General features: G+C 72.7%; 53 protein-coding genes, 1 tRNA gene and 1 pseudogene (2 of these 55 running past the window's edge). 26 read left to right on the top strand and 29 right to left on the bottom strand.

Annotated elements, in window-relative coordinates:
- A protein-coding gene (locus IE99_RS0102160; RefSeq protein WP_157609972.1) for a S8 family peptidase crosses the window boundary here: on the bottom strand, nt 1-1,345 show its 5' portion. Its footprint begins 290 nt before the window's first position; only the first 1,345 of its 1,635 coding nucleotides appear in the window; its start codon is at nt 1,343-1,345; its stop codon lies off the left edge, out of view.
- 128 nt (nt 1,346-1,473) lie between these two features.
- Here IE99_RS0102160 and IE99_RS31630 point away from each other — a divergent pair, with 128 nt between their 5' ends.
- Nucleotides 1,474-1,710, top strand: a complete 237-nt coding sequence (locus tag IE99_RS31630; RefSeq protein WP_157609970.1) for a hypothetical protein — start codon at nt 1,474-1,476, stop codon at nt 1,708-1,710.
- Nucleotides 1,711-1,773: 63 nt separating this feature from the next.
- On the opposite strand, the gene IE99_RS0102150 is transcribed toward IE99_RS31630, so the two are convergent.
- A complete protein-coding gene (locus IE99_RS0102150; protein WP_030145168.1) occupies nt 1,774-2,181 on the bottom strand; it encodes a MerR family transcriptional regulator in 408 nt (135 codons plus the stop codon).
- Between the two features lie 28 nt (nt 2,182-2,209).
- On the opposite strand from IE99_RS0102150, the gene IE99_RS0102145 reads away from it, so the two are divergent.
- On the top strand, nt 2,210-2,959 hold the full coding sequence (locus IE99_RS0102145) for a methyltransferase domain-containing protein (protein WP_030145167.1): 750 nt from the start codon (nt 2,210-2,212) through the stop codon (nt 2,957-2,959).
- A gap of 943 nt (nt 2,960-3,902) precedes the next feature.
- On the opposite strand, the gene IE99_RS31625 is transcribed toward IE99_RS0102145, so the two are convergent.
- Entirely contained in the window at nt 3,903-4,727 is an 825-nt protein-coding gene (locus IE99_RS31625) for a hypothetical protein (protein ID WP_157609968.1), read from the bottom strand.
- A gap of 324 nt (nt 4,728-5,051) precedes the next feature.
- Nucleotides 5,052-5,477 (bottom strand): ATP-binding protein, encoded by a 426-nt coding sequence (locus IE99_RS29985; protein ID WP_051711795.1) that lies wholly within the window; start codon nt 5,475-5,477, stop codon nt 5,052-5,054.
- Between the two features lie 101 nt (nt 5,478-5,578).
- Here IE99_RS29985 and IE99_RS0102120 point away from each other — a divergent pair, with 101 nt between their 5' ends.
- From IE99_RS0102120 to IE99_RS29980, 4 genes are all read left to right on the top strand, one after another.
- Nucleotides 5,579-6,391: a helix-turn-helix domain-containing protein gene (locus IE99_RS0102120; RefSeq protein ID WP_051711794.1), complete on the top strand. Its 813-nt coding sequence runs from the start codon at nt 5,579-5,581 to the stop codon at nt 6,389-6,391.
- Complete coding sequence (locus IE99_RS0102115) at nt 6,388-6,582, top strand: DUF397 domain-containing protein (RefSeq protein WP_030145163.1); 195 nt, start codon at nt 6,388-6,390, stop codon at nt 6,580-6,582. Before IE99_RS0102120 ends, IE99_RS0102115 begins: the two co-directional genes overlap by 4 nt.
- Before the next feature lie 198 nt (nt 6,583-6,780).
- Nucleotides 6,781-9,186, top strand: coding sequence for an aminoglycoside phosphotransferase family protein (locus IE99_RS0102110; protein WP_157609966.1), 2,406 nt, complete (start codon nt 6,781-6,783; stop codon nt 9,184-9,186).
- Nucleotides 9,183-10,166, top strand: coding sequence for an aminoglycoside phosphotransferase family protein (locus tag IE99_RS29980; RefSeq protein WP_084219212.1), 984 nt, complete (start codon nt 9,183-9,185; stop codon nt 10,164-10,166). The genes IE99_RS0102110 and IE99_RS29980 overlap by 4 nt, the downstream gene beginning before the upstream one ends.
- Before the next feature lie 39 nt (nt 10,167-10,205).
- Here the strand turns inward: IE99_RS29980 and IE99_RS0102100 are convergent, their stop codons facing one another.
- The gene (locus IE99_RS0102100; RefSeq protein ID WP_037558542.1) at nt 10,206-11,390 is read right to left on the bottom strand and encodes an alkane 1-monooxygenase; all 1,185 of its coding nucleotides are present in this window, start codon (nt 11,388-11,390) and stop codon (nt 10,206-10,208) included.
- 158 nt (nt 11,391-11,548) lie between these two features.
- On the opposite strand from IE99_RS0102100, the gene IE99_RS0102095 reads away from it, so the two are divergent.
- Nucleotides 11,549-12,145 carry a TetR/AcrR family transcriptional regulator gene (locus IE99_RS0102095; RefSeq protein WP_030145159.1) on the top strand — a complete coding sequence of 199 codons (597 nt, stop codon included), beginning with the start codon at nt 11,549-11,551 and terminating at the stop codon, nt 12,143-12,145.
- A gap of 33 nt (nt 12,146-12,178) precedes the next feature.
- Here the strand turns inward: IE99_RS0102095 and IE99_RS0102090 are convergent, their stop codons facing one another.
- The gene (locus IE99_RS0102090) at nt 12,179-13,489 is read right to left on the bottom strand and encodes a YibE/F family protein (RefSeq protein WP_030145158.1); all 1,311 of its coding nucleotides are present in this window, start codon (nt 13,487-13,489) and stop codon (nt 12,179-12,181) included.
- A gap of 257 nt (nt 13,490-13,746) precedes the next feature.
- Between IE99_RS0102090 and IE99_RS0102085 the strand changes: the two genes are divergently transcribed.
- Nucleotides 13,747-14,742 (top strand): pirin family protein, encoded by a 996-nt coding sequence (locus IE99_RS0102085; protein WP_030145157.1) that lies wholly within the window; start codon nt 13,747-13,749, stop codon nt 14,740-14,742.
- Nucleotides 14,739-15,074: a GNAT family N-acetyltransferase gene (locus tag IE99_RS0102080; protein WP_030145156.1), complete on the top strand. Its 336-nt coding sequence runs from the start codon at nt 14,739-14,741 to the stop codon at nt 15,072-15,074. The genes IE99_RS0102085 and IE99_RS0102080 overlap by 4 nt, the downstream gene beginning before the upstream one ends.
- Before the next feature lie 43 nt (nt 15,075-15,117).
- On the opposite strand, the gene IE99_RS0102075 is transcribed toward IE99_RS0102080, so the two are convergent.
- Both IE99_RS0102075 and IE99_RS0102070 read right to left on the bottom strand, forming a co-directional pair.
- Nucleotides 15,118-15,939 (bottom strand): siderophore-interacting protein, encoded by an 822-nt coding sequence (locus IE99_RS0102075; protein WP_030145155.1) that lies wholly within the window; start codon nt 15,937-15,939, stop codon nt 15,118-15,120.
- Nucleotides 15,940-15,953: 14 nt separating this feature from the next.
- Nucleotides 15,954-16,973: an ABC transporter substrate-binding protein gene (locus tag IE99_RS0102070; RefSeq protein ID WP_030145154.1), complete on the bottom strand. Its 1,020-nt coding sequence runs from the start codon at nt 16,971-16,973 to the stop codon at nt 15,954-15,956.
- A gap of 137 nt (nt 16,974-17,110) precedes the next feature.
- Between IE99_RS0102070 and IE99_RS0102065 the strand changes: the two genes are divergently transcribed.
- Genes IE99_RS0102065 through IE99_RS0102055 form a run of 3 tightly spaced genes read left to right on the top strand, consistent with a single transcriptional unit; the run spans nt 17,111 to nt 20,018 of the window.
- Nucleotides 17,111-18,172, top strand: a complete 1,062-nt coding sequence (locus tag IE99_RS0102065) for a FecCD family ABC transporter permease (RefSeq protein WP_051711867.1) — start codon at nt 17,111-17,113, stop codon at nt 18,170-18,172.
- Nucleotides 18,169-19,206: a FecCD family ABC transporter permease gene (locus IE99_RS0102060; RefSeq protein WP_030145152.1), complete on the top strand. Its 1,038-nt coding sequence runs from the start codon at nt 18,169-18,171 to the stop codon at nt 19,204-19,206. Before IE99_RS0102065 ends, IE99_RS0102060 begins: the two co-directional genes overlap by 4 nt.
- 2 nt (nt 19,207-19,208) lie before the next feature.
- Nucleotides 19,209-20,018, top strand: a complete 810-nt coding sequence (locus tag IE99_RS0102055) for an ABC transporter ATP-binding protein (RefSeq protein ID WP_030145151.1) — start codon at nt 19,209-19,211, stop codon at nt 20,016-20,018.
- Between the two features lie 69 nt (nt 20,019-20,087).
- Here IE99_RS0102055 and IE99_RS0102050 read toward each other — a convergent pair whose 3' ends face one another.
- Genes IE99_RS0102050 through IE99_RS0102030 form a run of 5 tightly spaced genes read right to left on the bottom strand, consistent with a single transcriptional unit; the run spans nt 20,088 to nt 24,957 of the window.
- Nucleotides 20,088-21,353 carry an ABC transporter substrate-binding protein gene (locus tag IE99_RS0102050; RefSeq protein ID WP_030145150.1) on the bottom strand — a complete coding sequence of 422 codons (1,266 nt, stop codon included), beginning with the start codon at nt 21,351-21,353 and terminating at the stop codon, nt 20,088-20,090.
- Nucleotides 21,350-22,459 carry a branched-chain amino acid ABC transporter permease gene (locus tag IE99_RS0102045; RefSeq protein ID WP_051711791.1) on the bottom strand — a complete coding sequence of 370 codons (1,110 nt, stop codon included), beginning with the start codon at nt 22,457-22,459 and terminating at the stop codon, nt 21,350-21,352. Before IE99_RS0102045 ends, IE99_RS0102050 begins: the two co-directional genes overlap by 4 nt.
- Nucleotides 22,452-23,342: a branched-chain amino acid ABC transporter permease gene (locus IE99_RS0102040; protein WP_030145148.1), complete on the bottom strand. Its 891-nt coding sequence runs from the start codon at nt 23,340-23,342 to the stop codon at nt 22,452-22,454. The genes IE99_RS0102045 and IE99_RS0102040 overlap by 8 nt, the downstream gene beginning before the upstream one ends.
- Nucleotides 23,339-24,160 carry an ABC transporter ATP-binding protein gene (locus IE99_RS0102035; protein WP_051711865.1) on the bottom strand — a complete coding sequence of 274 codons (822 nt, stop codon included), beginning with the start codon at nt 24,158-24,160 and terminating at the stop codon, nt 23,339-23,341. The genes IE99_RS0102040 and IE99_RS0102035 overlap by 4 nt, the downstream gene beginning before the upstream one ends.
- On the bottom strand, nt 24,157-24,957 hold the full coding sequence (locus IE99_RS0102030) for an ABC transporter ATP-binding protein (protein ID WP_037558453.1): 801 nt from the start codon (nt 24,955-24,957) through the stop codon (nt 24,157-24,159). The genes IE99_RS0102035 and IE99_RS0102030 overlap by 4 nt, the downstream gene beginning before the upstream one ends.
- 234 nt (nt 24,958-25,191) lie before the next feature.
- Here IE99_RS0102030 and IE99_RS0102025 point away from each other — a divergent pair, with 234 nt between their 5' ends.
- Nucleotides 25,192-26,406 (top strand): PucR family transcriptional regulator, encoded by a 1,215-nt coding sequence (locus IE99_RS0102025; protein ID WP_037558451.1) that lies wholly within the window; start codon nt 25,192-25,194, stop codon nt 26,404-26,406.
- Between the two features lie 159 nt (nt 26,407-26,565).
- Here the strand turns inward: IE99_RS0102025 and IE99_RS29975 are convergent, their stop codons facing one another.
- The 7 genes from IE99_RS29975 to IE99_RS0101990 all read right to left on the bottom strand — a co-directional run bounded on the left by IE99_RS29975 (nt 26,566) and on the right by IE99_RS0101990 (nt 33,970).
- Nucleotides 26,566-27,180, bottom strand: a complete 615-nt coding sequence (locus tag IE99_RS29975; protein WP_030145144.1) for an Rv1733c family protein — start codon at nt 27,178-27,180, stop codon at nt 26,566-26,568.
- 144 nt (nt 27,181-27,324) lie between these two features.
- Complete coding sequence (locus IE99_RS0102015) at nt 27,325-28,713, bottom strand: WS/DGAT/MGAT family O-acyltransferase (protein WP_051711789.1); 1,389 nt, start codon at nt 28,711-28,713, stop codon at nt 27,325-27,327.
- Between the two features lie 29 nt (nt 28,714-28,742).
- Nucleotides 28,743-30,140: a WS/DGAT/MGAT family O-acyltransferase gene (locus IE99_RS0102010; protein WP_245623018.1), complete on the bottom strand. Its 1,398-nt coding sequence runs from the start codon at nt 30,138-30,140 to the stop codon at nt 28,743-28,745.
- A gap of 125 nt (nt 30,141-30,265) precedes the next feature.
- On the bottom strand, nt 30,266-31,234 hold the full coding sequence (locus IE99_RS0102005; RefSeq protein WP_030145141.1) for an alpha/beta hydrolase: 969 nt from the start codon (nt 31,232-31,234) through the stop codon (nt 30,266-30,268).
- 71 nt (nt 31,235-31,305) lie between these two features.
- Nucleotides 31,306-32,823, bottom strand: a complete 1,518-nt coding sequence (locus IE99_RS0102000) for an MFS transporter (protein ID WP_030145140.1) — start codon at nt 32,821-32,823, stop codon at nt 31,306-31,308.
- A complete protein-coding gene (locus IE99_RS0101995; RefSeq protein WP_030145139.1) occupies nt 32,820-33,503 on the bottom strand; it encodes an LppX_LprAFG lipoprotein in 684 nt (227 codons plus the stop codon). The genes IE99_RS0102000 and IE99_RS0101995 overlap by 4 nt, the downstream gene beginning before the upstream one ends.
- An 83-nt stretch (nt 33,504-33,586) precedes the next feature.
- Nucleotides 33,587-33,970: a DUF7715 family protein gene (locus tag IE99_RS0101990; RefSeq protein WP_030145138.1), complete on the bottom strand. Its 384-nt coding sequence runs from the start codon at nt 33,968-33,970 to the stop codon at nt 33,587-33,589.
- Between the two features lie 168 nt (nt 33,971-34,138).
- Between IE99_RS0101990 and IE99_RS0101985 the strand changes: the two genes are divergently transcribed.
- On the top strand, nt 34,139-35,134 hold the full coding sequence (locus tag IE99_RS0101985; protein ID WP_051711787.1) for a DUF2637 domain-containing protein: 996 nt from the start codon (nt 34,139-34,141) through the stop codon (nt 35,132-35,134).
- Between the two features lie 86 nt (nt 35,135-35,220).
- Here the strand turns inward: IE99_RS0101985 and IE99_RS0101980 are convergent.
- Nucleotides 35,221-35,294 (bottom strand) — tRNA-Ile (locus IE99_RS0101980).
- Between the two features lie 99 nt (nt 35,295-35,393).
- On the bottom strand, nt 35,394-37,154 hold the full coding sequence (locus tag IE99_RS0101975) for an APC family permease (RefSeq protein ID WP_084219210.1): 1,761 nt from the start codon (nt 37,152-37,154) through the stop codon (nt 35,394-35,396).
- Nucleotides 37,155-37,467: 313 nt separating this feature from the next.
- Here IE99_RS0101975 and ggt point away from each other — a divergent pair, with 313 nt between their 5' ends.
- The 3 genes from ggt (at nt 37,468) to IE99_RS0101960 (ending at nt 40,709) form a co-directional block, all read left to right on the top strand.
- Nucleotides 37,468-39,348 carry a gamma-glutamyltransferase gene (gene ggt, locus IE99_RS0101970; RefSeq protein ID WP_245623017.1) on the top strand — a complete coding sequence of 627 codons (1,881 nt, stop codon included), beginning with the start codon at nt 37,468-37,470 and terminating at the stop codon, nt 39,346-39,348.
- A gap of 50 nt (nt 39,349-39,398) precedes the next feature.
- On the top strand, nt 39,399-39,761 hold the full coding sequence (gene cutA / locus IE99_RS0101965; RefSeq protein ID WP_037558449.1) for a divalent-cation tolerance protein CutA: 363 nt from the start codon (nt 39,399-39,401) through the stop codon (nt 39,759-39,761).
- A 99-nt stretch (nt 39,762-39,860) separates the two neighbouring features.
- The gene (locus tag IE99_RS0101960; protein ID WP_037558447.1) at nt 39,861-40,709 is read left to right on the top strand and encodes an oxygenase MpaB family protein; all 849 of its coding nucleotides are present in this window, start codon (nt 39,861-39,863) and stop codon (nt 40,707-40,709) included.
- A gap of 25 nt (nt 40,710-40,734) precedes the next feature.
- Here the strand turns inward: IE99_RS0101960 and IE99_RS0101955 are convergent, their stop codons facing one another.
- The 5 genes from IE99_RS0101955 to IE99_RS0101935 all read right to left on the bottom strand — a co-directional run bounded on the left by IE99_RS0101955 (nt 40,735) and on the right by IE99_RS0101935 (nt 45,738).
- Complete coding sequence (locus IE99_RS0101955; RefSeq protein WP_030145132.1) at nt 40,735-41,034, bottom strand: metal-sensitive transcriptional regulator; 300 nt, start codon at nt 41,032-41,034, stop codon at nt 40,735-40,737.
- A 96-nt stretch (nt 41,035-41,130) separates the two neighbouring features.
- On the bottom strand, nt 41,131-41,721 hold the full coding sequence (locus IE99_RS0101950) for a histidine phosphatase family protein (RefSeq protein ID WP_030145131.1): 591 nt from the start codon (nt 41,719-41,721) through the stop codon (nt 41,131-41,133).
- Between the two features lie 41 nt (nt 41,722-41,762).
- Entirely contained in the window at nt 41,763-42,878 is a 1,116-nt protein-coding gene (gene ald, locus IE99_RS0101945; protein WP_030145130.1) for an alanine dehydrogenase, read from the bottom strand.
- A gap of 118 nt (nt 42,879-42,996) precedes the next feature.
- Nucleotides 42,997-44,169, bottom strand: coding sequence for a glycerate kinase (locus IE99_RS0101940; protein ID WP_030145129.1), 1,173 nt, complete (start codon nt 44,167-44,169; stop codon nt 42,997-42,999).
- 123 nt (nt 44,170-44,292) lie between these two features.
- The gene (locus IE99_RS0101935; protein WP_030145128.1) at nt 44,293-45,738 is read right to left on the bottom strand and encodes an NCS2 family permease; all 1,446 of its coding nucleotides are present in this window, start codon (nt 45,736-45,738) and stop codon (nt 44,293-44,295) included.
- A gap of 176 nt (nt 45,739-45,914) precedes the next feature.
- Here IE99_RS0101935 and IE99_RS0101930 point away from each other — a divergent pair.
- The 7 genes and pseudogenes from IE99_RS0101930 to IE99_RS0101900 form a co-directional block, all read left to right on the top strand.
- Nucleotides 45,915-46,283 (top strand): annotated as a pseudogene (locus IE99_RS0101930) (PucR family transcriptional regulator); the annotation flags it as partial.
- Between the two features lie 47 nt (nt 46,284-46,330).
- Complete coding sequence (locus tag IE99_RS0101925; RefSeq protein WP_030145126.1) at nt 46,331-47,629, top strand: helix-turn-helix domain-containing protein; 1,299 nt, start codon at nt 46,331-46,333, stop codon at nt 47,627-47,629.
- A 97-nt stretch (nt 47,630-47,726) separates the two neighbouring features.
- On the top strand, nt 47,727-48,155 hold the full coding sequence (locus tag IE99_RS0101920) for a hypothetical protein (protein ID WP_030145125.1): 429 nt from the start codon (nt 47,727-47,729) through the stop codon (nt 48,153-48,155).
- The gene (locus IE99_RS0101915) at nt 48,148-50,196 is read left to right on the top strand and encodes a bifunctional copper resistance protein CopD/cytochrome c oxidase assembly protein (RefSeq protein WP_037558446.1); all 2,049 of its coding nucleotides are present in this window, start codon (nt 48,148-48,150) and stop codon (nt 50,194-50,196) included. The genes IE99_RS0101920 and IE99_RS0101915 overlap by 8 nt, the downstream gene beginning before the upstream one ends.
- Nucleotides 50,197-50,248: 52 nt before the next feature.
- Nucleotides 50,249-51,487, top strand: a complete 1,239-nt coding sequence (locus tag IE99_RS0101910; RefSeq protein WP_037558445.1) for a sensor histidine kinase — start codon at nt 50,249-50,251, stop codon at nt 51,485-51,487.
- Entirely contained in the window at nt 51,484-52,134 is a 651-nt protein-coding gene (locus tag IE99_RS0101905; protein WP_030145122.1) for a response regulator transcription factor, read from the top strand. Before IE99_RS0101910 ends, IE99_RS0101905 begins: the two co-directional genes overlap by 4 nt.
- An 82-nt stretch (nt 52,135-52,216) precedes the next feature.
- Nucleotides 52,217-53,314, top strand: a complete 1,098-nt coding sequence (locus IE99_RS0101900; RefSeq protein WP_030145121.1) for a baeRF3 domain-containing protein — start codon at nt 52,217-52,219, stop codon at nt 53,312-53,314.
- Here the strand turns inward: IE99_RS0101900 and IE99_RS0101895 are convergent.
- Complete coding sequence (locus IE99_RS0101895; protein ID WP_030145120.1) at nt 53,301-53,888, bottom strand: hypothetical protein; 588 nt, start codon at nt 53,886-53,888, stop codon at nt 53,301-53,303. The two genes, IE99_RS0101900 and IE99_RS0101895, sit on opposite strands and share 14 nt — an antisense overlap.
- A gap of 20 nt (nt 53,889-53,908) precedes the next feature.
- Between IE99_RS0101895 and IE99_RS0101890 the strand changes: the two genes are divergently transcribed.
- Nucleotides 53,909-54,088 carry a hypothetical protein gene (locus IE99_RS0101890; protein WP_030145119.1) on the top strand — a complete coding sequence of 60 codons (180 nt, stop codon included), beginning with the start codon at nt 53,909-53,911 and terminating at the stop codon, nt 54,086-54,088.
- Nucleotides 54,089-54,120: 32 nt separating this feature from the next.
- On the opposite strand, the gene IE99_RS0101885 is transcribed toward IE99_RS0101890, so the two are convergent.
- The gene (locus tag IE99_RS0101885) at nt 54,121-54,837 is read right to left on the bottom strand and encodes a metal-dependent hydrolase (RefSeq protein WP_030145118.1); all 717 of its coding nucleotides are present in this window, start codon (nt 54,835-54,837) and stop codon (nt 54,121-54,123) included.
- Between the two features lie 172 nt (nt 54,838-55,009).
- Here IE99_RS0101885 and IE99_RS0101880 point away from each other — a divergent pair, with 172 nt between their 5' ends.
- Nucleotides 55,010-56,121, top strand: the 5' portion of a protein-coding gene (locus tag IE99_RS0101880) for an RNA-guided endonuclease InsQ/TnpB family protein (RefSeq protein WP_425423787.1). It continues 160 nt past the right edge of the window; 1,112 of the gene's 1,272 nt are visible here — the first part of the coding sequence; it begins with the start codon at nt 55,010-55,012; the stop codon falls past the right edge of the window.

The raw sequence follows: 56,121 nt of genomic DNA, 5'->3' as shown, positions 1-56,121 counted from the left end.
CGCTGTAGGTCGTGCCCCACTGCTTCAGGGCGACGTTCTCGGTGCTGGTGAAGGTCCCGGTGCTCGGCGCCGGCTCGGTCTCGACCGGCTGCTCCTCTTCGGGCGCCGGAGCCGGGGCGGGCGCCGGGGCCGGGGCCGCCTGCCCGCTCGGGTCCGCGTAGGCCAGGCGGTTCGGCGAGCCGCTGCCCGGGCTGCCGACGATGCCGGCGGTGGCGCTCTCGACCATGGCCGCGGCGATCTGGGACGGCGTCGCGGACGGCGTCGCGGACAGGCGCAGCGCCACGGCGCCGGCCACGTGCGGAGCCGCCATAGAGGTGCCGCTCATCGTGGCGGTGCCGGTGTTGCTCGCGTTCGAGGCGGACACGATGTTCACGCCCGGCGCGAAGAGGTCCAGGCTGCTGCCGAAGTTGGAGAAGTCGGCGCGGGCGTCGGTGTTGGAGGTCGCGCCGATGGTCAGGGCCTCGGGGACCCGGGCCGGGGACGTCGTGGACGCGTCGACGTTGCTGTTGCCCGCGGCGACGACGTAGCTCACACCGGCGGAGATCGAACGCCGGACGGCGTCGTCCAGGGCGGTGCTGGCGCTGCCGCCCAGGCTCAGGTTGGCGACGGACGGGCGTCCGGTGGCCTTGCGGTTGCTGGTCACCCAGTCGACTCCGGCGATGATGCCCGAGGTGGCGCCGCTGCCGGTGCAGCTCAGGACGCGCACCGGGAAGATGCGGGCGGCCTTGGCCATGCCGTACTTCGCGCCCGCGATGGTGCCGGCGACGTGCGTGCCGTGGCCCTGGCAGTCGTCGGTGCCGCGGCCGTCGCGGATGGCGTCGTACCCGGTGGCGACCCGGCCGCCGAACTCGGAGTGGGCGGCGCGAACACCGGTGTCCACAACGTAGACGTCCACGTTGGAGGCGGTGGTGGAGTAGCTGTAGGAGCCGTTCAGGGTGCGGGTGCGCTGGTCCATGCGGTCCAGGCCCCACGTGGCGTTGCTCTGCGTTTCGCTGGCGTACATGACGGCGTCCTGCTCGACGTACGCGACGTCGGGAGCGCCGGCGAGGCGGCGGGCCTCGGTCTCGGACGCCTTGACGGTGAAGCCCTTGATGCCGCCCGCGAACGTGCGGCCGACGTCACCGCCGCGGTCGGAGGTCAGCTCGGCGGCCTCCTTGCGGACCTCGCCGGCGGTGTCGGTGCTCTTGTCGTTCTTGAGGACGACGATGTACTGGTCCGAGATGAGCTTGCCCTTGGCGGGCCTGTGTACCGGGCCCTGGACGGCTCCCGTCTCTGCGACCGCCGGGGAGGCCCCCAGCACCAGACCTGCGACGACACCCGTGACCATGATTCCGCTACGACGCAACCTTCTACCCCTTCTCAGTTCGGCCGGTCTGGCTGACCCGCCGTTGCACCACCCATCGGCACGGCTGAGGAGCGACTGAGAGAAAAAGGAAAATAAGGTCACAGATCGATAACAGGTGGCGGATCGACGTGCTCCCCACCGGCCTGTGCAGCACGTCGCCAGGCCCGGCGGTGCCCTGCGCGACGATCAGAGGGTGCGCGTCCCTGCCGACTCACCGCGAACTGGGCCCCTTCGGGCCTAAGAGCCTCCTGGAGCGCCTCCCCGCGTCGGTGACGTCGGCGAAGCACCGCACCGAGGTCCTGAAGACGATCAAGCGCATGCGCGCGGCCCTGCCGCCCGGCGACGCATCGCCCCCGCGTCGATGACCCCCGTCTGCTCGTCCCGGACGATCGGTCAAGGCCTGAGCCGAGCCCGAACAGCGCTGTCTTTCAAGAGCGGTGCATGTCCACTCGGGCGGCGACCAGGGACCGGAAGGTGGGGCACGCGGTCAGGTCCTCGTGGTCGCAGGTCAGGCCGCCTTCGATGAGGGTCAGGGCGGCCTGGATCTCGTCCATTCGCCGGAACAGGTCATCGCGGTGGCGGCGCTGGATCGTGCGGCGCTGCTCGACGTCGGCGGTCGTCAGGATGTCGCGGATGTCGGTCAGTCCCAGTCCCGCCTCCTTGGCCAGCAGGATGCTCGCGACCCGGTAGAGGTCCGAGTTGCCGTATCGGCGGCGCCCTCCGGCCGCCCGCGCGGGCGAGAGCAGGCCCATGGTCTCCCAGTGGCGCAGGACGTGCGTGGCCAGGCCGAAGCGGGCGGCCACCTCGCCGATGCCCATGGTCGCGCTTGACTTCATGTCGACATTAAGTCGCAGCATGGGAGACATGTCCAACGAAACGATCGAGGCCCTGATCGCGCAGCTCGACGTCGTCGACGGCAGTCCCGGCGCCGACGCGCTGCGCGCCCGCTCCTATGAGCTGCTGCGTCCCCTCCCGGATGGATTGGTGGTCGACGTCGGCTGCGGTACCGGACGGGCCGTCGCCGAACTGGCCGACCGGGGTGCGCGGGCGACCGGGATCGACGTCAGCGACCAGATGATCGCGCTGGCGCGACAGCGGTGGCCGCACGGTGAGTTCCACGGCGGGGACGCCTGCGCCCTGCCGCTGCGGGACGGGCAGGCCACCGGATACCGGGCCGACAAGGTCATCCACGCCCTTCCCGACCCGGGGCGGGCGCTCGCCGAAGCGCGCCGCGTCCTGGCTCCGGACGGACGCATCGTCCTGTGCGGGCAGGACTGGGACACGTTCGTGATCGACTCGACCGACCCGGAGCTCACCCGAACCATCGTGCACAGACGCGCCGACCTGGTGCCGTCACCGCGCGCCGCGCGCCGGTACCGCAACCTCCTCCTGGACGCCGGCTTCCGCGATGTCACGGTGGAGGTCCACACGGCGGTGTTCACCGACGACTCGTTCCTGCCCGTCCTCACCAATCTCGCCGAGACCTGCCGCGAGCACGGCGCGATCACTGCGGCGGAAGCGGAAGCATGGATCGCCGACCAGCAAGAACGCGCCCGGACCGACCGCCTCTTCGCCGCCGTCCCGCTCTTCATGGCCGCAGCCACCAACCCCTGACGGCCCCGCTCCACCGAGCCAGGGCCGGCCTGCACGTAACACGCTGGATGCCCGGAAGCGGTTCGCGGATTCACAGCGAAACGGGCAGGCCTTCCGGATCGACATGAGTGGCGGGAAGCGTTTTGGGACCCGCGCAAGCGGGTGCACGACCTGGTTGGAGAGGTGCTGGTGCAGTGCCCGTCGTGTGATGGATGCGCCGTCGTCCTACCCGGTGGTGAGCAGGAGCGCGCCGTGAGCGCCTATAGTCCCCATCGCCGTCTCCGATGTGGTGCATGCGGCCATGCCAAGGACGCGGAGTTCCGCCGTGTCGTCATCGGAGCTCCCATCGACCCGTATTTCACCCACTCTGGCTCCAGGCGAACTGTCGAAAGAACATCCTGGGCCACAGCGTTCGCCATCTGGACCTGATGGAGGCCTACGTTGCGGCCAGCCTGCGCGAACGCGGTGATGTCGAACCCTACGGAGCGACGAGCGTCCTGGAACGCCTACCCGCCTGGATCAAATCGGCCAAGAACCGCGCCGAGGTCGTGAAGACGATCCAGTGGATGCGAAAGTCCGCAGTCGCAGATGCCCTGCCTTAGCTATTGCTGGACGATGTTCTGGGGCAGAATTCCCGAATCCCACAGGGTGTCCAGGTATCCGAACAAGCTATCCTCATCCTGATTTAGTTTCGACAGTTCCTCCTCGGAAAGCGCGGATAGTGGATCGGTCAACTTCAAGTTATGCGGGAACGGCCCCGACCATCCGGAGTAGCTATGGCAGATATGGCACCATATCTGCGTTCCCAGGCTATCGGTGTACTGGGACTTGTGCATATATATACGCAGGCCATTCTCGTGGCAATGTGGACATTCTCGCTCCCTTGGAGCATCATTGAAAATGTTCCAGTCCGCCAGTGATTCGATCTCGTCAGAGCTGTATCCCCGCCATGGCGTTCTTCGTGTCATTCAACTCTTCCCCTCTGCTTGCGAACGAACTCGCGGTACACTTGTTCCTCGTACTTATCGGCTTCTCTTTCGATCCCAGGGACGCCTCGTTCTGCGAGATTGCGCTGATGCCGGCTCTCGTGAAACGGTGTTCTTACCGCGTGCTCAATGCTGGATAGTCCTTCATCTGAAATTTGAATTAACGGTTTCCCGTTTGGGTCGAGCTTGGGTTTGCCGTCCGGGTTGTACGGGCTGTTGCCGTAAATTAGTCGCCCTGGCGGTCCTTGTTTGCCGCCAGGAGTTCTTTGAGATGAGCCCCGGTACGCGTCGATCTGGCCATTCCCGGGAGAGGATCCGTGTGCGGGTCCTCCGGCTTTAGGTTGTGATGTGCCGTGAAGATCGGGGGCCTGTGACCTCGTCGCAGCCGATGACCCGACTGACGGCGGTCCTGCTCGTCGGTCCTGTCCGCCGAGCCCTGCCGTCTTGGGCGACTGTTCTGCGGCTTCATTGAGAGAGCGGGCGGATTTTTGAGTGTTGGCGACGGGGGTTGCAGGCTTTTGTTCGCGGCGGAGGAGGGTGGTGAAGCGGGAGGTGATGCCGCTGCCGGCGCCGGTGCCCATGGTGGCGGCGGCGATGATGAGGGAGGGGACGGTTTCGCCGTAGGCCCTCATCGGGTCTGTCTTCCATTGTTCCCAGTCGATGAGGGACTTGAGGAAGAGGCCGGGGTGCTGGACGGCCTGATAGAGGGTTTTGGCCTGGCCGGCCGGGCCGCGGTTCATCCAGCTGTCGCGGTTGAGGGTGTAGTAGACCGGGGCCGTGACGGGGTTGTAGGCCAGGCTCATCAGCCCGAGGTCTTTGGTGCCCGTCGCGACGCCGGGGAGGAAGTGGTGGAACTGGGCGTTCCAGGCGGCTTGCAGGGGTGGCTTGCGCCTGGGGGTGCTGAGGAAGGCGTTGACCCCGGCGAGGGCGTTGTGGGTGATGTGCTGTTCGGCTTTGAGAAGTTCGGCGTTTGAGGGCGGGGCCGTGTTCCTCGGCCTGCTGGCGGACGCGCTGGAGGTGTACTGCTGCTTGCTCGGCCCGGTTCATCCCGTCCCGTTCTCAAGGTGGTCGCCGTTGAGAAGGCCCGGCCTTGGCGTGCTCTGTGGGCCGAACTCACTTGGTCGCTGTCAGGGGATGAGGCGTGCCCAGATCCACTTGCCACCGGACGGGTCGGGGCAGTGGCCGCAGTCGGCCGCGAGCGCCGCGACGATGGGGAGGCCCCACCCGCCGTTGCGATCCCAGTTCTCCTCCGAGAGATCGAGCGTCTCGGGCGTCATCTCGACGACCGGGCGGGCCTGGGGCTGGGCCGGGCTGGCGTCCCACACGGCGATGAGGACGCCGGCGGTGTCGCGGCTGCACTGGAAGCGGATCTGCTGGCCGGGCGTGGCCGTCGAGGCGTTCGCAATCAGTTCCGACGCGATAAGGAATGCGTCGTCCGAAATATGCGTGTAGCCCCATTTGTCCAGGCGGCTTCGCGTCAAAGTGCGCGCCAGACCGGGTGCAGCCTTCGACGCCAGCATGGCGATCACCATGCAGTCGGGCGTTGTGATCATCTCGGAAACCTCCGTGGTCTGTTTCCTTGTTTCCCTCCAAAGGATGACCGGCTTCAATTAGCGTCTTCTGTATCCGTGGTAATCGGAAACATGGAGGTGCTGTGGCTCGCGTCAGAGACCCCCTCGACCCCAAGATCTCGCTGTGGCATTTCCTGGCCTACGCTCTGCGGTTCGAGCGCGAGAAGCATGGTCTGTCCCTGGCTCAGTGCGGCCAGATCATCAATGCCGCGCGCTCCACTGTTTCCAACATCGAGGCGGGCAGGCTGAGGCTGGGCGAAGACCAGGCGAGAAAGCTGGACGCCAGGTACAACACCCCGCAACTGTTCGAGCTGCTGATGTACTTCGCGAATACGTCGCATGATCCGGACTGGTTTCGGCAGTACACCGAATACGAATCGGCGGCCGAAATCATCCGGATCTACCAAGGGCAGGTCATACCGGTCCCGCTGCAGACCGAGGACTACGCTCGGGCCTTCCTATCGGTGGCCGGGGTCAAGAACATCGACCGCGCGCTGGCGGGACGGGTCGCCCGGCAAGGCGCGATCTTCGACCGCCCGCATCCCCCCGTACTGATCATCCTGCTGGATCAGGACGCGCTCGATCGTCCAGTGGGTGGGCGTGAGGTGATGGCGGCGCAGCTCCAGCACCTTCTCGACAGCGGGGAACGCCCGGACGTGATCCTTCGAGTCATCCCGAGGTCAGTCGGGGCGCACATCGGTCTCAACGGGCCGTTCCAGGTGATGACTCGTGAGTCGGATGTCGCCTACGTCGGGGCCTTCCACGGCGGCCGATTGGTCCAAGATCCTGTAGAGGTACGGGAACTCGCCGTAGATTTTGAGCTGATCGGGGCGAAGGCGCTGAGCGAGGACGCGTCCAGGAGCTTCCTCACGGAGATCATGAAGGGCTGCCTATGACGATCAACTGGCGGAAGAGCACCCGTAGCGGGAGTGCGACCGACGAGGCGTGCGTCGAAGTGGCGTGCTTGCCGACAGGAGTCGGGGTCAGGGATTCTAAGGATCCGGACGGCGAGCGGCTGACGATCCCCGGTGACAGGTTCGGGGAGCTGCTCCGCTTGATCAAGGGTGGGGTGTTCGACCGGCCCTGAACCGGTGCCCGAATCAGCACGGCCCGCCGAACGTGATCCGGCGGGCCGTGCTTCGTCGGGTTCGGGACCGTTATGGTCGGGGTGGAACCTGTTACCGTCCGCTTCGCGTTGGACGGCAAAAACCGCCATGCCCACGGGAGATGCGCGATGCCCCTCGAACCCCGATTCCGGCGGGTGTCCGCTTTCCACCGTCCGTTCGTGGACCGGGAACCGGTGATCGCAGCCTTCGACGAGGCCCTGCGCGCGCAGCGGAACTCCCCGTACGTGTTCAACGTCGTGGGAGTGGGCGGCATCGGGAAGTCGCGGCTGTTGCAGGAGCTCTGCCGTCGCCGCACCGACACGCATCGGACGGCGACACTCGACCTCCAGGTTCCCGCCATGCGGCAGCAGGAGGACGCCCTCGCCGTTCTGCGCGTGGAACTCGGCCGGCAAGGCGTGCGGTTCGATCGCTTCGACATCGCCTACGCCGTCCTCTGGCAGCGGCTCCATCCGCACCTGCGGCTTTCGCGGAAGGAGCTGCCGTTCGTTGAGGAGAGCGAGGCCCTCACCCAGATCATCGACGGCGCGGCCGGGGTGCCGGTGTTCGGTACCGGTGTTGGGTTGCTGCGGCTGCTGGGCAAGGCCACGACCGGAATGCGGCAGCGGCAGAAGATCAAGGCCGATGAGACGTTGCAGCAGCTGGACGACCTGACCAACGCCGAACTCGCCGATGCGGTCACCTACCTGTTCGCCGAGGACCTGCGGGAGGGCTCAGACCGCCCCTACGTGATCTTCGTGGACGCCTATGAGGCGCTGCTGCCCACGTCCGGCAGAGGGATCGCCCAGGACGTCTGGCTCCGAGACCTGATCGCACAGCTCGACCGGGGTGTGGTCGTCATGGCCAGCCGCGAGCCGCTCCCGTGGGGGACGCATGACCCCGGCTGGATGGAGGCCATCCACCGTCAGCGCGTGGACGGCCTACCGATGGAGGCCCGGCTCGAACTCCTCGAAGGCGGCGGCATCACCGACCGCGCGGCCCAGCAGGCGATCGCGACCGCCAGCCAAGGGCTGCCGTTCTACCTCCACCTGGCCGTGGACACGCGCACGACGGCCCGCCAGGCCGCCGCCGTCTCGTCCGAGGAGATCCTGCAGCGCTTCCTCGCCCACGTGGCCACCGACGAGATCCGCACCCTGGAGCTGCTGAGCATCGCCCGGGTCTTCGACTTCGACATCTTTCAGGCGGTCGCGGACGCGTTCGACCTGCCCCGGCACCGCATGGCGTGGGAGTCGCTGACCGCCTACTCGTTCGTCTACCCGGCGGGCGCGCACGGCAGGCGCCTCCACCAGCTCATGCGCGCGGCGCTGCACCAGCGGCTGTCCGAGGAGACGATCCGGGACGTCCAAAGCCTTCTGCGCCACGTATGGGACGCACGCGCCGCGCGGGACGACGCGGCTGAGAACGGGGTCGCCATCCGGGCGCGCGCCGTTCGGGAGGCGGCGTTCTGCGGCCTGCACGCCGGGACCCTCGACGGCACGGACATCCTGGCCTACGCGGACCGTGCCATGTGCCACGGCGGAAGGCAGGGCGTGGACGGCGTGGCCCAAGACCTCCGCGACTACCTGGCCGCCGGCGCCGGAGACGCCGACCTTGCCTTGACGGCCCGCTGCCTGGAAGCCGAATCCGCCGTCCTTCTCGGGGACGCGGAGACCGCCACGCGCCTCACCCCGTCCGTCGACTGGTCCCTGAACGACACACCGGGTGCCCGTCTCGGGATCGCCGCCGCGCATGGCCGCCGCATCGCCGGGGCCACCAGCGAGGCGCAGCACATCTTCCGGCAGGTCTGGAACAGCCACTCCGGTACCGTGCGGCTGCGGGCCGGCTTCTGCATCGCGGACCTGGACATGTGCCAAGGCCGATTCGGTGACGCACTCGCCATCGCCGACCAGATCCTCGCCGACGCCCCACCCGATGACTTCGTGCTGCGTGGTGATGCCGTCCGGCTCCAGCATCTCGGCCACCGGTTCGCGTTCGATCTGGACGCGTCCCACCGCTGCCTGGAGATGGCCGCCGCTCTCTATGCTCGGGCGGGCACGGCCCCAGAGCAGGCCAACATCGCGACGAACCGCGCCGAACTGCTCGCCTGGACGGATCCGTCCCGCGCCATCACCGCCGCCGGGGAGGCCGTCGATGCCCAGCTCGACCTGGGCGCCCATCACGAGATCGGCAAGGCCTTCACCGCCTTGGCGATCGCGCAGTTGCGCCTTGGCCAGCACGGCCCGGCGGCGGTGTCCTTCCAGACCGCCGCAGAGGCATTGGAGCGGGCACGCTACCGATCGGGCCGTGCCCGTGCTGAGCTGTTCCGCGGCTTCCTGCACGCCAGGGTCGGCCATACCGGTGCGGCGGTGGCGTCGACCCGCTGGGCCGTCTCCGAGTTGGTCGCCGCGGAGGTCTACCCCACCCTCCTCATGGTCGCCGGCTACCTCCTCGACGTCCTCGGCGCGTCCGATGAACGCACCTCGGAGATCACGACCCGCGCTCGGGCACAGATCCGGCCGGCGCACCTGCTGCCATCACTGGACACCAGGGCGCGCGCGCTGGTCACGGCCATGCTGGAGGACGCATGAACGGGCGGGAACTGTACGAGCGGGCGCGAGCCAACGGCGACGCGGCAGCGGGCTATTACAACGACAACGTCCGGGTGGACACAGCTGACGGACCGGTCATCGTCCGGATTCCTATTCATGGGGCCGACATGATGGATCTGCGGCCTTGGCGGGAGGACCGCGTGCTCGCCGCGATCGCGCCTTACGTCCGGGACGCGCCGCGGCTTCTGCTGTCTTCGGAGGATCCGCGGTTCCAGGTTCACGAGTTCATCGCGGGGGACGTCCTCAACGAGGTGGCGCCGCGCGGCGTGGCCGTCCCGCCTCATGTTCTGGACGACGTCGTACGTCTCTTCGTCCAGCTCACCGACGTGCCTCGACTTCCTGACACTCCGGACGGGTGGCCGGCGGACGGCGACACGACCGCGTTCGCGCACCTGCTCTCCGCGCTGACGCACCGAGTCCACGTCACCTACGGTCCTGACTTCGCGGACCTCTTCGCGGCCCTGGCGATCCCGGCCGAGCCGCTCGCGCCGGTAAACGACCTGTGGCGCGGCCTCACGCCCCGTCCGTTCGCGTGCGTCCATGCCGACGTGCACCGCCGGAACATGATCGTCCGTGAGGAGTCGACCACCTTCCTCGACTGGGAGCTCGCCCTGTGGGGTGACCCCGTCTACGACCTGGCCGTCCACATCCACAAGATGGGTTACCTGCCGGACGAGCGGGACGCCCTCATCACCCGCTGGCTCGCCGCCATGCCGTCCGAGCACACCGCCGGGTGGGAGCGGGACCTCGACGGCTACCTCACGCATGAGCGGATCAAGTCGGCGATCGTCGACTCCGTCCGGTACTCCCAGCTCTTCGCGAAGGGCGGCCCCTACCCGTATCCGGAGCGGCAGCTCGTCGCCTCGATGACCGCCAAGCTCAACGCGGCCCGTCCCTACTGGGACCTCATGGAGCCCGTCGACGAGCGGGACGTGGACTCGGCTCTGCGTGGAGGCTGAGCCCGGCGGCACGGGGCTCCGGCCGCCGGGTCGAGAGTCTCAGCCGGTGGCGGCGCCGTGGCGGGCGAGGAGTTTCGCGCGCTTGGCCGGGTGGATGTTGCAGCGGGTGACGTCGCCGTCGTAGTGCTCCAGCAGCTTCTTGTCCATGACGCGGAACCACCACGGCGGGACGACGGCGCGCAGGATCATCGTCGCGTAGCCCGCCGGCAGCTGCGGGGCCTCCGGGAAGTCGCGCAGCATCTGGTAGCGACGTCCGGGATTCGCGTGGTGGTCGGAGTGCCGCTGCAGGTTGTAGAGCAGAACGTTGGACGCGACCCGGTTGCTGTTCCAGCTGTGCTCGGGCGCCGTGCGCACGTAGCCGCCCTCCGGCGTCTTCTGCCGGAGCAGGCCGTAGTGCTCGAGGTAGTTGACGACCTCCAGCATCATGAAGCCGAGGACCGCCTGCAGGAACAGGTAGGGCAGCAGCTCGAGCCCGAAGGCGGCGGTCAGCGCCGCGAACAGCGCGGCGGTGACGAGCCAGCCCTGGAGGACGTTGTTGCGCGGCGTCAGCGGCCCCTTGCCCTGCCTGGCCAGGCGGCCCTTCTCCAGCCGCCAGCAGGACCGGATGCCGCCGAGGACCGTCCTTGGCAGGAAGCGGTAGAACGACTCGCCCATGCGGGCGGTGGCGGGGTCCTCCGGGGTGGCGACGCGCGCGTGGTGGCCGCGGTTGTGCTCGACGACGAAGTGGCCGTAGCCGGTCTGCGCGAGCGTCACCTTGGCGAGGAAGACCTCGACCTTCTCCCTGCGGTGGCCCATCTCGTGCGCGGCCGCGATGGCGATGCCGCCCACCGTGCCGATCGTGGTGGCGAAGCCGATCCGGTCGACCAGGGACATCGACTCGCGCACCAGGACCGCGCTGCCGACGATCAGCGACGCGTACTGGATCGGAATGTAGAGGACGTTCGCCCACATGTAGAAGCGGTCCCTGGCGAGCCGGGGCATCGCGCTCTCCGGCGGGTTGGTGGGGTCCTCGCCGAAGAGCAGGTCGAAGACCGGGAAGACCGCGAAGATCAGGACGGGGCCGAGCCACCAGAAGACGTCCAGGCCGGTGAGGCCGACCAGGCCCCACGCGCCGAACGGGATCGCGGGCACGAGCAGGCCGAGCAGCCACCAGTACCGCTTGGGGTCCGTCCAGTTGTCCTCGATCCGGCCGGCGGGCGCGCCGCCCGCCTGTTCGGTCGTCACCACGACCACCACCGCCTTACATAAAGGATGATTCTGTCCAGAAGCTTGACAGTCTTTCGTGTAGTGTCAATTGTGATTCGGGTCATACACGGTGCGGCCGGTCGTCGGTGACGTGATGGATCATCGAGATCAGGCGGGCCCTTTACGATGGCGGTGAGATGACGCCCTTCCGAGAGACCGTCCGCTCCCTGCTCCGCGACCGCCTGCTCGACGCGGCCTACGAACTGGTCGCCCCGGGCGGGTGGGGCGGCATGCGCATGACGCACCTCGCCTCCCGCGCCGGGGTCAGCAGGCAGACCGTCTACACCGAATTCGGCAGCAAGGACGCGATCGGCGAGGCGCTCGTCATGCGCGAGGTGGAGCGCTTCCTGGTCGGGATCCAGGAGCAGCTCGACGCCAACCGCGACGACCTCGCCGCCGCGACCGTCGCCGGGGTCGCCTTCACCCTCCGGGAGGCGGCCGACAACCACCTGCTCAAGAGCATCTTCACCAGCGCGCGCGGCGGGAACGAGGACCTGCTCGCGCTCGTCGCCGTCCGATCCGACCAGCTGCTGCGGACGGCCCAGGACGCGCTCGACGGTTACGTGTCCGACGCGTGGCCGCGGATCGACCCGCTGTCACGGAGCCTGGCCATCGAAACGGTCGTCCGGATCACGGTCAGCCATATCGTCCAGCCGGTGGCCCCGGCCGAGGAGACGGCGGAGCGCGTGGCCGAGATCGTCATGCGGGTGGCCCTGCCCGGCGCCGGGACGTAGCCGAAATTCACAGGCCGACGGGCCCTCGTCCGCTCAGAAGTAGGAGCGGTCGGTCAGGGGGTCGGGGAATTCCGCGGGCGCCGGGCGGCGTGGGTGGTCGCCGCGGCCGTCCGGCTCGTCCCCGCCGGACTGCGCCGGGCGGACGGCCAGGGCGGCCAGGGCCGTGGTGATCGGGACGGCGGCTATCAGGCCGAGGGTGCCGGCGACGCTTCGGACGATCTCCTGGGCGACGGCCGGGTTCGTCAGGACGTCGCCGAGCGGCTGGTCCGCGATGGTGAACAGCAGCAGCAGCGGTAGCGAGGCGCCCGCGTACGCGAGGACGATCGTGTTGATCACCGAGGCGATGTGGGCGCGGCCGACGCGGGCGGCGGCACGGTAGAGCTTGCGGAAGCCGCTGGAGGGGTTGGCGTGGGCCAGTTCGGCGACGGTCGCGACCTGCGTGACGGTCACGTCGTCCAGGACGCCGAGGGAGCCGATGATGATGCTCGCCAGCAGCAGGCCCTGCGTGTTGATGTGGTAGCTGTAGTCCAGGTAGAACGAGCTGTCGTCGGTGATGCCGGTCAGGTGCGTGAGGCTGATCGCCGCCGTCGCCAGAGCTCCGGTGAGCAGGAGGCTGGCCATTGTGCCGATCACCGCGATGGACGTGGTGACCCGGAACCCGTGCGTCAGGTACAGCACCGCCAGCATGATCGCGGACGCGCAGACGATGGCGACCAGCAGCGGCGGACGCCCCTCCAGGATCGCCGGTATCAGGAACAGCAGCAGCAGCGCGAACGTCACCGCGAGGCCCGCGAGAGCCGTCACGCCGCGCCAGCGTCCGAACGCGATGACCGCCAGCGCGAACGCCGCCGCCACCAGCCACAGCGCCGATGAACGATCGTGGTCGGACAGCAGGTACTGCGCTCCACCGGGGCCGCCGGGCGCGTGCGTCAGCGTGACGTCGTCGCCCTCGCTGAACACCCGTCCGCCCGGCCCGGACGGCAGCTCCGCGGAGACGACCCGTCCCTTCGCGTCACCCGAGGTGATCTCGACGGCGGCGGTTCCGCAGCGGCGCGGATCGGTCTTGCTGGACGCGCCCGGGTCGAGGCCCCGCACGTCCACGGGCGCGCCGTCCGTCCCGGCGGCCTCGGGGCACGGCTTGAGGTGGATCCGCGTGACGGTGCCGCTGACCTTGGTCAGCTGGCCGCCGCCGGGCGCCTTCTTCGCGGGCTCGGCCGGCCACATCCAGATCAGCGCGACCAGCGTCGCGACCGCAAGCGGCACGATGATCGCCAGCACGGCCCGCACGGTCGTCCGCGACCGGGGCATCTCCGTGTCGCCGCCGTGCACGTGGTCAGCACCCACGATCCCGTCCCCTCCCACAGCCACCGGACGCCGATCCTAGCCGCCGGGCGGGGATGGGACCCGGCCCGCGAGACCATTTCGCTCCGGACGCTTTGAAGCCGATCTCCACTGGCCGAGCCTGGGCCGCTGTCGGCCGTTCGAGGGATCCGTCAGGTGTCCGCGAGCCAGGCCGGCGGCGTTCGTCGAAGGGCGGTGGCCGTGACGCCGGACGGCGACGCCTATCATCGGCCTTGATCGTCGGTGAGGGGGCATCGCGCGTGAGCAACACCGATAGGAATCCCGCCGAGATGCGGTGCGGGGGTGTGGTGGACGAGCCGCGGCGGCCGCCGTCCGGTGTCGAGGTCCTCACCGCACGCGATGTCCCGCTCGGCGGGCCGCGGGCGATGACGGTGCGGCGGACGCTGCCGCAGCGGGCGCGGACCCTGATCGGGGCGTGGTGCTTCGCCGACCACTACGGCCCCGACGACGTGACCGCGACGGGCGGCATGGACGTGGCGCCGCATCCGCACACCGGGCTGCAGACGGTGAGCTGGCTGTTCAGCGGGGAGATCGAGCACCGCGACAGCCTGGGCGTCCACGCGATGGTGCGGCCCGGCGAGCTCAACCTCATGACAGGCGGCCACGGGATCTGCCACTCGGAGGTCTCGACGTCCCGCACCACGATCCTGCACGGCGTTCAGCTGTGGGTGGCGCTGCCCGGTGAGCATCGGGACGCCGGACGCGACTTCCGGCATCACGTACCGAGCCCGGTTCCGCTGGACGGCGGGGAGGCACGGGTGTTCCTCGGGTCGCTGGCCGGGGACACCTCCCCGGTCCCGACCTTCACGCCCCTGCTCGGCGCCGAGATCACCCTGGAGCCGCGCGCTGAGATCACGCTCGCGGTGGACGAGGGTTTCGAGCACGGTGTCCTGGTCGACACCGGTGAGGTGCGCGTCCGCGAGACCGTGCTGCGTCCGAGCGAACTCGGCTACCTCGGCATGGGCGCCGACGCGCTGACGCTGACCAACGCGTCGGACACCGCGGCCCGGCTGGTCCTCCTCGGCGGGACGCCGTTCGAGGAGCAGATCGTGATGTGGTGGAACTTCGTCGGCCGCAGCCATGACGACATCGTCCGGGCGCGGCGGGAATGGCAGGACGCTTCCGCGCGGTTCGGTTCCGTCGAGGGATACGACGGGGACCGGCTCCCGGCCCCCGCCCTGCCGAACGCCACCATCAAGCCGCGGGGCAACCCGTCACCGAAGGGGACACCATGACCCGGCCCGCCGCTCCGGCCGTCGAGCGCGACGACGCCGAGAACCGGTACGAGATCTCCGTCGAGGGGCGGCGCGCCGGGTTCGTCGCGTACCGCGACCGTGAACGGCAGCGGGTGTTCTACCACACGGAGATCGACGACGCCTTCGCCGGCAAGGGGCTCGCCGGCGTCCTCGTGCGGGAGGCGCTGACCGACGCGCGGGCCGCCGGCCTGCGGCTCGTGGCCGTCTGCCCGTACGTGGCCAAGTTCGTGAAGAGGCATGAGGAGTTCGGCGACGCCGTCGACCCGGTGACGCCGGCGATCCTGCAGTGGCTGGACGTGAAGCCCTCCTGACGTGCCGGTCCGATGAGCCCCGTCGTCGCGGTGGAGGACGGGGTCACTCCTCCGTGGCGGGGCTGCCGCCCGCGAAGGCCTCGGCGAGGAGATCCTCCTCGGAGGCGCCGCGGCGCCAGTAGCCGGTGAAGGTGACGGCGCGGCGGTTCAGGCCACGGTCGTTCACCAGGTGGCGGCGCAGCGCCTTGACCTGGGACGATTCGCCCGCGATCCAGGCGTAGGCCGTGTCCGGGAAGGCGGCGGCGCGGACGGTCTCCAGGAGGTCGCCCGGGGCGACCCAGGTGATGGACGCGTCGGCCTTCGTGGGCAGGTCCTGGCGGTCCTCGGGGTGGGGGATCTCGATCCATGCCTGGACGTCGACGCCGGCGGGGAGGGATGCGAGGTTGCCCGCGATCGCGGGCAGGGCCGTCAGGTCCCCGGCGATGACGACGGGAGCGTCCGCCGGAGGCTGGAAGTCCCAGCCGCCGTTGTCGGGGCCGGTCGGGCCGAGGGTGGCGATGCGGGCGCCGGGGGCGGCGTGGGCGGCCCAGGTCGCGGCCGGGCCGGTGGCGCCCTCGTGCAGGGCGAAGTCGACGTCGAGCTCGCCGGGGCGCCGGGCCCGGACGGTGTAGGTCCGCATGATGCCGCGTTCCGCCGGGTCCATGGCGCGCCAGTCGAGGAACCAGCTGTCGGGGGTGGAGTCGCGGGGGAGGAGCGGCTCGTCCTGGTGGGGGTGCGGGAAGAACAGCTTGATCCGCTGGTCGCGGCCGGCGGAGACGAACCCGTCCGGCACGCCGAAGGTGACCCTGACCATGGACGGCCCGAGCCGCTCGGTCCGCAGGACGTGCAGGTCGAACAGGTCGTAGGGGTCGGACGGGTTCGTCATGGGGGGAGCCTTCCTCAGAGCTTCTTCGCGGACCGGATCGCCTTCGCCAGCTCCTCAAGCACCGGAGCGCAGCCCGCGTAGGAGAAGCGGGGCTCGGGGTTCCAGCCGATGACCTGGCCGGCCTTCACGGCGGGCAGGTCCTTCCAGGACGGCTTGCCGCCGAGGTCCTTCGGCTGGAGGGCCTGGGTGCGGCTGTCGAGGATGATGAGGTCCGCCTTGTACCTGTCGGCGTTCTCCCAGCTCAGCGACTCGAAGTAGCCGGCGTCGTCGAGCTTGGCCGGCTCGACGAGGTCGACGCCGAGCTCCTTGAAGTACATGAGGTCGGTGTTGCGCTTCGGGCTGGACGCGTAGAACAGGTCCGGCGCGGCGGACGCGGCGAGGACCTTGACCGGGTTGGCCTTCGCGGCGGCGCGGACGGCCTCGACGGCCCTGTCGAACCGGGCCTTGGCCTCGGTGACCTTGACGGATTTCGGGTCGGCGCCGAGGGCGGCGGCGAGCGCGGCGGTGCGCTCGATCGGCTTCGGCAGCGGGACGTCGCCGGCCAGGATGCCGATGCTGGGCGCCAGCGCGAAGATCTTGTCCTTGCTCTCTTCGGGGACGTAGAACAGGTTCGGCTTGATGAACATGTTGTCGATCAGCAGGTCGGGCCGGAGCGCGGCGTACTTCTCGATGTTGAACTCGCCGTAGGCGTTGCCGATGCTCGTGAGCCGTTCGACGGGCAGGTCGCCCGCCTGCGGGTCGCGGCTGCCGTCCTTGAGCCTGCTCGGGCCGTAGACGCCGACGAGCTGCTCGTCCACGCCGAAGTCGTAGAGGGCCGCGGCGGCGGCGGAGTAGGCGACGATCCGCTCGGGGCGCTTCTTCAGGTCGATCTTCGTGCCGCGGTCGTCGGTGTAGGTCCACGGCCCGCCGGACGCGGTGCCGCCGTCCTTGCCGTCGTCGCCGCCGCAGGCGGTGAGGAGGGCGCCGAGGGCGAGGGCGCCGCCGGCGCCCAGGAGGCCGCGGCGGGTGAGGTGGCCAGCACCGGTGTTCGCCATTTTGGGATGCTTCTTCCGTTCGTTCGTGACAGCCGGTATTCCGGCCCGATGGGGGCTTAGGTTAACCTAACCTAAGTATTTGTCCAGAGGCGGGGGAGTCCGGTCCCCGCCCGTCCCCCCGGAGCCCGTCCGTGACGATGACCGAAAGACCGCAGGCCACGGCGCCGCCTTCGGGCCGCGGCCGCGGGCGGTCCGCCCGCGCGGGCGGGTTGCTCGCCGCCGCCGCGGCGCTGCTGGCGGTCCTCGTGCTGAGCCTCGCGGTCGGCGCGCGGCCCCTGTCGGTGCCCGAGGCGTGGGCCGGGCTGATGGACCGAAACGCGGACTCCTACACGATCGTCCACGAGATGCGGCTGCCCCGGACCCTGCTCGGCCTGCTCGCCGGGACGGCCCTCGGCCTCGCCGGCGGGGTCCTCCAGTCGCTGACCCGCAACCCGCTCGCCGACCCCGGCATCCTCGGCATCAACGCGGGCGCCTCCGCCGCCGTCGTCTCCGCGATCTCGTTCCTCGGCATCACCTCGTTCGCCGGGTTCGTCTGGTTCGCCTTCGCGGGGGCCGGCGTCGTCGCGGTGCTGCTGTACGCGGTCGGCGGCGGGCGCGGCGCGACCCCGGCGCGGCTCGCGCTCGCCGGGTCCGCGCTGAACGCCGCGCTGTACTCCTACGTCAGCGCCGTCCAGATCCTCGACACCGCCGCCCTCGACCAGATGCGGTTCTGGGTCGTCGGATCGCTCGCGGCGGCGCAGCCGTCCACGGTCGTGCGGGTCGCGCCGTTCGTCCTGGCCGGGACGGCGCTGGCGCTGCTGCTGGCGCGCCCGCTGAACGCCATGGCGATGGGCGAGGACGCGGCGCGCGCGCTCGGTGCCCGGCCGGAGCGCGCGAAGGGCGTCGCGATCGTCTCGGTGACGCTGCTGTGCGGCGCCGCCACCGCCGCCTGCGGCCCGATCGTGTTCGTCGGGCTGATGGTGCCGCACGTCGTGAAGGCGCTGACCGGCCCCGACATGCGGTGGATGCTGCCGTACTGCGCGGTGCTGTCACCGGCGGTCATGCTGGCGGCGGACGTCATCGGACGCGTCGTCGTGCGTCCGTCCGAACTCCAGGTCGGGGTGGTGATGGTCGTGCTCGGCGGCCCCCTGTTCCTCTACGTCGTGCGGCGGCCGGGCGGGCTCGGCTCGCGGCGGCGCCCCACCGGGGAGGCGGCGTGAGCAGGTCCTCCGTCCTCCGGACGCCGCTGCTGTCGCTGCGGTTCCAGCCGCGCGCCGTCGCCGTGTCCGCCCTCTGCGCGCTCGTCGCGGCGGGGCTCGCCGTCGCGCTGATCGGCAGCGGGGACTTCCCGATGAGCCCCGCCGACGTCATCCGGACGCTCGCCGGGCAGGGCACGCCCGCCGACTCGCTGATCGTCAACGAGATCCGGCTGCCCCGCGCCGCGACCGCGCTCGCGGTCGGCGCGGCGCTCGGCCTCGCCGGGGCGGTCTTCCAGTCGCTGACCCGCAACGAGCTCGGCAGCCCCGACGTCCTCGGCTTCACGTCCGGCGCGTCCACGGGCGTCCTCACCGCCATCGTGCTGTTCGGCGGCGGCACCGCGGCGGCCTCGGCGGGCGCGGTCGCCGGCGGCGTGGCCACCGGCGCGCTGATCTTCCTCGTCGCGGGCCGGGACGGCCTGCACGGGCAGCGGCTCATCCTGGTCGGGGTCGGTTTCACCGCGATCCTCACCGGAGTGAACGGCTACCTGCTCACCAAGGCGGAGATCGTCGACGCGGCGCGCGCGGTGCTGTGGCTCACCGGCAGCCTGGACGGCCGGGACTTCGGCGACTCCGGCCCGCTGCTGATCGCCCTCGCGGTGCTCGGCCCGCTCATCATGATCGGCTGCGGGCGGGCGGTGCGGATGCTGGAGATGGGCGACGACGCCGCGCACGGCCTCGGCGTCCCGATCGAGCGGGTCCGGACGCTGCTGCTCGCGGCGGCGGTGCTGCTCACCGCGTTCGCCGCGGCGGCGGCCGGGCCGGTCGCGTTCGTCGCGCTGACCGCGCCGCAGGTCGCCCGCCGCCTCACCCGGGCGCACGGCCCGAACCTGCTGCCCGCGGCCTGCACGGGCGCCGCGCTGCTCGTCGCCGCCGACTGGATCGCGCAGCACGCCTTCGGCGACCGTGGCCTCCCCGTGGGCGTCGTGACCGGCCTGGTCGGCGGCGGATACCTGGTCTGGCTTCTCGTGACCCAACGCAAGACGGGACGGATCTGACGATGGCGGCAAGCGACGCACGGCTGACCGGCGCCGGGCTCACCCTGGCCTACGACCGGCGGACCGTCGCGTCCGGCCTGGACGTGGCGATCCCCGACGGCTCCTTCACCGTGATCGTCGGCCCCAACGCGTGCGGCAAGTCGACGCTGCTGCGGGCGCTCGCGCGCATCCTGAAGCCCGCCGCGGGCACGATCGTCCTGGACGGGGAGCCCATCGCGGGCTGGCCCGCGAAGAGGCTGGCCCGGACGCTCGGGCTGCTGCCCCAGTCGTCCATCGCGCCGGAGGGCATCACGGTCGCCGACCTGGTGGCGCGCGGCCGCTACCCCCACCAGGGCTTGCTGCGGCAGTGGTCCCGGGAGGACGAGCGGGTCGTCCGGGAGTCGATGGCCGCGACGGGCGTCGCCGACCTCGCCGACCGGACGGTGGACGAGCTGTCCGGCGGGCAGCGGCAGCGGGTGTGGATCGCGATGGCGCTCGCCCAGGAGACCCCGATCCTGCTGCTGGACGAGCCGACCACCTACCTCGACATCGCCCACCAGATGGAGGTCCTGGACCTGTGCGCCCGCCTCCACGAGGAGGGCCGCACGATCGTCGCCGTCCTGCACGACCTGAACCACGCGGCCCGCTACGCCACCCACATGATCGCGATGCGGCGGGGGAGCGTCGTCGCGGAGGGCGCGCCCGGCGACGTCGTCACCGCCGGCCTGGTGGAGCGGGTGTTCGGGCTGCCCTGCACGGTCATCCCGTGCCCGGAGACCGGCTCCCCGCTGGTCGTCCCGTCCGCCCGCGGGAGGACCGCCGTCCCCGGATGACCCCGGGACATGGCGAGCGCCCGCCGGGTGGGTGGGATCCGGCGGGCGCTGCCGTGCGGGGGGCGGGGATCAGCCCGCGGCCGGGGCCTTGTAGTTCTTGACCAGCTCGGACTCGGCGGCGCCCTTCTCGACGACGAGCCCGCCGACGGCCTTGGCGTCGGTCCGCAGGATGTAGGTGCGGAGCGTCGCCGGCTTGTCGAAGTGCGAGAAGTTCTGCGGCGTGCCGTAGCCGCCGTCGTAGCTGCTCGCGGAGCGGTGCGCCTTGATGAGGCCCTCGCGGGTCAGGTCCTTCGACTCGCACGCCTTCTTGAGGGCGTCGACGAAGATCGCGGCATTGGTGTAGCCGTTGACGACCGCGTTGTCGCGCGGCTGGTTCGGGTACTTCTTGGCGTACGCGTCGGCCAGCTTCTTGATCGCCGGCAGGTCGGACGAGATCGGGGCGCCCGCGGACGTCAGGTAGAAGTCGTTGAGCAGCGCCGGCGCGGCGGGGGTGCCGAGCAGCGCCGGGGAGAACCCGGAGTTGCTCGCGAGGATCGGCACCATGATGCCCTTGGCGCGGGCGACGCCCGCGAGGGACGCCGACTGGCGCGGCCCGGCGCTCATCAGGATCGCGGTGACCCCGGCGCTCTTCAGCGCGGCGACCTGCGCGGACATGTCGTTGTCCGTCGCCTTGATCTTCTGCTCGACGAGGGTCAGGCCGAGCTTGCCCGCGGCGTACTTGGAGCCGGTGAGGGCGCTCTCGCCGTAGTCGCCCTCGAAGTAGACGTGCCCGACCTTGTCGCCCTTCTTGATCCCCTTCTCCTTGGTCAGCCACTCCAGGCCGTTGATCATGTCGATGTCGTAGGTCGTGCCGGTCACCTGGATCTGCTCGGTGCCGAGCAGGCCGGTCGCCCACGCGTTCGGGATCGTGAACATCTTGTCGGACGTGATCCGCGACTTGAGCGCGGTCACCATCGGCGACCCGACGAACTGGGCGAGGCCGATGACGTTCGGCTGCAGCTCGCTGTAGGCGGACGCGGCGCGCTGCGGGTCGTACCCGTGGTCGCGGACGACCAGCTCCAGCTTGCGGCCGCAGACGCCGCCGGCGGCGTTGGCCTCCTCGACGTACAGCTGCTGGGCCTGCGTGAGGCTCTTGCCGAGCGGCGCGTACACGCCGGTCAGGTCGGTCTCCACGCCGATCTTGATGGTGGAGTCGGTGACGCCGGGGCCGGTCTTCACGCCCTTGGAGTCCGTGCCGCCGGACCCGCCGGTGGCCTTGCCGCTGCATCCCGCCGCCGTGACGCCCATGGCCAGGGCGAGGGCGGCCGCGGCCGTGGCGCGCGCCGTCAGTTTCATGCTGGTTGCTCCTTGTTGTCGAGTCGGGTGAGCGGTGCGGGCGGGCGCCGCCGGGCCGTGATCCGCAGCCGCAGCCGCGTCCACAGGCCGACGAGCCCGCCGGGAAGGAACAGGACGACGGCGACGACGGCGGCGCCGTACAGGATCCGGGCCGCCTCGGCGGGCGAGACGCCGCCCGTGCCGGGCGCGGAGACGAGCGGGAGCTCGCCCCCGAACCGGGTCAGAAGCTGGGGCAGGACGGAGACGAACACCGCGCCCGCGATCGCCCCCGCGGCGGTGCCGAGACCGCCGATGACGATCATGGCGAGGTAGTCGAGGGACAGGAACATCCCGAAGTACTCCGGGACGGTCCGGCGGAACACGAGGGCCAGCAGCGCGCCCGCCGCTCCCGCGTACATCGACGACAGGACGAACACGCCCGCCCGGTAGCGCGCCACCGGGACGCCCATGACGGACGCCGCCACCTCGTGGTCGCGGATCGTGTTCATGGCCCGGCCGGGCCGCCCGCGCACGATGCCGCGCGCGATCCAGGCGGCCGGGATCAGCAGCGCCACGGCGAGGAACCACAGCCGCTCCAGCGCGCCCAGCGGGATGTTGAACACGACGAGGTCGGGCGAGTCGTCGAAGCGGAGGCCGAACAGCTCCAGCGGCGGGACGTCCCGTCCGTTGAAGCCGCCGGTCACGCCCTCGACGTTCATCAGCAGGTGCTGCCCGACGAAGATCAGCGCGAGCGAGGCGATGCCGAGGTAGGTACCGCGCAGCCGTCCCGCGATCGGCGAGAACAGCCCGCCCGCGACGCCCGCCAGGACCACCGCGCCGACGAACGCCAGCGGTGTCGGGACGCCGAGCCCGCTGACGTGCGCGCCGTCGTCGGACGCCAGGTAGACGTACCCGTACGCGCCGACCGCGAGGAAGAACGCGTGCCCCATCGACAGCTGCCCGGTCGCGCCGGTCAGCAGGTTGAGGCCGATCGCGCCGATCGCCGCGGAGATCGCGAACAGGCCGGTCTGGAGCCAGAACGCGTCCAGGTAGAAGGGGAGTGCCAGCAGCAGCGCGGTGCCGCCCGCCAGCGCCCAGAACGCGGGCCGCCGCAGCGTTTCAGACACGGGTCAGCTCCCTCGTCCCGAACAGCCCGGCCGGGCGGATCAGCAGGATCGCGAACATCACCAGGAACGGGGCGACGTCGCCGGCGCCGCGGCCGAGGAACGTGAGATCGCCCTGGTAGCCGGTGACGAGCGACTCGGTCAGCCCGATGATCAGCCCGCCGACCAGCGCGCCCGTCGTGGAGTCGAGCCCGCCGAGGATCGCCGCCGGGAACGCCTTCATCGCCGCGAACGAGGTGCTGCGGTCGAGGCCGGGCGTCGGGAAGACCGTGAGGAACAGCGCGGCGACGGCGGCGAGCCCGCCCGCGACGGCCCAGGCGCCGAGCGACACCCGCGACAGCCGGATGCCCATCAGCGCGGCGGCCTCGCCGTCCTCGGCGGCCGCCCGCATCGCGACGCCCCACGAGGTGTAGCGGAACGCCAGCAGGAACGCGGTGATCAGGACGGCCGCGACGACCAGGGCCGCGATCCGGGTGTGCGGGATGCTGACGCCGCCCACGGTCAGGATCTCGTTCTGCCAGGGGTCGCCGAGCGACATCACCTCGGTGCCGATCCGCCGGGTCAGCTCGGTGGTGAGCACGATGTCGACGCCGATCGTGACGATCGCGAGGACGGCGTGGTTCTCCACGTTGGCGCGGCGCAGCACCAGCAGCTCCACGAGGGCGCCGATGGCCGCGGCGCCCGCGATGCCGGCGGCGAGCGCGGGCAGGAAGCCGATGTCGTCGTGCAGGACGGCCGTCAGGTAGCCGCCGACGAGCAGCAGCGACGCGTGCGCGAAGTTCACCACCTCGGTGGCCTTGAAGATGATCACGAAGCCGAGGGCGATCAGCGCGTACACCGATCCCGACGCGACCCCGTTGACCACCAGCTCGATGAAGGTGCTCAAGCCCGCTCCCGTTCTTCCTCTTCCGTGGCCGTGGCCGTGCCGGCGGTGGGTTCGTGCGCCGCGCCCAGGTAGGCGCGCAGCACGGCCGGATCGCGCTGGACGTCCGCGGGCGGGCCGCCCGCGATCCGCTTGCCGAAGTCCAGGACGGTCACCTCGTCGGCGAGCCGCATCACCATGCCCATGTCGTGCTCGACGAGCAGGATGGAGATCCCGAGGTCGGCGCGGGCCCGGACGATCACGTCCGCCATCCGCTGCCGCTCGGTGCCGTTCATGCCGGCGACCGGCTCGTCCAGCAGGAGGAGCCGCGGCTCCATCGCCAGGCCGCGGGCCAGCTCGATCCGCTTCTGGACGCCGTACGGCAGCATCCCGACGGGGGCGGCCAGGTGGTCGCCGACACCGACGAACTCGGCGATGTCGCGCACCCGGGCGCGGTGCCGGGCGTCCTCGCGGCGGGCGCGCGGGAGCCGCAGCCCCGCCGACAGGAACCCGGCCTTCGTGAGCCGGTGCCGGCCCAGCATGAGGTTGTCCTCGACGGACAGGTGCCGCGACAGCGCGATGTTCTGGAACGTCCGCGCGATGCCGAGCGCCGCGATGCGGTGCGGTGCCAGCGTCGTCAGCTCCGTCCCGCCGAACGTCACGCTCCCCTCGGTCGCCCGGTACACGCCGGACAGGACGTTGAAGCACGTCGACTTGCCCGCGCCGTTCGGCCCGATGACGGCGTGCACGCTGCCGGGCGCGACGGTGAACCCGACGTCGTCCAGGGCGGTCAGCCCGGCGAACCGGACGGTCAGCCCGCTGACGATCAGCTCGTCCCTCACCCGGCCCACCTCTCCAGCACCGGCCCGCGCAGGTGCGCCTCCGGGACGACCTCCGGCTCGTCGGTGACGCCGAGGTACCGGCGCCGGATCTCGTCGCTCGCGGCCAGCTCGGGGGACGGGCCGTGCAGAGCGACCGAGCCGACCTCCAGGACGTGCGCCGTGGACGACAGCTCCAGCGCCAGGGCCGCGTTCTGCTCGATCAGCAGGATCGAGGTCCCCTGCATGTTGATCTCCCGGACCGTGTCGGCGATCCGCTCCGCCATCAGCGGCGCGAGGCCGAGCGTCGGCTCGTCCAGCAGCAGTACCGCCGGGCGCGCCATCAGCGCCCGGCCGATCGCCAGCATCTGCTGCTCGCCGCCCGACATCAGGCCCGCCCGCTGCCCGGCCCGCTCCGCCAGCACGGGGAACAGCTCCAGGACCCGCTCGCGCGAGGCCGCGATCTCCTTGCGGCTCCGCGCGCCGAGCGCGCCGGCCCGCAGGTTGTCCGCGACGGTGAGCCGGCCGAACACCCGGCGGCCCTCCGGCACCTGCACCACCCCGGCCTTGACGACCGCGGCCGGGGACAGCCCGGTCAGCGGCCGGTCGCCGAGGTGGACGGTGCCCGCCTCCACCGCGCCGCGATGGAACGGGAGCGTGCCCGAGATCGCCCGGAGCAGCGTCGTCTTGCCCGCCCCGTTCGCGCCGAGCACGGCCGTGACCGAACCCGCGGGGACGTCCAGCGACACCTGGTGCAGGGCCTGAACGGCCCGTCCGTAGCTCACCGAAAGATCGCGGACCGCCAGGGTCCCGTTCGCCATGGGCGCCTCCATCCGCATCGTGTGGCAGGCACCACAGCGTGCATCGTGTGGCAGGCACCACAACACGGGCCGGTCGGCAGCGTCTACGGGCGGCGGGCAAGACGGGGCGGGGGTCCAATCGAACCGTATTCGGGTTGTGTGGGCGCACAGTGCCGGGTCGGGGCGTTGCGAGCATCGACGCGCGTCGCCGACACTGAAGCGCCACGTGAGCTGCATCACCTCGGAGGTCGCCCAATGCCGTCAACCGCGTCGGTCCCCGTGTCGGCGGACCGCGAGGCCGCCCGGCTGGCCAAGGCGGCGTCCGGCCGGCTGCGCGAACGGCTCCCCGAGCTCGCCGACCGGCTCGTCGCCGACGTGCTCGCCGAGGACCCCGTCTTCACCGAGTTCGTCTCCCGCGACGACTTCTGGGAGTCGGTGCGCGACAGCCTGGACGCCGGCATCGAGTCGATGGCGCGCCGCGTCCGCGGTCAGCGCCCCGACCTGTCGGTCGCCGAGCGGATCGGCCGGCGCCGCGCCGAGCAGGGCCTGCCGCTGGAGTCGCTGCTGCGCTGCTACCGGATCGGCGGCCGGATCGTCTGGGAGGCCCTCATCGAGGTCGTCGCCGAGGACGACCCCGACGCGCTGCCCGTCCTGCTCCGCTACGCCAGCACGGTGTGGCACACGATCGAGCGGCAGTCGACGGTCGTCTCCGAGGTGTACCGGCGCACAGAGTCGGAGCTGCTGAAGCGCAGCGGCGAGCGCGTCCAGGCCCTGCTGGACGCGCTGCTGGAGGGGCGCGGCGCCGACGGGGGCCTCGCCCAGGCCGCCGCGGCGGCCCTCGACCTGCCCGAGCACGGCCGGTACGCGGTCGCCGTGGTCCGCACCCCCCGCCAGGCCCCGGGGTTCGCCGAGCGCCCCGAGGAGCTGTCGGGCCTGCGGTTCGTGTGGCGGACCCGCACCGACGCCGAGGTCGCCGTCATCTCCCTGGGCGCCGCGGGCACGGACGAGGTCCTCGCCGCGCTCGGGCCGCTCGTGAAGGGCGAGGCGGGCCTCAGCACCGTCGTCGATGGCCTCGCCGGACTCGGCCGGGCCCGCTGGCTCGCCGAGATCGCCCTCGCCACCTGCCGCCCCGGGGAACGCGGGCTGGTCCGGCTGGACGAGCGCCTGCCGACCGCCCTCGTCGCCGCCCAGCCGGAGCTCGGCGGCCTGCTCAGCGCCGGCGTCCTCGGTCCCCTCGCCGCCCTCGACGCCGCCGACCGCGAGGTCCTCCTGGAGACGCTCCGCACCTGGCTGGAGTGCGACGGCTCCGCCATGCGCACCGCCGGCCGCCTGTACTGCCACCGCAACACGGTCTTCAACCGCCTCCGCCGCCTGGAGCAGCTGACGTCCCGCTCCCTGCAGCGCCCGAGGGACGTCGTCGAGCTGACCCTGGCTCTGGAGGCCAACCGCCTGCTCAAAGACAACGCCTGAGCAGGGACCGCACTCGCCAGGCTCGCCGTCACCCCCGGACGGGCCTCAGCCGGCGCGAACGCGTGACCTGGCCGGTGCGGCGAAGCCGCAGGCGAGCCGCACCGGGCAGATCGCGAAGCGATGTCGCGTTCGCCGAAGGCGCGGCCCTGAGCCGGGACTTCAATTCAACGCAGCGTCCATGCGGGCCCAGGCGGCGTCCCAGGCGGCGTCGCGGCGGCGGTCGCACTGGCGGCGGACCAGGGCGTAAAGGAGGAGGGCGGGCATCGCGCAGCCGATGACGGTGGCGGTACCCGCGTACACCGCGTCGGTGACGGTGCGGCTGTGCGGGCGGGGACGGATCGTCGGGGCGCCGTCGCGGTCGACCCAGATGGCGCGGGTGGCGCCCGTCTTCGCGTTCTTCCAGCTGGGCAGGGTGCCGCTGTGCGCCTGGCCCCGCGCGTCCGTCCACGTGGCCCGGACGGTCTCGTGGATGTAGCGGTCGCCGGAGCCGGGGCCGCCCATCGAGACGACCGTGGCGGTCGCGCGGTGGCGGGCCGCGTGCTCGGCCCGCTCGGCCTGCGTGCCCGCCCGGTAGGACCAGGCGGCCGCGGAGGCGGCGAGCGGCGGGGCGGTGCACACCAGCAGGACCAGCAGCGAGAGCGCGACGGCGCGCTGGACGCGGTCGACGCGGCGGCGCAGGTCGTTGTGCTCCAGGCCCCAGCGCCTGCGCAGGCGCAGGCACGGCCCGCCGCGCCGGACGGCGCCGGGGCCGGGTCCGATGCCGAACCTGCCCACCCGCGTCACCTCCCCGGAAGCTCCCGGCAAGAGGTTCGTGACCGCCGAGGTCCAGGATATTCCGGAGTTCCCCGATCGGCACGCGGGTCCTGTCCGAATCGGCCGGATCCGGAGGCCGTATGCCGGGCGGATGTCCGTAACCGGTCAGGCGTGCGAGGGCGCGGAGGCCTTCTCCGCCGCGCGCAGCAGTTCGTCCAGGCCACTCCGCACGCCCTTGCCGAGGACGTCGAGGTCCGGGACGGCGTCGAAGTCGGCGGTCAGCCCGAAATGCAGCGTCCCGCAGTAGGAGACGATCGCGGTGACGATGCGGATCCCCCCGGTGAGCGGCACGTACGGGTGCATTCCCAGCAGCCTGCGCCCCATCACGTAGAGCGGGAAGTCGGGCCCGGGGACGTTCGTCGTCACGGTCTGCACGAGATCCTGCCGGAGCCTGACGGGGATCCGGGTCCCGAGCGACAGGAGCGCGGGCGCGACGGCCGTGTCGGTGAGGCGGGTGATCGTCTTGGTGCCGGCGGCCTGGTCGGTGCGCTTCACGTCGTCGGTCTGCTCCCTGATCCGCCGCAGCCGCTCCAGCGGGTCGTCGACGCCCACCGGGAGGTTGACGAACACGGCCGCGACGCGGTTGCCGCCCTCCTCGCCGGTGCCGCGGACGGACACCGGCACCGCGGAGCGGACGACGGTGTCCTCGGTGACGCCGCCGCGCCCGTTCAGCAGGTCCCGGTACCCCGCCGTGGCGGCGGCGAGGACGATGTCGTTCACCGTGCCGCCGAGCGCCGCCCGCACCCGCTTGACCTCGGCGAGCGGCAGGTCCTGCCAGCACCATCGGCGGTGCGGGCCGATCGGCCCGTTCAGCGACCCGGCGGACGGCGTGGTGAACCGGGCGGTCGTGCGGCCCAGCCCGAGCGCGAAGTCCCGGATCCGGCCCGCCTCGCGGAGCACCCCGGCGCCGCGCGCCGCGTCCGTGATCTGGGCGAGCGGCCGGGTGACGGCGCGGCGCGCCGAATCCACGAGCAGGTACGGGTCGGACGGCTCGGGCTCGGCCTCCCACGGCTCGGGTTCGCCCGGCGGGACGTAGTCGGGTGTGAGGTCGAACATGACGGTCGCGAGGTCCATGCCGGCGACACCGTCCACCATGCAGTGGTGCACCTTGGCGATCAGCGCCCAGCGGCCCTCCTCCAGGCCCTCGACCAGCCACAGCTCCCACAGCGGCTTGCCCGGGTCGAGCCGCTGGGCCAGGACGCGGCCGGACAGGTTGCGGAGCTGCTCGGCCGTGCCCGGCGCGGGCAGCGCCGTGTGGCGGACGTGGTAGAGGATCTGGAAGTGCGGGTCGTCCACCCACACGGGCCGCCCGAGATGCAGGGGGACGCCGCGGACCCGCTGCCGGTACCGCGGCACCAGGGGCAGCTTCGCGACGATGGCGCGCACGAGGTCGCCGTAGGACGGGGCGGGCCCGTCGAACACGAAGACCGAGGCGACGTGCAGGGGGGTGTTCTCGTCTTCGAGGAGGAAGAAACTGGCGTCGAGGCCGCTCATGCGATGCACGGGGGGATCACCTCTCTTGGTCAGTCGCCGTCGGCGAGCCCGGCCAGCTCGCCGAACCCGGCCCGGATCCCGTCGGCGAGGACGTCCAGGTCGGGCATGCCGTCGAAGTCGCCGGTGAGCCCGAACGTCAGCCGCCCCTCGTAGGAGAAGATCGCCACCCCGGCGCGGACGCCGGCGGCGAGCGGAACGAACGGGTACAGGCCCTCCAGCCGCCGCCCCAGCACGTACAGCGGGAAGGGCGGGCCGGGGACGTTCGTCACGACGGTCTGCACGAGCGGCTGGGCATGGCTCAGCGCGTACCGGGAGCCGAGCGCCAGGAGCGTCGGCGCGAACCCGGCGAGCCCGGCGAGGACCTCCCCGCCCACCGCCTGGTGGGTGCGCTTCACGTCGTTCATCTGGCGGCGGATCTGGAACAGGCGGCGGCGCGGGTCCTCCTCGCCCGCGGGGAGGTTGACGAGGACGCCCGACACCCGGTTGCCGACCTCGCCGTGCTGGTCGCCGGTCCGGACGGAGACGGGCACGAGGGTCCGGACGAGGGTGCCGCCCGCCAGCTCGCCGCGCTCCGCCAGCACCCGCCGGAACCCGGCGGTGACCGCCGCGAGGATCACGTCGTTGACGGTGCCGCCGAACGCCTTCCGGATGCGGCGGATCTCGTCCAGGTCCGCGTGCGTCCACATCCAGCGGCGGTGCGGTCCGAGCGGGCCGTTCAGCGATCCCGTGGTCGGGCGGGCGATGCGGCCGAGGGCGCGCGGGAACTCGACGCCGACGGTGCGCAGCGTCCGGCCGCTGATCAGCCCGCGGGCGAGTTCCGGGGCGCGGGCGACCTGCCGCAGCGGGCCCGCGACCTGGTCGCGGAGCCCGGAGGCGAGCAGCGCCGCCGAGGAGGGGGCGGCCGCCGCCTTGGGCAGCTCCGCGGGCTCCTCCGGCGGCTCCGGTTCGCGCTCGAGATCGAACAGCGTGGTCAGCAGGTCGACGCCGCCGACGCCGTCCACGACGCAGTGGTGCACCTTGGTGATCAGTGCCCAGCGGCCGTCGGCGAGGCCCTCGACCAGCCAGACCTCCCACAGCGGCTTCGCCTTGTCGAGCCGCTGGGACAGCACCCGCCCGGCCAGGTTGCGGAGCTGCTCCGGGTCGCCGGGCGCCGGGACGGCCGTGTGGCGGACGTGGTAGAGGATCTGGAAGTGCGGGTCGTCCACCCACACGGGCCGCCCGAGGTTCAGCGGCACGGTCCGGACCCGCTGCCGGTAGCGGGGCACGCGCGGCAGTTTCGCGACCACCGCCCGCACCACCTCGCCGTAGGTGGGCGCCGGTCCCTCGAAGACCGTCACCGACGCGATGTGCAACGGGGTCGTCTCCGACTCCGCGAAGAAGAAACCCGCGTCGAGCCCGCTCATCCGCTCCATGTGGTCGTCCTGCACGGTCGCACCGTCCTGTCCTCACCGGGGGATTCCTAACCACTCCCCGCCGATGCCCCGTCCAATCGGACAGAGGGAATCAACGGCCCGAACCGGACGGGATGGTTGTCAGGGGACCACCGGCGTGCTCAGGCGGCGATCGAATCGCGCCGCGCCGCTCCGGCGGTATGCTCGCGCACGAACGCGCCGACCTCGTGCAGCGCCGCCAGCCCCTCCGGAATCAGGTCGGCGAACACCTGGAAGACGTGCACCTGCCGCTCCCAGATCTGCAGCCGGCACGGCACGCCCGCGTCGGCGAGGCGGTGCGCCATCAGCTCCGCGTCCGGCAGCAGCATCTCCGTCGACCCCACCTGGATCAGGACGGGCGGCAGGCCGGCGAGGCTCGCGTTCACCGGCGACAGCATCGGGTCGAGGGGGACGGCGCCCTCGGTGAGCAGCGTCGCGAGCCGCTCGACCCGCGCGGCCGGCAGGTAGGCGTCCAGCGCCGCGTTCGCGTGCCCGACCTTCGTGGTGTGGTCGAGGTCGGTGAGCGGCGCCAGCGCGACCAGCGCCGCCGGGGACGGCAGCCCGTCCGCGAGGGCGTTCAGCGTCGCCGCGAACGCCAGGAAGCCGCCCGCCGAGTCGCCCGCGATCGCGATCCGGGACGCGTCGTACCCCTCGTCCAGCAGCCACCGGTAGGCGTCCGCGCAGTCCGCGACCGACGTCGCGAGCGGCGCCGCCGGGAGCTGCCGGTACGCGACCGACAGCACCGACGCGCCGGACGCGGCGGAGATCCGGGCGACCATCCGGCGGTGCGTCCGCAGCCCGCAGGAGAAGAACCCGCCGCCGTGGAAGTACAGGACGACCTGGTCGGGGTCGGCCTGCGGGGCCCGCACCCACTCGGCGTGGAAGCCGGGGAACGCCACCTTCTCGACTCGCGCCCAGCGCGGCGCGGGCAGCGCCAGCGGCGCCGCCGCGTCGATCGCGAACGCGGGCCGCAGCCCGTGCCTGCTCAGCGGCCAGTAGTTCAGCAGGGGACCCACCGTGGCCCGCAGGCCTTGCGCGGTCAGCCGGGCCCGGACGGTGGCGCCCGGACGCTGCTCGATCACCGGGTTCATCGGCGTTCTCCCCTCGGCCCCGGCCCGCCCAATGGCGGCGCGGGGCTGGGGGGATCCTGCAACCCGGGTGATCAGCGTGTCAAGAGTTCGTCCCGGGACGCGGGAGCCGGAACGTCCCCGTTCCGCCCGGCGGTCACGGTCAGTGCGAGCAGCGCACCCAGCGCGCACAGCGCCGCCGTGATCCAGAAGATCTCCTGGTACTCGCGGCGCAGCGCCTCGTCCAGCGCCGCGTTGTAGATCTTCATGCGGCGCTCGAACTCGGCGTCGGGCATCCCGAACGGCAGCGGCGGGCGCAGGTCGGCGGTCAGCACGTGGAACCGGTGGAACCCCCACGCCGACAGGGCCGACACGCCGAGCAGCATCCCCATCATGCGCGCGACGACGACGGCCGCCGACGCGACGCCGTGCCGTGCCGCCGGGACGAACGCCAGCACCGCCGACGACACCGGCGCGATGACGAGGCCCAGCCCGAAGCCGGTCACGACGAGGTCGACGTCCATCCGGGGGAGCGGGCCGTACGACGCGTCCGCCAGGTCGGCGGGCCAGCCCGCGATCAGCAGGTAGCCGCCCGCCGAGACCGCCATCCCGGCGGCCATCGGCCACCGCTCGCCGTACCGGCGGGCGATGAGGCCGCCCGCGATCGCCGCGATCGGCAGCGCCACGAGGAACCGGGTCAGCAGGAGCGCGCCGTCCAGGTCGTCCTTGCGCAGGACGGTCTTCGCCACGAGCACCACGTCGACGAGCGTCACCATCAGCGCCGCGCCCGACAGCAGGCTCACGCCCAGCGTGGCCAGCAGCGGGCCGCGCCGCACACCGGTGAGGTCGAACAGCCGCGTCCTCGCCCGCAGCTCCCAGAGCACGAACACCACCAGCGCCGCGGCGCCCGCCGCCAGCAGCGGAGCGCCCCACGGTGGCAGGGCCGACTCCTGCGGCTCCGGGTTGTAGACGCCGCCGACCAGCAGCCCGAGGCCCAGGGCGAGCAGCAGGCCGCCGACGACGTCCACGCCCGGACGCGGCCCCTCGCCCCGCCCGCCCGGCACCGCGTACCAGACGGCGACCATCGCGACCGCGCTCAGCGGCAGGTTGATCCAGAAGATGGCCCGCCAGTCCATGACGGCCGCGATGCCGGCGCCGTACAGCGGGCCGAGCACGCTGCCGAGCTCCTGCGCCGCCCCGACCGCGCCGAGCACGACCGGCCGCTGCCGCTCGTCCCACAGGTCGCCCGCGAGGGCCATCGTGACCGGCAGGAGGGCGCCGCCCGCGATGCCCTGGACGACGCGTCCGGCCGTCAGGAGCGGGACGCCGTGCGCGAGCGCCGTCACCGCCGACCCGGCCGCGAAGAAGAACAGGCACGCCTGCAGCGGCGCCCGCCGGCCGAACCGGTCCGACAGCTGCCCGATCAGCGGCATCGCCGCCACGTAGCCCAGCAGGAAGCCGGTGAGGACGGGGGTCACCCGCTCCAGCCGGTTGACCGGGATGCCGAGGTCCTTGATGATCGGCAGCAGCACGGTGGTGACGACGTAGGCGTCCAGCGCGGCCAGCAGCACCACCGCGCCGCCGGCCCCGATCGCGACCCGGCGGCGGCTCACCTCGGCGCGCTGATCTTGTAGGGGACGTCGAACTCGGTGCAGTCGATGACCACCGCGCCCTTGCCGTCGGGGAACTGCCCGCGCACCTTCACGAGGCGGTTGTCGGCCTTGTTCACCCAGAGCCGGCCGCGCAGGTCGCTGTCGATGCCGGGGACGAGCCCCGCGATCCGGTCCTTCGGCAGCGTCACGCCGACCCGGTAGGTCTCCTTGCCGTTCACCTTCTCCTCGGCCTCGGCCCTGGGCCCGGTCACCGAGCCCAGCAGCTTGGCGATGCCGCGCTCGGGGTCGAGGACCGCCGACGGGTCGTAGGTGCCGGCGGCGAGGGCCTTCGGCAGCCGCTGCCAGCCGCCCGTCCCGGGGTTCAGGTAGATGACCGGCCCCAGCGCGACGACCTTCATCTCGACGTTCTGGCCGGACCGCTCGATGGTGAGCGTGCCCTGCGCGTCCCCGCCGCGGAGCAGCTTCATGTCGGCGCCCTTGACCATGATCGGGGTCGTGCCGTCGGACGACACCGTGAACCCGACGCTCTTCAGGTTCCCCATCGCGGTCGCCGACCGCTGGACCACCTGGGCGGCGTCGAAGTCCGCCTTGGTGCCGCCGTCGCCGCCGTCGCCGCTGCAGGCACCGGTCGCCACGAGTGCCAGGGACAGCGGGGCGAGGGCCAGGATGCGTCTGAACATAGGCGGACCCTACCGACGCCCCTGTGCACGCGTCACTCCGCGTCAGGTCTGATGCGGCCTCATCCCGCAGGGGGACGCGGGCGTCACACCACGACGCGCCGGACGACGATCTCGTTCAGCCGCCGCTCGACGACGGCGCCCACCGGCCAGTCGCGGACGAGGCAGCGCAGCAGCGCCGCCTCGTGCTCGGCGAACGTGGGGTCGCAGCCCTGCTGCTCGAGGCTGGAGCGGATCGCCTCCACGTAGTCGGCGTCGGTGAACCCCGGGACCTCGCGCACCATCGCGGTCGTCGTCGCGCGATGCGAGTTCAGCCCGGCGAAGGCGCGGCCGCAGCCGCATCCGCCGTCGGGGTCGTCGCCGTCGCGGTCGCACACGGCGCCGATGTGCACGAGCTCGCCCTCGACGCACCAGTCGAAGTCGTTGTCGCGGAATCCCTGGCTGGAGTCGGTGGCGGTGAGCAGTTTCAAGGCCGTCCCCCCTCGTCCGTGGACCCGACAACGGTACGCCGCGCCTACGACACAATCCCGCCCGATCCCCCCTGTCGCACCCGTCCGATGCACATCTTCGGGGGGTTTCGGGCGCGATGGGCGACTTCTCGCGCTACCGTCCCGTGGAGATCACCTGAGGAGAGCACCGTGGACCAGCCGCTGACCCGCGCCCAACGCATCCTGGCCGCCGTGGGCGGGCTGTTCTTCGCCGGGCTCGCCGCGCTCGGCGGCTATGGGTCGTTCGCGTCCGTCCGGGAGGTCGCCGAGCCCTGGTTCGGGGACCGGGCGTGGATCGTGCCGGCCGGCGTCGACCTCGGCATCCTGGCGCTCGTGGCGGTCGCGCTCCTGCTGGAGTGGCTGGCGATGCCGATGCCCGCGCTGCGCTGGACGGCCTTCGCCTTCACGGCGGCGACGGTGTGGCTGAACGTCTCCGCCGCGCACGGCGATCCGACCGGCATCGTGATGCACGCCGCGATGCCGGTCCTGTTCGTGATGTTCGTGGAGGCCGTCCGGCACGCGATCCGCCGCCGCGCCGGGATCGCCGCGGGCCTCGTCCGGGAGGGCGTCCCCGCGGCCCGCTGGCTGCTGGCGCCCTTCTCGACGTTCCGCCTGTGGCGCCGCATGGTCCTGTGGCAGATCACGTCCTATCCGCGGGCGCTCGAGGCCGAGCAGCGCCGCCGCCACGCCCTGGCCCTGCTGACCGCCCGCTACGGCCGGCGCTGGAGGTCGCAGGCCCCCGCCGACGTCGTCTGGATGCTCCGTGACGGCGTCATGCTGGACGAGGCCCTGGCCCGCGTGACGGCCCTGACGGCCCCGCCGCCCGAACCGGACCCCGTTCCGATACAGGCCCCCGCTCCGATACAGGCCCCCGCTCCGATACGGGAGCCCCGGGCCGAAGAGCCCGTGCGGCCGATGCCGGAACTCCGTCCGGAACCGCAGCCGAAGAAGCCCCCCGCCAAGGTCACGGCGGACATCGAGGCCCGCGCCCTGGTCGTCCTGAACAAGGAGCCCGACATCACGGGCGCGGAGCTGGGCCGCCGCCTCCACCTGAGCCCCCGCCAGGGCCAGCGCCTGCTCCAGAAACTGAGGGCGGTGCCCCAGAACGGTGAGGCCATCCCGCAGGCGGCGCACACCCGGACGTGAACGACGCCCCGGCCCCCGCGGCGGCTCCCGGAGAGGGCGGCCACGGTGCGGGCGAGCCGAGCTCGGCGGGCGCGCCGGCCCGGCCGTAGGGCGGGTGGGGCTCGAACCCACGACCGGGAGATTATGAGTCTCCTGCTCTGACCAGCTGAGCTACCGCCCCGAGGCGTTCCCCCGGTGCCGGACGCCTGGTGATCGGGGGTGTGCCGGTCGTCATCTTAGCGGCGGGGGCGGAGCGGGAGCCACCGCGGAGCCACGGGCCTCAGCGGCGGTGGCGGCCGCCGCCCTGCTGGGGTGGCCATTCCTCGTCCGGGCGCGGCGGGCGGGGGGCGGGTTCGTACGGGGCAGGGGAGAAGGCGCCGCTGTCGTCCCGGCGGTCCGGGGGACGGGGCGCGGACGAGTACCGCCCCGTCGGGTACGGGGTGTCGGGGGGTGGCACCCGGTGCGGGTCGGGCGGCGGCGCGCCCCAGGCGCCGGGGAACGGCACGGCGCCCGGCGGCGGGGCGGGGGCCATCGGCGCGGCGACCGGGCGTTCCGGCGGCGGGGCCTCCAGCAGCGCCCGCAGCTCGCTGCGACGGCGCCCGTAGACGAGGTAGACGACGAGCCCGGCGGCCATCCAGATGGTGAAGTAGCCCCAGGTCTGCACCTTGAGGTTCAGCATCAGCCAGCCGGTCGCGAGGATCGTCACGATCGCGGTGAGCGGGGCGGCGGGCACGCGGAACGGGCGGTGCAGGTCGGGCTGGTCCCTGCGCAGCGCGAGGACGGACGCGGCGACGAACAGGAACGCGAACAGCGTCCCGATGACGACCATCTGCTCCAGCGTCAGCACGTCGACGGTCTGCGACATGACCACGGCGGCGCCGCCCGCGACGAGCGTGGCGCGGGACGGGACGCGGTAGCGGCTCATCCCGGCGATCGGGCGGGGCAGCAGCCCGTCGCGGGACATCGAGAACACGACCCGGGTCAGGCTGATCAGCACCACCAGGATCACGGTGGTGAGCCCGAGCACCGCGCCCACATCGATGATCTTCCCCATGGAGTCGGCGCCGACGAGCTCGAACGCGTCGGCGAGCAGCGGCGTGGACGTTCCGCGGTCCCCGTAGGAGACCATCCCGACCATGGCGACGGCGACGCCGACGTACAGGACGACGGCGATGAGCAGGCTCGCCAGCATGCCGCGCGGCACCTTGCGGGGCGCGTCGTCGGTCTCCTCGGACGCGGTGGCGATCAGGTCGAAGCCGATGTAGGCGAACGCGATCGCGGGCGCGGCGGCGAAGATCCCCCAGATCCCGAACACCTCGGGGGCGCCGCCGCCGACGGCGCCGAGCAGCGCGTCCAGCACGGACCGGGAGTCCTCGGGCGCCTCGCGGGCGGGCGGGACGAACGGGGTGAGGTTGCCGGGGGAGAAGAACTTCAGGCCGGTGGCGATGACGAGCCCGATGACGATGAGCTTGGCCGTCACCATGAACCAGAGGCTCTTCAGGCTCATCCGGCTGCCGGTGGCGAGCATGAGGATGAGCAGCAGCAGGATGCCGAGCGCGAAGAGGTCGAAGCCCTTCTCCTGGCCGATGATCCCGGCGAGCCGGGACGGGACGGGCACGCCGAAGTCGGCGAGCGCCTGCGTCGCGTACAGGGACCAGGCGCGGGCGACGACGGACGCGGCGAGCAGCAGTTCCAGGATGAGCGCCCAGCCCACCACCCACGCCCACACCTCGCCGAAGGCGACGTAGCTGAAGGAGTAGGCGCTGCCCGCCACCGGGATGATCGACGACAGTTCGGCGTAGGAGAGGGCGGCGAGCAGGCACACCGCGCCCGCGATCAGGAAGGAGGCGATCACGGCGGGGCCGGCGGTGGTCGCGGCCTGCTCGCCGGAGATCTTGAAGATGCCGGCGCCGATCATCACGCCGAGGCCGAGCACGATGAGGTCGCGCGTCCGGTACACGACGCGGAGCCGGTGCCGCCCGCCGTACAGCCGGCCCGTCGCGTGCTCGACGGGGAGGCGCCGGAACATGGTGGTGCTCATGGGGGGTCCCAGGTCGATCGGTCGCGGTCGCGGGCCCGCGTGCGCGCCGTGTTTGCGCGGGAGGGCCGTGGAAGCCCCTAAGAATTCACCAGGTATGACCCAATTCGCAATGATTTCCTGTGGATTGCCATCGACGTTGTCATGTCGCGACGAATGAGCCCGGCTCGACATTGGGATCTCTTCGGAATGGTCGCGCTCCCACCTCTCCGGCGCATCCGGACGGCCTCCCGCGTCCGGGGTCGGCCGCGCGCCGATGGTGGCGTCCGGGCGGGATCGGTGCGACGGTGGGGACGCCGCGTTCTCAGGAGGTCCGGTGATCCGTCGCTCCCAGCCGCCCACGACCCTCCCCGGCCGGTTCGCGGGCCGCCGCCGCGCGCCGGGCACGGCGCTGCTGGCCGCCCTCGCGACGGCCGCCGCGCTGACCGTCCCCGGCGCCGCGGGCGCGACCCAGCCGGGCACCGGCTTCGCGCCGCCGAAGCGGCACGTCGCCACCGGCTACGGCGGCGCCGTGTCGACCGTCGACCCCGACGCCAGCCGCGCCGCCCTCGACGTCCTGCGGCGGGGCGGCAACGCGATGGACGCGGCGGTCGCGGCGGGCGCCGTCCTCGGTGTCACCGAGCCCTACGTGGCCGCGATCGGCGGCGGCGGGTACATCGTCCACTACGACGCGCGGACCCGCCGGGTGCACGCCTTCGACGGCCGCGAGTACGCGCCCCGGGCGATGCGCGCCGACTCCTTCGTCGACCCCGCGACCGGCGCGGCGATCCCGTTCGCCGAGGCCGTCACCAGCGGCCTCGGCGTCGGCGTCCCCGGCACGCTCGCCCAGTGGGACCTCGCGCTGCGCCGGTTCGGCACCCGCGACCTCGCCACGCTGCTGCGGCCCGCCATCCGGACCGCCGAGCGCGGCTTCGTCGTCGACCAGGAGTTCCACGACCAGACCGCCGTGAACGAGGCGCGGTTCCGCGACATCGTCCCGACCCGCGAGCTGTTCCTGCCCGGCGGCGAGGTCCCGGCGGTCGGCTCCGTGTTCCGCAACCCCGACCTCGCCCGCACCTACCGGGAGCTGGCGCGGCGCGGCCCCGGGTGGCTGTACGAGGGCGGTCTGGGCCGCGAGGTCGTGCGGACCGTCCGGAGGCCGCCCGTCGACCCGGCCGCGACGCGCAACGTCCGGCCGGGCCTGATGCGGATGGACGACCTCGGCGAGTACCGGGCGCAGCAGCGCACGCCGACGCACGTCGCCTACCGCGGGCTGGACGTGTACGGGGAGCCGCCGTCCTCGTCCGGCGGGTCCACCGTCGGCGAGGCGCTGAACATCCTCGGCGGCTTCCGCCTGGACACGAAGGACCCGGTCGGCGCGCTGCACCTGTACCTGGAGGCGTCGAAGCTCGCCTACGCCGACCGCGGCGCCCATGTCGGCGACCCCGCCCACGTGCGGGTGCCGCTGAAGGAGATGCTGTCGCGCGGGTTCGCCCGCGAGCGCGCCTGCCTGATCGACCCCGCGCGGGCCGCCGAGGCGCCCGTCGCGCCCGGTTCCCCGGACGGGCGCTACGACCCCTGCGTCCCGCCCGGCGGCGCGACCGGCGCCCTCGCCTACGAGGGGCCGCAGACCACCCACCTCGTGGTCGCCGACAGGTACGGGAACGTCGTCGCCTACAACGTGACGATCGAGCAGTTCGGCGGCAGCGGCATCACCGTCCCCGGGCGCGGGTTCCTGCTGAATAACGAGCTGACCGACTTCACCCTGCAGCCGCCCCCGGCCGGCTCGCGTCCCGACCCGAACCTGCCCGGCCCGCACAAGCGGCCCCGCAGCAGCATGGCGCCGACGATCGTCCTGAAGGACGGCCGGCCCAAGTACGCGCTCGGCACGCCCGGCGGGTCCACCATCATCACGACGGTGCTGCAGATCCTGCTGAACCGCGTCGATCTCGGGATGACGCTGCCCGAGGCGGTCGCCGCCCCGCGTGCGACGCAGCGCAACACCCCGCTCGTCTTCGCGGAGCAGGGGTTCCTCGACCGGTACGGGACGCCGCTCACCGCGCGCGGCCACCGGTTCGGGGTGTTCCCCGGCCCGCCGCAGGGTGTGATCGGCGCCGCGACGGCGCTGGAGGTGCTGCGGCCGGGGCTGGTCCAGGCGGTCGCCGAGCCGGTCCGGCGCGGTGGCGGCAGCGCGCTCGTCGTCCACCCCGTGAAGTAGCGGACGGCGACGGCCCGGTTACGATCGTTCGAGGGGGAAGGAGTCGTGCCATGGCGCGGTCTTACGTTCAGGTGACGACGACCACGGACGCGCGGTCGGAGGCGGCCGAGCTCGCCAAGTCGGCGGTGGCGGAGCGGCTCGCGGCGTGCGCGCAGCTGGTCGGCCCGATCGCGAGCACCTACTGGTGGGAGGGCGAGATCGAGTCGGCGGAGGAGTGGATCGTCGTGTTCAAGACGACCGCCGACCGGTTCGACGAGCTCGCCTCGCTGATCACCGAGGGTCACTCCTACGACACACCGGAGATCATCGCGACGTCGGTGGTGGCGGGCAGCATGGACTACCTCGCCTGGGTCGCCGAGCAGACCGAGCCCGCCGATCCGGACGAGGACGCCGACAGCGGGACGGGAGCCTGACGGGAAAATCGGTGTGACCTGCACCATTTGCGGGAAATAAGCCTTAAGTTACTCCGGACGGGCGTGCCCCGCACGCCCCCCGGAACGGAAGGCGGTCCCATGGGTGCGGAACACGGTCTCTTCGGCCCCGGCTCGGTGACCTGGCGGGTCATGGGCGAGCCGGTCCTGTTCGTCGGCGGGATCCGGGCCCTGCTGCTCCAGGCGCTGCATCCCCGGACCATGTGGGGCACCGCGCAGAACTCCGAGCTGATGGACCCGGCGGCCGCCTGGGGACGGCTCGCCCGGACCGTCCAGTTCGTGAGCGTCCGCACCTACGGGACCGAGGCGGAGGTCGAGCGGGTCGGGCGGCGCGTCCGCAAGCTGCACTCCAAGCTGACCGGCCTGGACATGCGCACCGGCGAGACGTTCCGCGTCGACGAGCCCGAGAACCTCCTGTGGGTCCACATGGGCGAGGTCGACTCGTACCTGGACGTCGCGCGCCGCGCCGGGGTGCCGCTCACCGGCGCCGACGCCGACGCGTTCGTGGCCGAGCAGCGCCGCGCCGCCGAGGTCGTCGGCCTCGACCCCGCCACCGTGCCGGGGTCCGTCGCCGAGATGCGCGACTATTACGCCGGCATGCGGGAGGGCATCTGGGCGTGCCGGGAGGCCAGGGAGGGCCTGCGCCGCATGTTCAGCCCGGCGGTCCCCGCCCATCTGATGCCGCTCAAGCTCGCCGCCCCCGCCCTCGGGACGCTGGTCGTGTCCACGCTGCCGCGCTGGGCGCGCCGCATGTACGGCCTGCCGGGGCTGCCGACGTCCGACCTCGCCGCGACGCTGGCCCTCAAGACCCTGTACCGGACGTCGCACGCCGTGCCGGAGCGGTACCGCTACTCGCCGGACGCGCGGCGGGCGCTGCGGCTCACACGCGAGCACGAGGCCGACCTCGCCACCTGGGCCGTCGCCTCCTGAGCCGCCCCTCCCGGGCCGGGGCCCGTCACCCGCGGCGCATCAGCCTGCCGACGGCGGCCATCAGCTCGGTCGACATCCGGTCGCCCTTGCCCTCCTCGGCGCCCTCGGCGACGCAGTGCCGGACGTGCCCGTCCAGCAGGCCCAGCGCCACCTTGTCCAGGGCGGCCTGGACGGCGCTGATCTGGGTGAGCACGTCGATGCAGTACCGGTCGTCCTCGACCATCCGCTCGATGCCGCGCACCTGCCCCTCGATCCGGCGCAGCCGGGTCTGGAGCTGGTCCTTCGTGGCGGTGTAGCCGCGGACAGGGGTCTCGCTGGTCGCCATCTCCGTCCTCCGTGATCATCGGGGGCGTGCACCCCGGGAGGCAAACCCCCCTGGGGGTATGTTATACGGACGGACGGGACGCGCCACCGGTCGCGTTCACGGCGCCGGGACGTTCCAGGACAGGATCACCGGCCGGTCGTACTCGGTGCCGAGGCTCGACACGGTGCCGGTGTCGAGGCGGAACAGGCGGCCGAGCGCCGGTTCGAGGCCGAGCCACCGGGCGGTCAGGATCCGCAGCAGGTGCCCGTGCGCCACCACCGCGACGTCCCCCTCGTCGAGCAGCGGGCGGACCCGGTCCAGGGCCGCGTCGACCCGGGCGCCGACGCTCTCGATGCTCTCACCCGGATGATCGGCGTCACCGGGGACCACGCCGTCGGTCCACAGGTACCACCCTGGCCGGTCCTCGCGGATCCGCGCCGACGTGATGCCCTCGTAGCCGCCGTAGTCCCACTCCCACAGGTCGGGGTCCCTGGCGTCCACGGCGAGGCCCGCGAGCTCGGCCGTCCGCAGCGCGCGCTCGGCGGGGCTGGACACCGTCCGGACGAACCGCCGGCCCGCCAGCGGCCCCGCCAGTGCCCGCGCCTGCTCCTCGCCGCGCGCCGTCAGCGGCAGATCGGTCCGCCCGGTGTGCCGGCGCGCCCGGCTCCACTCGGTCTCTCCGTGCCGCACGATGATCAGCTGGCCCATGCGGGCCACTCTACGGGCGGCTCCCCCGGGAGCGGCCCGGCTCAGCCGAGGATCTCGGCGAGGGACGTGCCCGGCAGCCCGTGGGCCTCGGCGACCTGGGTGTGGACGACCTCGCCCGCGTGGGTGTTGAGGCCGCCCGCGAGCGCCGCGTCCTCGCGCAGGGCGCGCCGCCAGCCCTTGTCGGCGAGCGCGACCGCGTAGGGCAGGGTGACGCCGGTGAGCGCGTACGTCGAGGTGTTCGGGACGGAGCCCGGCATGTTCGCCACGCAGTAGAACACCGAGTCGCGCACGCGGTAGGTCGGGTCGTCGTGCGTGGTGGGGCGGGAGTCCTCGAAGCAGCCGCCCTGGTCGATCGCGATGTCGACGAGCACGGAACCGGCCTTCATCCCGGCGACCAGGTCGCTGCTGATCAGCTTGGGCGCGCGGGCGCCCGGGATCAGTACCGCCCCGATCACCAAATCGGCGGCACGGGCCTCGTGCTCGACCGTGTAGGCGCTGGACACGAGCGTCCGGATGCGGCCCCGGTAGATCGCGTCGATGTGGCGGAGCCGCTCGACGTGCACGTCCAGGACGGTGACCTCCGCGCCCATCCCGGCGGCGATCTGGGCCGCGTTCAGCCCCGCGACGCCGCCGCCGATCACGAGGACCTTCGCGGGCAGGACGCCCGGCACGCCGCCCGGCAGCACCCCTCGCCCGCCGTTGAACGCCATGAGGTTGTAGGCGCCGACCTGCGCCGCGAGCCGCCCGGCGACCTCCGACATGGGGGCGAGGAGCGGCAGCGACCCGTCCGGGAGCTGGACGGTCTCGTACGCGATCGCGGTCACGCCCGCCTCGAGCAGCGCGTCCGTGCAGGGACGGGACGCCGCCAGGTGCAGGTAGGTGAACAGGGTCTGGCCCTCGCGCATGCGGTGGTATTCGAGCTTGATGGGCTCCTTCACCTTGAGGATGAGGTCGCCCTCGGCCCACACCTCGTCCGGGCCGTCGAGGATCTTCGCCCCGGCCGCGGTGTAGTCGTCGTCCGGGATCGCCGACCCGAGGCCCGCGCCGCGCTCGACGAAAACCTCGTGGTCGTGGCGGGTCAGCTCGTGGACCCCCGCCGGGGTGATGGCCACGCGGTACTCGTGGTTCTTGATCTCTCGGGGTACGCCGATCTTCACGGGGTCCTCCGTCAACGCCGACCTGGATGATGTCCCCAGCGTGCGGCCGGTCACACCCGCGTGCCCATCTGCAGCGTGTAAAGGCATGGACGTCCATGCTGACGAGATGTAAAGCCGATCAGGGGCGGCGCGGCAGCCACTCGTCGGCGATCGCGACCGCCAGCTGCTCGAGCAGCGGCCCGGCGCGCCGGACGCGGCGCTCGGTGTCCGGCTCGAGGCCGTCCAGGGCGTAGGCGGCCTGGATGCGGGCCTTGCGGAGCTGCTCGCCGGTCAGCGCCCGCCGCCCCGTCACCGCGATCACGGGGGCGCCGGCGCGGGCGGCGGCCCGCGCCACCCCGGCGGGGGCGGCGCCGCGCAGCGACCGGGCGTCCAGCGTGCCGTCGCCCGTCACCACGAGGCGGGCGCCGCGCGCCCGCTCCGCGAATCCGAGCAGCCCGAGCAGCACGGACGGGCCCGGCTCGATCGTGGCGCCGAGGAACGCGAGGGCCGCGAACCCGACCCCGCCCGCGGTGCCCGCGCCGGGCAGGTCGCGGACCGCCGTGCGGGACGCCGCCTCGGCGAGATCGGCCCAGCGGCGCAGCCCGGCGTCCAGCATCCGGATCTCCTCGCGGGTCGCCCCCCGCGCGGGCCCGTGCGGCGGCCCGGTCGCGGCGGCGGCGCCGGTGCGGCCGAGCAGCGGCCCCGCCCCGTCGCCCGCGACCACCACCTGGACGTCCGACAGGTCCGGCAGGCCGCGCAGGTCGAGGGCGTGCAGCGAGCGCAGCGCCGCCCCGCCGGGCGGCAGTTCCTTGCCGAGCGCGTCCAGCAGCCGCCCGCCGAGCCCCCGGACCAGCCCGGCGCCGCCGTCCGCGCAGGCGCCGCCGCCGGGGGCCAGCACGATCCGGCGGGCGCCGAGCCGCACCGCGTGCGCGAGGAGCTGCCCGGTCCCGAGGCTGGACGCGGTGAGGGGGCGCGGCTTGCCGCCGGGCAGCCGGCGCATCCCGGACGCCTCGGCGAGCTCCACCACCGCGTGCCGGCCCCGCAGCGCCAGCCGCGCCGTGACCGGGCGCCCGGTCGGCCCGCAGACCTCCACCTCGACCTCCCGCCAGCCCGCGGCGACCGCGGCCTCGACGGTGCCGTCGCCGCCGTCCGGGACGGGCAGTTCGACCAGCGGCACGTCCGGCCGGACGCGGCGCAGCCCGGCCGAGAGATGGCGGGCCACCCCCGCCGCGGAGAGCGCCCCCGCGAACCGCCCCGGCGCGAGCAGCACGTGACCGGGCGGGGACGCGTCGGGGGGTGAGTCCGCGGACACCAGAGCCACGCCTTTCACTCCGGGGGTGAAGCCCTACCTTCTGCTTACGCCATGACGGCACTATTTGACACCCGGGACCGCGGTCGGGACTCTCGTTTCGGCGGAGATTCTCTCGGATCCGCGCTACTTCACGCCGAGCCAGAGCTCGATCGGGTAGATCGCGAAGAACAGCAGGAACAGCACCACCACGGGCCACAGCCAGACCGACACCTCGCGGAGCCGCCCCTTCGCCAACTTGATCACCGCGAACGAGACCAGCCCGGCCCCGATCCCGATCGTGATCGAGTAGGTGAACGGCATGAGCACGATCGCGAGGAACGACGGGATCGCGATGTCCAGGTCGTCCCAGTCGACCTTGGCGACCTGCGCCATCATCAGCGCGCCGACGACCACCAGGGCGGGCGCGGCGGCCTGCGCGGGCACGACCGCGGCGAGCGGAGTGAGGAACAGGGTCGCGGCGAACAGCGCGCCGGTCGCGATGTTGGCGAGGCCCGTCTTGGCGCCCTCGCCGACGCCCGCCGCCGACTCCACGAACACCGTGTTGGCGGACGAGCTGGTGATGCCGCCGAACGCGGCGGAGACGCCGTCCACCGACAGGATCCGGCCGAGCCGCGGCACCTGGCCGCGCTCGTCCAGCAGGCCGGCCTCGTCGGTGATCCCGAGGATCGTGCCCATCGCGTCGAAGAACCCGGACAGCACCAGCGTGAACAGCACGACCAGCGCGGTGATGAACCCGGCCCGGCCGAACCCGCCGAACAGGTCGACCTCGCCGAACAGCCCGAAGTCGGGCGCGGCGAACAGCTTGTCGGGCATGTCGGGCGTGACGATGCCCCAGCCGTTCTTCGGCACGGACGCGTTCGCCTCGATGAGCACCGCGCCGGCCGTCCCGGCGACGATGCCGATCAGGATCGCGCCCGGCACCCGCCGCACGTACAGGACGATCATCAGCAGCAGGGTCAGGGCGAACACCAGCGACGGCCAGGTCGCGAGGTGGCCGCCGGTGCCGAGCGCCAGCGGCGGGGCGGTCTCGCTGGAGGAGACGAAACCGGCGTCGTACAGGCCGACCAGCGCGATGAACGCGCCGATGCCGACCGCGATCGCGTGCTTGAGCGCGAGCGGGATCGAGTTCATGATCCGCTCCCGGATCCCGGTGAGCGCGAGCAATACGATGACGAGGCCCTCGATCACCACCAGGCCCATCGCCTGCGGCCAGGTCATCACCGGCGCGGCCTGGAACGCCACCACCGCGTTGATGCCGAGGCCCGCCGCCAGCGCGAGCGGTGCGTTGCCGACCAGGCCCATCAGCACCGTGGCGACCGCGGCCGACAGCGCGGTCATCGTGGTGAGCTGCGGAATCGACAGCGTCGCGCCGGTGACGTCCTTCGCCCCGCCGAGGATGATCGGGTTCAGCAGGATGATGTAGGCCATCGCGAAGAACGTGGTGACGCCGCCGCGCAGCTCCCGCGCGACCGTCGTGCCGCGGCCGGAGAGGTCGAAGAGCCGGTCCAGCGGCCCCCGGCCGCCTCCCGGCGGGGAATCGGCGGTCGTGGCGGTGGTGGAGTCGGACATGGCGGGGCGCTCCGCTTCAAGCTGCGTTTTTCGAAAGAGGCGAGCACAGGCTAGCCGCCCGGCGCGCCGGCCCGGCGACCGGGCGGCGCGTTTCCCAAAGTGAGACCGGGCGGGCGCTGCGTGACGGGAACGGTCCGCTATAGCCTGCCCTGGTGCGAATGCGAGACTCGGTGGACGCGGCCGCGCCGGGGGAGCGGGCGGAGCCCGGCCCGGAGCCCCGCGGCGAACGCGGCGCGGACTCGTACGCGCGGCTGCTCGCCTCCGTCCCCGAGGGGACGCGCTCGTCCTTCCGCGCGCGGCTGCTCGGCCCGCTGGAGGAGTACGACCGCAGCCGCCAGGCCGAACTCCTCCACACGCTGGAGGTCTTCCTCACCTGCTCGGGCTCCTGGAACCGGACGGCGACCAGGCTGCACGTCCATGTCAACACGCTTCGGTACCGGATCCGCCGAATCGAGGCCCTGACGGGACGCGACCTCGGCACACTGGAGGACCGAGTCGACTTCTTCCTCGCCCTGCGCGCGACGCGTCCGGCGAGCACCCTGTAGGCGGTCACATGGAAGATCGGGGTCACACGATGGAGCGGGGTCAGACCATGGATCGGGAGACGCTGGGGCAGCGGATCCGCGCGCTGCGGATCCGGCAGGGCGTGAGCCAGGCCCAGCTCGCCTTCCCCGAGCTCTCCGACAGCTACATCTCGCTGATCGAAAGCGACAAGCGGGTGCCCGCGCCGAGCGTGGTCGACCTGCTCGCCGCGAAGCTCAACTGCTCGGCCACGTACCTGGTCAGCGGTGTCAGCGAGGACGTCGTGGACGAGCTGCGCGTCACCCTCGACTACGCCGAGATCGCCCTGCGCAACGGCGCGGCGGCGGAGGCGCGGGCCCGGTTCGCGGAGGTGCTCGCCAACGCGGACGCCGTCGCGCTGCCCGACATGCTGCACCAGGCCCGGTGGGGGCACGCCCTCGCGCTGGAGGCGGCCGGCGAGCTGGAGGCCGCGATCGCCGGGCTGCGGGAGCTCACCGACGAGGCGTCCGCCGAGTCCGACCTCGACCACTGGGCGGGGGTGCACGTCGCGCTCGCCCGCTGCCTGCGCGAGCGCGGCGACATCAGCGCGGGCGTGGAGACCGCCGAGAACGCGCTGCGGCACCTGACCGCGACCGGTGCCGACGCGACCGGCGCGGCCGTCCGGCTGGGCGCGGCGCTGCTCGCCGCGTTCATCGAGCGGGGCGACCTGGTGCGGGCCGGGCAGCTCGCCGGGCAGCTGGTGGAGCGGGCCGAGCGGATCGGCGCGCCCGGCGTCCGGATGACCGCCTACTGGGAGGCCGCCTATGTCGCCGAGGTCCGCGGCGAGTACGAGGAGGGCGTGCTGCTCGCCGAGCGGGCGCTGATGCTGGCGGGCGACGGCGACGACCCGCGCGACCTCAACCGGCTCCGCGTCACCTACGCCGGGCTGCTGCTGCGGGCCCGGCCGGGGCAGGCCGCCCGCGCCCGCGACCTGCTGACCCGCGTCCGGGCCGAGATCAACGCGGGCGCCGCGGCGGAGATCGACGTCGCCTGGTGCCTGACGGAGCTGGCCCGCGCCGAGACCGTCCTCGGCCGCCCGGCGGAGGCGGTCGCGCTCGCCGAGGAGGCCCTGGAGCTGCTCGGGGACGCGCCGCGCCGGGCCGCTGCCGGGGCGCTGACCGTGCTGGGCGAGGCGTGCGTGCGGCTCGGCCGCCGCGAGCGGGCGGTGGAGGTGCTCACCCGGGCCGCGACGTGCCTGGAGGAGATGGAGTCGTCCCGCGAGGCCGCGCAGGCATGGTTCGACCTCGCCGAGATCCTCGGCGAGGCGGGCCTGGACGAGGAGCCCCGGATGGCCGCCTACCGCCGCGCCCTGACGTGCGTCGGGGTGTGACCGGCCGCGCCGGACTTCGCGACCCCGGACGTGGCAGCGGCGGGGCGTCAGTAGGGTAGGAGCGCCCCCCTGACGTCCACTGGAAAGTCCGTCGACCATGAGCATCCGCACCGCCCGGCCGCTGCACCGCCTCGCCGCCGTCGCCGCCCTCACCACCGTCTTCGGCACGGCGGTCGGCGCCGCCGCCGTCGCCCCGGCGCTCGCCGGCACCGCGCAGGTGAGCACCGTCCCGGCCGCCGACCCGTCCGCCGAGCCGACCGCGGGCGGCGGCCCGGTGTCCGACCAGCAGACCGGCGACGCCGCCACCAAGGACGAGCAGCCCCTCCCGCAGGACGTCAAGGACGCCGAGGAGAAGGACGAGTCCGGCTCCGGCATGATCGTCTGGATCCTCGTCGGCGCCGGCGCCCTGGTCGGCATCGGCATCGGCGTCGCGATCGTGCTGCGCGCCAAGCGCAGGGCGCGGCCGTCCGCCGCCCGCCCGGCCGGCGAGCCGGAGACCGCGAAGGCGTCCGGCAGCGGTGAGTGAGGGCAGCCGCGGCGTCGGGCGGGCCGCCGCGATCGCGGCGGCCGCGGCGCTGACCGTCCTGGTGGCCGGTCTCGTCCTCGGCGGATCGGTCAACGAGCAGGTCGTCCCCGGGCTCGCGCTCGGCGACGCCGGCGCCGTCACGCGCTGGGGCCTGCCGGTCTCCCGGGCGGTCGCGCATCTCGCGTCCGCCCTGACGGTCGGCGCGCTCCTGGCCGCCGCCGCGCTGCTGCCCCTCACCGGCGGCGGCCGGGGCCGGGACGCCGGCCTCGGCCCGGACGCGATCGGCTACGTCCGGGCCGCGTCCTGGTGCGCCGCCGCCTGGGCCGCCGCCGCCGCGGCCACCCTCGTCTTCACCGTCGCGGACCTTCTCGGCAAGCCCGTCGGGGAGGTCGTCACCGGCAACGAGCTGAGCGGCTACGTCGGGACGCTGCCGCAGGGCACCGCCATGATGATCGTGGTGCTGCTGGCCGTCGTCGTCGCGCTGCTCGCCCGCACCACCGAGTCGCCCGCCGGCGCCCTCGGGCTGCTGGCGCTCGCCGGGATCGCGCTGCTGCCGCCCTCGCTCACCGGGCACGCCGCGTCCGAGGGCAACCACGCCGTCGCCGTCACGGCCGTGGCCCTGCACGTGGCCGCGGTCGCCCCGTGGGTCGGCGGGCTCGCGCTCACCGGCGCGCACGCGCTGCTGCGCCGCGACCGGCTCCCCGTCATGGCGGAGCGGTTCAGCCGGATGGCCCTGTGGTGCTTCGTCATCGTCGGCGCCAGCGGCATCGCCAACGTCATCGTCCAGCTGCCCGACCCGGCCGAGCTGGTCGGCACGGAGTACGGGCGGCTGGCGCTGGGCAAGATCGTCCTGTTCGCGGTGCTCGGCTGGTTCGGCTGGTGGCACCGGGGCCGGACGCTCACCGACCTCGCCGACGGCCGCCCCCGCGCGTTCGCCCGGTTCGCCACCGCCGAGGCGGCGGTCATGGCCGCCGCGACCGGCCTCGCGGTCGCGCTGGCCCGGACCGGGCCGCCCCCGCCCACCGAGTCGGAGACGGCCGTGCGGGCGCTGCTCGGCTTCGACATGCCGCCGCCCGTCACCCCCGGCCGGCTCGCGTCCCTGTGGACGTTCGACCTCTTCTTCGCGGTCCTGGCGCTCGCCCTCGGCGGCCTCTACCTGGCCGCCGTGGTCCGGCTGCGGCGGCGCGGCGACTCCTGGTCGCTCGTCCGCACGGCGTTCTGGTTCACCGGCGTGCTGTCCCTCGTGATCGTCACGCAGACGGGCGTCGCCCGGTACGCGCCTGTCCTGTTCAGCGTGCACATGGCGCAGCACATGGTGCTGAACATGCTGACGCCGATCTTCCTGGTCGTCGGTGCGCCGCTGACGCTCGCGCTGCGGGCCCTGAAGCCCGTCCGGGTCCGCGGCGACCGCGGCCCCCGCGAATGGCTGACGGCGGCGCTGCACAGCCGGTACGCCGCGTTCATGGGCCATCCCGCGATCGCGACGATCCTGTTCGTGGCGAGCACGTTCGTCCTGTACTTCACGTCGCTGTTCGAGGCCGCGATGCGCAACCACCTGGGGCACATCGCGATGACGGTGCACTTCCTCGCGGCGGGCGGCCTGTTCTTCTGGGTGCTGCTCGGCGTCGACCCGGCGCCGCACCGGCTGCCCTACCCCGCACGCCTCCTGCTGCTGTTCGTCACGATGCCCTTCCACGCGTTCTTCGGCATCGCGATCATGAACCTCGGTGAGCCACTCGCCGCCGGCTGGTACACCGCGGTCGACCCGCCCTGGGGCACCACGATCCTCAAGGACCAGCACACCGGCGGCGCCCTCGCCTGGGGCTTCGGCGAGATACCGACGTTCATCGTCCTGCTCGTCCTCGCGTTCCAGTGGTACTTCGACGACCGGCGGCGGGCCCGCCGGCTGGACCGCCGCGCCGACCGCGCCGCGCGCGGCGAGGGCCGTCCCGAGGACGACGATCTCGCCGTCTACAACGCCCGCCTGGCCAAACTCGCCGAGCGGGACGCGCGGGAGCGGCGCGGCGGCCCGCGGTCCTGAGGTCCCCCACGCGGGGGAGGGGCGCGATGCCCCGTTCTGCGAGGATCGGGGGGTGACCTTCCTCCTCCGGCCGCTGGTCGACCGGACGACCTGGCGACGCTGGTCCCACCTGGTGGTGGGCGGCGCGCTGCTGATGCCGTACTGGTTCCTGTCGATGGCGCTGACGCCCCTGCTGCCGATCGGCGGCGGGGTGTGGGTGCTCGGCGCGGTCGCGATGCTGCTCGTCCCCGCGGTGGCGACGTTCGTGACCGGGCTCGTCCCGACGGCGCGGCTGCTGCAGGGCTCCCTCGCCCGCGAACTGCTCGGCGGACGCGCCGAGGCGCTCGTCCCCGCGCCCGCCCACTCGTGGGAGAGCCGGCTTCGCTCGGGCGCCTGGTTCGCGCTGCACCTCGGCGTCGGCGTGGTCGTGAGCGGCGTCAGCCTGGCGGTGCCGCCGTTCGCCGTCGTCCTCATCTGCGCGCCGTTCGTGTCCTGGGACGAGACGTTCCTCAAGCCCTGGAACTGGCCTCCGGAGGTGAGCCAGGGATTCGCGCCCGCCGCCGGCTTCGCGTCGCTGGCCGCGCTGCTCGCGCTGATCGTCGGCGCGGGCGCGCTGCTGGCCCGGCTCGCCCCGGTGTTCCTCGGGCCGTCCGCGGGCGAGCGGCTCGCCGACGTGGAGGCGCGGGCCGTCCGGCTCGCGCAGCGCAACCGGCTGGCCCGCGAGCTGCACGACTCGGTCGGCCACGCGCTCAGCGTCGTGACCCTCCAGGCCGCCGCCGCCGGCCGGGTCCTCGACGCCGACCCGGCGTTCGCGCGGGAGGCGCTGGGCGCGATCGAGGAGTCGGCCCGCGCCGCGCTCGCCGACCTCGACCACGTCCTCGGACTGCTGCGGGACGACCCGTCCCGGACGGCTCCGCAGCCCACCCTCGCCGACCTGGACCGGCTGCTGGACCAGACGCGCATCGCCGGGGTCCGCCTGGACGCCCGGGTCGCGCCGGAGGTAGGGCGGGTCCCGGCGGCGGTGTCGCGGGAGGCGTACCGGATCGTCCAGGAGGGCCTGACGAACGCGCTCCGGCACGCCGGGAAGGTGCCGGTGCGGCTGCGGCTCGGCGTGTCCGGGGGGCGCCTGGAGATGGAGGTCAGCAACCCCCTCGCCGCCCGTGCCGGCGAGGCGTCCGGGCTGGTCGGCGGCGGCCGGGGGCTCGACGGCATCCGCGAGCGCGTCCTCGTGCTGCGCGGCGCCATGTCCGCCGGCCCCGACGGCGATACCTGGCGCGTCGTGGTGTCCCTCCCGCTAGGGTCCGGAATATGACGATCAAGGTGCTGCTGGTGGACGACGAGCGCCTCATCCGGGCCGGGCTCGCCGCGATCATCAATGCGGAGCCGGACCTCGCCGTGGTGGGCGAGGCCGCCGACGGCGCCGAGGTGCCGGACGCGGTCGCGCGGCTGCACCCGGACGTCGTCCTCATGGACGTGCGGATGCCGCGGCTCGACGGCATCCAGGCCACCCGGCACCTGCTGTCCGCGCTGCCGGAACCGCCCCGGATCATCGTCGTCACCACGTTCGAGAACGACGAGTACGTCTATGAGGCCCTCAAGGCGGGCGCGCACGGCTTCCTGCTGAAGCGGACGCGCCCGGAGGAGATCATGCAGGCCATCCGGCTGGTGGCGGGCGGCGACAGCCTGCTGTTCCCGGCCGCGATCCGGGCGCTCGCCGCCGAGTACGGCGCGTCCGGCGGGCGGGGCGCCCCCTGGCACGGGCGGCTCACCGAGCGGGAGGCGGACGTCCTGCGCCTCATGGCCAAGGGGCATTCGAACGCGGAGATCGCCGGGGAGCTGTTCGTCAGCCCGCAGACGGTCAAGACCCATGTCGGGAACATCCTCGCCAAGCTCCAGGCCCGCGACCGGACCCAGGCGGTGATCCTCGCCTACGAGACCGCCTTCATCACCCCTGCCTGATCCGGGCCGACGACTTACATGTCGTTTACCTGCGGCTATGTAGACAGGAAGGCGGACGAGAAAGCACACCGATCGGGGGAACATGGACGCAGTCACGCTGTCCGAGCTGCGCAAGCCGCGAACCTATCCGGCGGTGTCGGTGCTGATGCCGACGCACCGGGCCGAGCCCGGGAACCGCGAGGACCCCATCCGGCTCCGCAACCTGCTCTCGACCGTCCGTCGGCGCCTCAGCGAGGACCCCCTCGTCCCGCCGGACACCGCGGAGAACGTCGTCCGGGGGCTGGAGGCCGCGGCGGCGGAGGCCGACCTGCGGCACCCGTCGGACGGGCTCGTGCTGTTCGCCGCGCCGGGCGGCGAGCACCACGCCTACACGGTCGGGCAGCATGTGGACGAGCGCGTCATCGTGGACTCCGGGTTCGCGACCCGCGACCTCGTCGCCGACTTCACCCGCACCCCGCGCTACTGGCTGCTGTCGCTGTCGGACCAGCAGTCCCGGCTGTGGGACGGGCACGGGCCGGAGCTGTCCGAGCACACCGGCGGCGGGTTCCCGATCGCGCCGGAGCCCGTCGACGAGACCGCGACCGGACGCCAGTCCCGCCGCGGCGCGCAGGGCGGCGAGGGCGAGCGGTACCGGCGGACGATGCGGGAGATCGTCGCGGCCCTCGACCGGGTCCTGGCCGCCGACCGCCGGCCCGTGGTCGTCGCCGGGGTCACCCGGCACCAGGCGTTCTTCGACGAGCTGGCCGGGCCGCAGATCACGATCGCGGGCCGGGTGGACGGCAGCTACGAGGGGGCGACTCCGGGCGCGCTGGCGGAGGCGGTCCGGCCCGCGCTGGCGGCCTACGAGGACCTCCGCGAGGTCGCCGTCCTCGCCGAACTGGAGGCGGCGCGCGGCATCCAGCGGTACGCGTGCGGCCTGGTGGAGGTGACCGGTCTCGCCGAGCAGGGCCGCGGCGAGCACCTCGTGGTGGAGCGCGGCTACTACGCGCCCGCCGTGAAGGGCGACGGCCACCTCGTCCCCGTGGACGGCATGCCGGGCGTCCTGCACGGCGCGGACGTCGTCGACGACGCCGTCGACAACGTCATCGAGACCGTGCTGGAGTACGGCGGCGAGGTGACCTTCGTGTCGGACGGCTTCCTCATCGACCACGACCGCATCGCACTGGTCACGCGCTTCTAGCCGCAGGCAGGGTCGTCCAGGCCACCCACCGGAGTGCCCCGGCACGGCCCTGCTCGGGCACCCACCCGGCCGGGCGCGCGGGCCACGTGGCGGCGGCGGGCGTCCCGCCCGGCCACGGCACCACGGCCGTGCACACCCCGGGCGGCACGCTCCGGACGCCGGTGAACTCGATGCGGGTCCACCACACCGGGTACAGCAGCATGGTTTTGACGCGCCAGTCGAGCGACGCGTCCGCGATCATTCCGCCGGTCGTCGGCCCGGAGACGGGCGGGACGGGCCGGACGCGTTCGGGTGCCGGGCCCATCGCGAACGCCAGCGCGGCCGTGTTGACGGCGGCCAGCCCGGCGGCGAGCACGAGCCCCCGGCGCGGCAGCCGCGCCAACAGGAGGAACGCGGCGAGCAGCCCGGCCGCCGCCGTGGACGCGGCCGCCAAGTGCAGCGCCGTCCGGTCGCCGGTGAGGAACGACGTCTCCGGGAAGTCGAAGGCGATGAACGCGTGGCTGCGCAGCCGGTCGCCCGCGTACGTAGCGACCCACACCCCCGTCCCGCAGAGCAGGACGACCGACCCCAGCACGCATCGCGCCGCGCGCCGCCGTGCTCACCGTCGCGGGCTGCGTGGTGCGGCCGACCGGCGGCTCGACGCTGGTCGTCGACGTGACCGGCGAGCGGAAGGACTGGACGCGGACGGCCCTGGCCCAGGTCGCCTGCACGGCGGAGGCGCTGCCCGGCGTCCGGCGGGTCGTGGTGCGCGGGAACCGCGTCCCCGGCCGCTGAGCTGTGCGGAATTCGACGATCTGCGGCCGTGATCAGCCTTTGGTGAGCCAGGTCGTGGTGACGTCGCCGAGCACGGACCGGACGGCGAGGATGGCGATCCCGAGGCTGAGCACCGGCATGACGATCCAGCGCTCGACCTTCCCGTCGGTCCGCGGGATGACCGGGACGCTGGTCCGCCATTTCATCGGCCAGAACACGGGGCACCCCCGGGGCGTGAGGCAGTCGCCGGCGACGTGGGCGAGGCAGCCGAGCCCGATCGCGAACCCCACGAAGCTCATGTCGAGGTCGTGCATCAGCCAGACGGCGATGAGCGCGAGCGCGCAGTCGGCGAGGGCCGACTGGGGCTCCTTGCCCTCGAAGTCGAGGCCGACGCCCCGCAGCCCCAAGCCGACGATCATGAAGAGGCAGGCCCACCAGGCGTACACGACATGGGTCGCGAGCAGGTCCATGGCCAGGGCGATGCCGATGGCGAACAGGATCGAGTGGGTCGCCTGCCGATGCCCGCCCGACAGCTTGCAGACCCACTTGCACATGTGCTTGGTGATCGGGCCGAAGGTGTTCGCGATGCGGCCGTTGTGGTGGTCGATGTCCGGCAGGATCGCCGCGCCCGCGGTGACGACCGCGCCCGCCGCGATCTGCTCCACGGACAGGTCCACCGCGAACTCGCCGATCAGCCGCTCCTGCGCGATCACCGGTACCGCGGCCAGCCACGCGAGCGCGCCGCTGAGCGCGTGCGTCCGTCCCATCATCAGACTATTTCCTTCCGTGGATACCCCTGCCTGCAGGCAGGGGAGGAAACGGAACTCCTGCGGAGCAGGTCAGGGTGGCCGGTTCGCCGGCCGGGGCGGACCGGCGGTGTATCTTGGGAAACCAGGTCCCGGGTCGAACAGGTGTGCTATCTTGCCGGGTGTGACCAGGCGTGTGCAGCGGGCGTTCAAGTGCCGCTTCTACCCGACCCGGGAGCAGGCGGATCTGCTGAACCGGACGTTCGGGTGTGTGCGCAAGGTCTACAACCTGGCCCTGGAAGCCCGCAGCATGGCGTGGTCTCAGCACCAAGAGCGGGTGGGTTACAACGCCACCAGCGCGATGCTGACCGCGTGGAAGAAGACCGAGGACCTGGCCTTCCTCAACGAGGTCTCCTGCGTGCCGCTGCAGCAGACGCTGCGGCACTTGCAGGCCGCGTTCACCGCGTTCTTCGACAAGCGCGCCCGCTACCCGCGGTTCAAGTCCAAGCGCAAGTCGCGGGCGTCGGCGGAGTTCACCCCCTCGGCGTTCCGGTGGAGGGAGGGGCGGCTCACGCTGGCGAAGATGGCCGAGCCGCTGGACATCGTGTGGTCGCGGCCGCTGCCCGGCGGGCAGGCCCCGTCCACGGTGACGGTGTCGCGCGACAGCGCGGGCCGCTGGTGGGTGTCCCTGCTCTGCCAGGACACCATCGAACCCTTCCCCGCGACCGGGAACGCGGTCGGTATCGACGCCGGCCTGAACCACCTGGTGACGCTGCCGACCGGGGAGAAGGTGACCAACCCCCGGCACGAACGCGCCGACCGGGAACGGCTCGCCCGCGCGCAGCGGAATCTGGCGCGTAAGGAGAAGGGGTCGGCGAACCGGGCCAAGGCCCGCCTCAAGGTGGCTCGCATCCATGCCCGGATCGCCGACCGGCGCCGGGATCACCTGCATAAACTGTCGACTCGGCTCGTGCGTGAGAACCAAACGCTCGTGATCGAGGACCTGCCCGTCGGCAACATGGTCAAGAACCACTCGCTGGCCCGCTCGATCAGTGACGCGGCCTGGCGGGAGCTGCGGAGGATGCTGGAGTACAAGGCCGGCTGGTACGGCCGGGACCTGGTGGTGATCGACCGCTGGTTCCCCTCGTCCAAGACCTGCTCGGCGTGCGGCGCGCTCGCTGAGGAGATGCCGCTGAACGTACGCGCGTGGACGTGCCGGTGCGGCGCCGTCCACGACCGTGACGTGAACGCGGCGCGCAACATTCTGGCCGCCGGGCTGGCGGTGTCCGCCTGCGGAGCCGGTGTAAG

It is taken from the genome of Spirillospora albida (assembly GCF_000718255.1).
In the GTDB taxonomy this organism is placed as follows: domain Bacteria; phylum Actinomycetota; class Actinomycetes; order Streptosporangiales; family Streptosporangiaceae; genus Spirillospora; species Spirillospora albida.
This window is presented reverse-complemented; position numbering and strand designations above follow the sequence as displayed.

Bases quoted from the DNA above. Each gene is read 5' to 3' on its own strand.
- IE99_RS0102030 (WP_037558453.1), bottom strand. From the start codon at position 24,957: ATGGCGAACGGGACCCTGGCGGTCCGCGATCTTTCGGTGAGCTACGGA.
- IE99_RS0102115 (WP_030145163.1), top strand. From the start codon at position 6,388: ATGACGATCAACTGGCGGAAGAGCACCCGTAGCGGGAGTGCGACCGAC.
- cutA (WP_037558449.1), top strand. From the start codon at position 39,399: ATGGCGCGGTCTTACGTTCAGGTGACGACGACCACGGACGCGCGGTCG.
- IE99_RS0102145 (WP_030145167.1), top strand. From the start codon at position 2,210: ATGTCCAACGAAACGATCGAGGCCCTGATCGCGCAGCTCGACGTCGTC.
- IE99_RS0101950 (WP_030145131.1), bottom strand. From the start codon at position 41,721: ATGGGCCAGCTGATCATCGTGCGGCACGGAGAGACCGAGTGGAGCCGG.
- IE99_RS0102080 (WP_030145156.1), top strand. From the start codon at position 14,739: ATGACCCGGCCCGCCGCTCCGGCCGTCGAGCGCGACGACGCCGAGAAC.
- IE99_RS0101955 (WP_030145132.1), bottom strand. From the start codon at position 41,034: ATGGCGACCAGCGAGACCCCTGTCCGCGGCTACACCGCCACGAAGGAC.
- IE99_RS0102065 (WP_051711867.1), top strand. From the start codon at position 17,111: ATGACCGAAAGACCGCAGGCCACGGCGCCGCCTTCGGGCCGCGGCCGC.
- IE99_RS0101900 (WP_030145121.1), top strand. From the start codon at position 52,217: ATGGACGCAGTCACGCTGTCCGAGCTGCGCAAGCCGCGAACCTATCCG.
- IE99_RS0102015 (WP_051711789.1), bottom strand. From the start codon at position 28,713: ATGAGCGGCCTCGACGCCAGTTTCTTCCTCCTCGAAGACGAGAACACC.
- IE99_RS0101905 (WP_030145122.1), top strand. From the start codon at position 51,484: ATGACGATCAAGGTGCTGCTGGTGGACGACGAGCGCCTCATCCGGGCC.
- IE99_RS31625 (WP_157609968.1), bottom strand. From the start codon at position 4,727: ATGAGCCTGGCCTACAACCCCGTCACGGCCCCGGTCTACTACACCCTC.
- IE99_RS0102075 (WP_030145155.1), bottom strand. From the start codon at position 15,939: ATGACGAACCCGTCCGACCCCTACGACCTGTTCGACCTGCACGTCCTG.
- IE99_RS0101975 (WP_084219210.1), bottom strand. From the start codon at position 37,154: ATGAGCACCACCATGTTCCGGCGCCTCCCCGTCGAGCACGCGACGGGC.
- IE99_RS0101995 (WP_030145139.1), bottom strand. From the start codon at position 33,503: ATGTTCAGACGCATCCTGGCCCTCGCCCCGCTGTCCCTGGCACTCGTG.
- IE99_RS0101935 (WP_030145128.1), bottom strand. From the start codon at position 45,738: ATGTCCGACTCCACCACCGCCACGACCGCCGATTCCCCGCCGGGAGGC.
- IE99_RS0102025 (WP_037558451.1), top strand. From the start codon at position 25,192: ATGCCGTCAACCGCGTCGGTCCCCGTGTCGGCGGACCGCGAGGCCGCC.
- IE99_RS0102055 (WP_030145151.1), top strand. From the start codon at position 19,209: ATGGCGGCAAGCGACGCACGGCTGACCGGCGCCGGGCTCACCCTGGCC.
- IE99_RS0101920 (WP_030145125.1), top strand. From the start codon at position 47,727: ATGAGCATCCGCACCGCCCGGCCGCTGCACCGCCTCGCCGCCGTCGCC.
- IE99_RS0102050 (WP_030145150.1), bottom strand. From the start codon at position 21,353: ATGAAACTGACGGCGCGCGCCACGGCCGCGGCCGCCCTCGCCCTGGCC.
- IE99_RS0101960 (WP_037558447.1), top strand. From the start codon at position 39,861: ATGGGTGCGGAACACGGTCTCTTCGGCCCCGGCTCGGTGACCTGGCGG.
- IE99_RS0102095 (WP_030145159.1), top strand. From the start codon at position 11,549: ATGACGCCCTTCCGAGAGACCGTCCGCTCCCTGCTCCGCGACCGCCTG.
- IE99_RS0102005 (WP_030145141.1), bottom strand. From the start codon at position 31,234: ATGAACCCGGTGATCGAGCAGCGTCCGGGCGCCACCGTCCGGGCCCGG.
- IE99_RS29980 (WP_084219212.1), top strand. From the start codon at position 9,183: ATGAACGGGCGGGAACTGTACGAGCGGGCGCGAGCCAACGGCGACGCG.
- IE99_RS0102070 (WP_030145154.1), bottom strand. From the start codon at position 16,973: ATGGCGAACACCGGTGCTGGCCACCTCACCCGCCGCGGCCTCCTGGGC.
- IE99_RS29985 (WP_051711795.1), bottom strand. From the start codon at position 5,477: ATGATCACAACGCCCGACTGCATGGTGATCGCCATGCTGGCGTCGAAG.
- IE99_RS0102150 (WP_030145168.1), bottom strand. From the start codon at position 2,181: ATGAAGTCAAGCGCGACCATGGGCATCGGCGAGGTGGCCGCCCGCTTC.
- IE99_RS0101925 (WP_030145126.1), top strand. From the start codon at position 46,331: ATGGATCGGGAGACGCTGGGGCAGCGGATCCGCGCGCTGCGGATCCGG.
- IE99_RS0101885 (WP_030145118.1), bottom strand. From the start codon at position 54,837: ATGATGGGACGGACGCACGCGCTCAGCGGCGCGCTCGCGTGGCTGGCC.